The organism is Streptosporangium sp. G12, assembly GCF_052983175.1.
The window spans coordinates 342,549-398,121 of the sequence record NZ_JBRIQO010000005.1 but is presented as its reverse complement, the minus strand read 5'-3'; the positions used below and the strand labels follow the sequence as shown (position 1 = coordinate 398,121).

Here is a 55,573-nt window from a genome sequence, read left to right as displayed (position 1 = left end):
GGTCCTGCGGGTCCCTCGGGTCCGGGTGCGCCGTCGGCGCCTGCCGGTCCTGCCGGTCCCTCAGGTCCTGCGGGTCCTTCAGGTCCGGGTGCGCCGTCGGCGCCTGCCGGTCCAGCGGGTCCCTCAGGTCCAGTCGGCCCTTCCGGTCCGGGTGCGCCGTCGGCCCCGTCTGCGCCTGCGGGACCTCGGGGGCCCGTCAGGCCCCTGGGGCCTGCGGGACCAGCTGGGCCCTGAATCCCGTCAGGGATCCGGCAAAGGAAGATGGGCAGACCCAGCCACCTGCACAGCGGGATGTAAACCGCATCGCTCGCGGTCGGCTGCAACCCGCCATGGATGATCGTTCCGGTGGCTACGGCGTCCCTGCTGCGGATCACGGTGGGCAGGGCGACGAAGTTCGTGCAAATGCTGGAGAGCACCACGGGGCAGGGGTCACCCTGCACGATTCCAGTGGGTTGGATTCCGTTGTGACGAGCCAGCGCCGAAATCTGAAGTTGCGAATCGGCTGAAACTGGGACAGGGGAGTGCAAAAGAAGGACGGCCCCGGCGAGCGCGCCGCCCGCAAGGGTCCGTTTCATGAAAGTAGACACGTGCGTTGTCTCTCCCCTCCTATTGAGAGAAAACGCTGTGCGGCCATTCTTGGAGTGTCCGGGGGATAGGCAGGAGAAGTGTGGTTCGAATCCAGAATGGAAGCTTGATGGAGGGTGCGCGTTTCTTTGCGTTCCGCAGATTTGGGTCTCTTTATAAGAGATTAATGGTACTCTTGTCCTGATTAGTCGGATAAGCGAACCACGGTGAGATAAAGGGTAAATTACGCTAAGGAATTGTTTCGCGCTAAAGTTCCGTGGCCGGATCCGGTGCCCTGGTTCGGTGCCCGGTTCCATGCGGGCTCACCTGGCCGGACGGTGCTGTCGAGGCGCGGAAGGCCCGCCGGTAGGCGGAGGGGGAGGTGCGCATCGCCCGGGTGAAGTGGTGGCGGAAGGTGGCCGCGCTGTCGAAGCCCACCGCGGACGCGATCTCCTCCACCGAGACGGAGGTGGACTCCAGCATCGCCAGGCTGGCCGTGACCCGCTGGGAGATCACCCACCGCAGCGGGCTCGTTCCGGTCTGCCGCCCGAAGTGCCTGATGAACGTACGCCGGGACATGTGCGCGGCCTCGGCGAGGGCGGCGATCGTGATGGGTTCGGCGAGGTGCTCCAGCGCCCAGGTCATCGCGGCCGCCATGGCGACGCCGTCCTCCACCGGGGTGACCGCGGCCTGGATGAACTGAGCCTGCCCCCCATCCCGGTGCGGGGGGATGACGAGTCTTCGCGCGACCTCGTTGGCCACGCCCGGCCCGTAGTCCTTGCGCACCAGATGGATCAGCAGGTCCAGCCCCGCCGCGCTGCCCGCGCTGGTCAGCACGTCCGCGCCGTCCACGTAGAGCACGTCCGGATCGACTTTGACCCGCGGGAACCTCCGCTGGAGCAGGTCCGCGTACCTCCAGTGGGTCGTCGCCTCCCTGCCGTCCAGCAGTCCCGCGGAGGCCAGCGCGAACGCTCCCGAGCAGATGGACACGATCCGTGACCCTCGGTCGCGGGCCCTCCGCAGTGCCGCGACCACCTCGTGAGGGACCTCGCCGCGGACGTCCGCCACCCCGGGCACGATCACCGTGTCCGCGGACGCCAGCACGTCGAGGCCGTGCTCCACCCGCATCGTGAACCCGCCCGTGACCCGCAGGTCGGTGCTGCTCTCGGCACAGACCGACAACTCGTACCAGGGGATCTCCAACTCGGGGCGGGCGATGCCGAAGATCTCGACCACGCAGCCCAGCTCGAAGGGAGACATGCCGTCGAAGGCGAGCACGGAGACGGTGCGGCGCGTGACGCGGGGCACCGGCGACGGGACGAACATGGCGAGATATTAGCGATAAGCGGCATTCGTGCCACTGTCGGCACTGGCATCGCGACCGGCACCATGCCCGGCCCGGACATCATGGCGGCACCGTCGCCCCACCGCGGTCCTCGCTCCACCGCGGCCCCCGCCCTCTTACCCGAAAGGTCGCACATGTCTGTCAACGCTTGTTTCTTCTCCGCCGTCACCGCGACACCCGCAGCGGGGAACGCCGACGCGCTGGCGCACTTCGCCGCCAGGCTGGCGTTCGAGACCGACGTGTCCGACGTCGCCGCCGACCTGGCCGCCGGGGTCGGCGACATCGTCGTCGTCGACTCCCGGAGTCAGGAGAGCTGGGATCAGGGCCACGTCCAGGGAGCCGTCCACCTGCCCACCGCGCTGATCGCCGCCCGCGCCCGCTCGGTCGTCCCCGCGGGGATGACCGTGGTGACCTACTGCTGGGGGCCGGGGTGCAACGGCGCCACCCGCGCCGCGCTGGAGTTCGCCGGACTCGGTTACCCGGTCAAGGAGATGCTCGGCGGCTTCGAGTACTGGGCCAGGGAGGGCTTCCCCGTCGAGACCGCCGCGGGGGTGTCCCGCCGCCCCGTCGACACCCTGACCGCGCCGGCCTCCGGCATCGCCTGCGCCTGCTGACGTCACTCCGCCAGGCGGCGGGCGTACGCGGTGGGGACATGCCGATCACGGCGGTGAAGTCGCGGGTGAAGTGGGACTGGTCGCTGTAACCGAGGTCGGCGGCCAGCCGCGACCGGTCGGTGGCCCCCCCGTCACGACGGGATGGGGATGTGGACCCTCGGCAGGCCCTGGGGCTCCTTGCCCGGGTACTCGCCACCCAGCATGGTGGCCACGGTGTAGAGGTGCCAGGCCTGGTTGGGCTTCTTCAGGACGGGCTCGGCGAACAGCTTGCGTACCTCGTCGGGCCTGACGATGGGCGCCAGCAGGTCCAGGCGGCCGAGGACGTGGTCGCGCATCAGGCCGGTCAGCTCCACGCCGGGACTGGTTCGCCAGTTCCAGCCACCGCCACCGGTCTTCGGCGCGGTCAGTACCTGCGGCCTGCGCTGCCAGGGGTAGTAGCGCCTCCCGACGCTGAACCGCCACGGCTTGCCCTCGACCGGGATGTCCCTGAGCGAAGGGGCCAGGACACCGAGCAGCTCGTAGATGACCTCCTCCGACAGCCGCCAGGTCTGGTCGAGACCCAGCGCGGCTCGGACCACCCGGTTGTCGAGGAACGGCCAGATCTGGTCGCCCCTGCGCAGCGAGCCCGCCCGCGCCCCCGCGTGCCAGCGACCGACCTTGTAGGAGATGTACATGTGGTCGAGCGCCTCCAGCGGAGCCCGCTCCCGCCAGGGCCCGGCCAGCCCGCGGGCGTGCTCGTTGGCCTCCTCGGTGAACAGCGCCGGGTCCCGCAGGAAGGTCACGTCCACCCGGCGGCGCAGCGCCTTCTCGCTCAGGTCGGTCTGGAGCAGCAACAGGCCCCCGGCCCGCAGGATCTCCCCGCTCTGCCCGGACATGGTGGGCTTGGCGCTGTAGGGGAGGTAGCCGACGATCGACTCGTACGCCGATGTCATGCCCTCGCAGGCCCGCAGCGTCTCGTAGGCTCGCGCGAGAGGGTGCTCGACGACGATCGCGTCCTTCTTCTCGGCGCGGGCCGGGGGGATGACGGTGTGCTCGACGCGGAGCGCGCGGGCGACCCGCCCGGCGATGATCACGTCGGGGTGGGTGTCCAGGCCGTTGGTGGTCGCGCGCAGCGGGATACCGGCCGCGTGCAGTGTCGCGGCGATCAGGCGGCTGTCCCGGCCGCCGGTGAGGGCCAGGTTCACCGGCTCCCCGGCCGCGCGCAGCGGCTCCACCGCGGCCAGCAGCGCGCTCGCCAGCTCGCCGACCAGCTCCTTCTTCTCCCTGCGCGACGTGGGCGCGGGCACGGCGGAGGGGAGCGGGGTCGTGGTGATCGTACGGCGGCCGCCCCTGACGGTCACCGACGAGGACGGCGGCAGCGCGCTCACCCCGCGGTAGGGCGTCTCGTCCGACAGGAAGTATCCCTGCCTGACCATCGACTGCAGCGCGAGCACGTCCCACTCGACCCGCTCGCCGCCGCCCGCGAGGTGGACCAGCAGCGCCCGGCTGCCGATCACGTGCACGTCGGGGGTCTCGGCGTAGTAGACCGGGCAGACCCGGTGGATCGCGGTGGCGGCCGACAGCTCGTCCTCGGTCGCCCGGAACGCCGAGAAGCACCCGCCGACCGCCTCGGTGTCCAGGACCGGCATGCCCGCCAGCCGGTTCACGTCGTCAGGCACGGCCAGGTAGCCGTTCACCCCGGTCACCCGGTCGTGCCCGGTCTCCAGCAGGGGAGGCTGCCGCGAGTCGTCCGGCTCGTTGGTCCAGGCGAACATGGCGATGCCGGGACGGTGCCACTCCCGGGATCTGATGACCTCGGGCGGTACGGGGAACGCGCTGTCGATGGCGCCCCTGACGGTGTGCAGCATCGTCTCCGGTATACCGGCCTCCGGGTGTTTGGCCGCGAGGCCGAGATACACGCGCATGGTGCAGGATCCTATGCCGCGTTTTTTCAAGACAGCTGTGAGTCCGGCCGAGGGCATGACCGTCGTGAACGAGATGCTGTCACGCGCCGTCACCGGCGCGGCCGTGACCGACTTCGTCGCGGGGATGGCACCGCGGGGACGGCGGACGGCAGTCATCGGGGAGGAGATGCCCGTGGCGGAGGACGCCTCGCTGTTCGAGCGGGCACTCGGGCTCGGCGGGCGGGACCCGGCCTGGAAATTCTCATCACGCGCCGAACACGGTTTGCGCTCGCTTGGGTCAAGCTCCCGGCGGACCGGAGGGAGGAGTCGTCGTAGGGGATGACCCGCATCCCTAGGAGGCGACATGAAGTCACGTCCGCTCGCCATCGTTCTCGCCGTCCTCGCCCTGTTCGCCCTGATGTTCGCCGCCGCCTGCGGCGGTTCGGGCGCCGTCGAATCCGCAGGCCAGCCGATGCCCGAATCCGGGAAGGGGATCCCGTCCATGCCCCCGGACGGCCGTCCGCCCGGCGCCGGAGAGGACACCGCCGAGACCGAGTCCGAAGCCCGGGCCACCTCCGGGAACGAAGACCCCCGGGCCGAGGCCGCCCGGCGGCGCGACACCTCCGCCGAGCAGATCTCCACCTTCGCCCTCGACGTGGACACCGCCTCGTACGGCTACAGCAAACGGGCCCTCGACGAGGGCAGGCTGCCGGAGGCGGGTCAGGTCAGGCCGGAGGAGTTCGTCAACTCCTTCGCGCAGGACTACGCGGAGCCCAAGGACGACGGCTTCACCGTGCACATGGACGGCGCCCGCACGCCGGGGAACGGCACCGCGCTGCTCCGCGTCGGCCTGCAGACCCGCGGGGCGAGCGCGGAGGCCCGACGCCCGGCGAACCTCACCTTCGTGGTGGACGTGTCCGGCTCGATGGACGAACCCGGCAGGCTCGACCTGGTCAGGGAGGCTCTGCACAAGCTCGTCGACCAGCTCGGGCCCGGCGATCACGTCTCCCTCGTGGCCTTCAGCGACCAGGCGGACGTCGTCCTCTCCATGACCCCGGCGACCGAGAAGGAGGAGCTCCACGCCGCCGTCGAGCGCCTCGCCATCCAGCAGTCGACGAACCTGGAGGCGGGGCTGACCAGCGGCTACGCCGAGGCCGCGGCGGGTTTCAGGCCGGTGGCCGTCAACCGTGTCATCCTGCTCTCCGACGGCCTGGCCAACGCCGGCGACACCACCTGGCAGGGCATTCTCGACCGGGTCGCGGACGCCGCGGGCAAGAAGATCACCCTGCTGTGCGTCGGCGTCGGCCGCGACTACGGTGACGAGCTGATGGAGCAGCTCGCCGACAACGGCGACGGCGCCGCGGTCTACGTCAGCTCCGTCGACGACGCGCGCAAGGTCTTCGTCGAGCAGCTCGCCACCAACATCGACCTGCGCGCCCGCGACGCCAAGGCGCAGGTCGTGTTCAACCCCTCGGCCGTGGAGTCCTACCGCCTGATCGGCTACGAGAACCGGCAGATCGCGACCGAGGACTTCCGCGACGACAGCAAGGACGGCGGCGAGATCGGCCCCGGCCACTCGGTGACGGCACTGTACGAGGTCCGGCTGCGCGGCGGGGCGGCGGGACAGCTGGCCACCGCCACCGTGCGCTGGCAGGATCCCGACACCCGCGACCCCGCGGAAGCCGCCCGTTCTCTGGAGGCGGGCGACCTGGCGGCCTCGCCGTGGGAGGGGCCCACGCCGAGGTTCCAGGTCGACGTGGTGGCCGCGGGCTTCGCGGAGTATCTCCGCACCGGGGAGGGGATCGCCGGAGCCGAGCCCGACGACCTCGCCGCCCACGCCACCCGCCTGGCCGCGTCCACCGAGGACCCGGCGGTGACCGAGCTCGCCAAACTGATCGAGAAGGCCGCGTCGCTCCGGTAGGCGCCCGCACCCGCGTCGCCCGTACGCGCGAACCATGATCGGGTGGGCCGGCTCCCCGTGAGCCGGCCCCGTGGGAGGTCCGTGCCGCCGGTCCCGTGCCGGCGACCGGACCGTGAGCGGGGACGGGGGTGAGGGTGGGGGTGGGGGCGAGGGCGCCCACGGTTACAGGGTGCGGGGTGATTTCCTATACACTGGCGTGGTCGCCGGGCCGAGCCCGGGGACGGTTACACCCGAGGGGCTATGGCGCAGCTGGTAGCGCGCCTCCATGGCATGGAGGAGGTCTGGGGTTCGAATCCCCATAGCTCCACTTCGGTGAATGGGGTCCGCTGTTCGCAGGTAGAAAGCCTGCTCCCGGCGGGCCCCTTCGTCGTTCGTCCGGAGGGATCGCGGCGGGATCGGCGGGATTCACCGGCATCGGCGCGACCGGCCATGAGCGTGCCCCCAGGTGTTTCCCGGGGAGCACGCCACATGGCCGGTCGTCTTTCAGGCACCGGCCCCCGGATGAGGGGGCATCGGGGCGTGCACCGGAAGGATCAGTTGCCGGTGATCACGAAGGTCGTCCCCGGCTGCCTCACGATGTTGCCGTCGGCCGAGTTGGTGATGGTCACGTTCGTCAGGATCGCGTTGCCGCGGGCGCCGCTCATGGCCAGGATCCCGGCCCCGTTGTTGGACTTGTCGATCTTCACGTTGGTGATCGCGACGTTCGGCATGTTGCCGCCGCCCGTCTTGAACTGGATGCCGTCGTAGGTCGAGTCGGAGATGTCGGTGTCGCGGATGGTGACACCGGTGATGTCGCTGCCCTGCGGGAACAACGTGATCGCCCCGAACTCCTGGTCCTCGTTCCAGAAGGCGCCACCCGTGCGGTACAGCCCGTTGTTGGCGAGCAGCGTGGTCCCCGAGAAGGGCAGGGGGCTGTGGTCGGTCGCCAGCATGATGCCCGGGTAGTTCATGGTGTCGTAGATCAGGTTGTTCTCGGCGGAGTTGTCGTAACCGCCGTAGATCGCGATGCCGTTCGCCCGCCAGGGCAGCTGGATGGTGTTGTTGACGAAGTGGTTGTCGTGCGTGTTGTCGACGACCCGGTCCTTCACCGCCTGGTTGGCCCAGATCGCCAGGGCGTCGTCACCGGTGTTGCGGAACGAGGAGTTGAACACCCGCGAGTTCCGCGTGCCGTTGGTGAAGTTGATGCCGTCGGCGTAGGTGTTGCGGATGCGCATGCCGCTGAACAGCAGGTTGTCGCCGGGGCCCCACAGGGCCGGGATGTTGTCGTAGTCACGGCCGACCCAGGCACCCACGTTGGCGTGCTCGATCCACACGTTGGTGATCTTGGTGTTCTCGCCGAACCGGCCGTTCAGGCCCACCCCGCCCTCGTCGTTGCCGTCTCCGCCGCGGATGCGGCCCGAGCCGAAGATGGCGATGTCGGAGATCTGGGTGTTGCTGTCGATGTCGAAGCCGAAGTTGCCCTCGTGCGGGTGGTTGATGCCGCCCACCACGTCCTGCGGCTCGGTCAGGGTATACAGCTGGGAGTGCCACATCCCCGCGCCGCGGATCGTGACGTTGCTGATGCCCACCTGGTTCCACTGACCCCGGTTCAGCGGGTCGTCGGTGAGGATCTTCTGCTCCTGGCGCCACTGGCCCGCCGGGATCCACACGCAGCTGATGACGCCGTTCTGGTCGTCCGTCACCGCCCGCTGGATGGCGGCCGTGTCGTCGAGGCCGTCGTTGGGGACCGCGCCGTAGTTCGTGATCGAGGTGCAACCGGCCGGCTGGCTCGTCGGCGGCGCCACCTGCTCCAGGTCGATCAGGTCGATGACGTAGAACGAGGCCGTGTCGCCCGCGTCGCGCTGCAGCTTGAACTTGGTGCCGGCCGGGTAGCTCTGCGAGAGCAGCGCGTTCGACTCGTCGAACAACCTCCGGGCGTCGCCCTGGGGGGTGTTCGTCAGCGCCTCGGGGCCGTCGGTGTTCCCGTACAGCCAGCTGTGGCGCGACGAGAGGGTCAGCTTCCTGGAGAAGGTGCCGTTGATGTAGAGGCTGATGGTGGCTTCGATGCCGCCGCCGCCCGCCGCGTCGGGGATGGAGTTGCGGACCACGATCGAGTTGGCGGGACTGGTCGAGGTGAACTCGACGAACTGCCCGGTGCTGTTCAGGCGCACCGACTTGCGGCCCGAGGACTCGGTGGCGAAGTTGGTGTGCCCGAAGGTGCGCAGCGGGTCGGTCTCCAGCAGGGTGCCCTGGTAGCTGGCTGACTCGGCCTCGTACTCGACGTACGGGACGGCCGCGCCGCGCCCGACCACGATCGACTGCGAGAACGTGTTGTTGTTCTCGTTGGTCTCGGTGACGGTGTTGGTCGCGTCGGCGGTGGCGGTGATGGTGGCGCCGCCGCTGGTGGCGGTCCAGCTCCCGCTGACGGCCACGTTGGCCGTCGCGCCCGCGGCGATCGACGCGGTGTTGCCGTTGAGCGTGGTGCCGCCCACGACCACGCGGGTGACCGTGGTCGCGCCCGAGGCGGCGGTTCCCCGGTTCTTCACCGCGACGGTGAACGTGACCGGCGCGCCGACGGCCGGGTTCTGTGGGCTGGAGGTGACGCCGAGGACCTGCAGGTCGGGGCCGGGAGCCTGGGCGACCACCAGCGGCGACGACGCGGTGAGGGTGTTGTTGCCCTCGTTCTGCTCGAAGACCGTGTTGTCCGCGTCGACCCTGGCGCTGACCGTGTAGCTGCCCTCGCTGCGGGTGCCGATGTTGTGGGTCACAGTGGCGGTGGCGTTGGCGGCCAGTGCGGGGACGGCGACGGCGCCGACGAGGGTGCCGTCGAGGTTGAGGTTGACGCTGTCCGTGGGGGAGGCGGCGTTGCCCGCGTTCCTGACCGTGGCCGACAGCGTGATCGCGCCGGCCTCGCTCGGGGACGCCGGGGTCCACGAGAGGTTCGTGACCGTGAGGTCGGGGTTCGGCGCGGGGACGCCGAAGACCTGGAACTCGGCGACCTGACCGCCGGGCGCGCCGCTGTTGCCGGTGAACCTCAGCTGCACGTCGGCGACGGTGGCGCTGAGGTTGATCGTCACCGTGTTGCCGGAGGCCGGGTTGAACGTGTAGTTCTGCGCCGACACCAGGTTGGTGTAGCCCGTGGCGTTCTGCTCACGGCCCAGGACCTGGATGTTCTGCGTGCGGGTGCCCCACGCGGAGTCGGGGTTGAGCTTCACCACGACCGAGCTGACGCCGGCGTTGGCGCCGAGCCTGGCGGTCAGCGTGTTCGGGAACGCGCCGGAGTTGGCCTCCCAGTAGGTGGCCAGGTTGTTGTCGTTCGCGTTGGCGGCGACGAACGAGTGCACGTGGCCTGACGCGACCATCTCCTTGCCGATGGCAAGGTTCGAGCCGGGGTCGCCGGTGCCGTTGCGGGTCACGGAGTTGCTGTTGGCCGACTGGTTGCCCGCCGCGTCCTTGGCCCGCACGAAGTACGTCACGGTCGCCGACGCCGGCTGGTTGTCGGTGTAGGTCAGCACGTTGCCGACACTGCCCCGCAGCTGGTTGTTGGCGTAGATGTCGTACCCGGTGACGCCCACGTTGTCCGTGGAGGCGCTCCAGGCCAGCCTGATCTGACCGGTGGCCGGCTGGGTGAAGGCGAGGTTGCCGGGGGCCGACGGGTTCTGGTCGTCGCCGCCGGTGGCGGCACCGTAGATCTCGAACTCGGAGATCTGCGCGGCGGGCCAGCCGGTGTTGGCGGTGATGTCGACACGCCAGTAGCGGTGGGTCGCGGCGCCGAAGTTGATCGTGACCGTGTTGCCGGTCGCCGGGTTGAACGTGTAGTTCGCCGAGGCGACGACCGTGCTGAAGGTGTTGCCGTCGGCGCCGCCCTGGACCGAGAGCGTCTGGGTGCGTGTCTGCCAGACGGTAAGCGGGGGCAGCTTCAGGACGATCTGGTCGACGCTCGTGGCGGTGCCGAGGTCGATCCGCGCCCACTGCGGGAAGCTGTTGTTGGCGCTTTCCCAGTAGGTGGACTGGTTTCCGTCGTTGATGGCGGACACCGCTTGCCCGCCCGTGGAACTGCTCGCCAGGGTCGCCTTGCCCGGCGACAGATTGGGTCCGGCCGCGGCGGAGGCCGGGATGACCGACCCCACCATGAGCAGGCCGGCGGCGGCGACCATGGTCGCCACCAGCCGTAACGGTCTGTACAGCATTCTCATTCGCGCTCTTCTTCTCTCGTCGGGCACGGCAGGGCCGAGGCGTGAAGGCTGCGCTTTCGCCGCCTTCACCGCGCACGTAATGGGGGGCAGGTGCACGACGCAGTGCATCCCTGGAGAGTTGCGAGGAATAGCAAGAAAGTGAACAAAGGATTGCAATATTCTTGCATGACGTTGGCCAAATGTTACATACGTGCTACAGGCACGTCAACGGCTGGGAAGCAGCTTTCTCAACTGTCTCGACGCGGGATGTGACAAGGGGTCAAAGCGGCCGTGAGTGCCGGGCCGTGGCCGCCGGGCGCGGAGACCGGCCTGTGAGCGTCGGGACGCGGGCGCCGGATCACGGGCGCGGGGTCACAGCGTCGGTCCGTGAACGCCGGGCGTGGTCGCCGGGTTACGGGCACCGGTCCGTGAACGCCGGGACGGGGGTTACCGGGTCATGGGCACCGGTCTCGAATGTCGGGCGGCCGGATCGCCGGCCTCGGTGGTGGGGGAGGGGGGAGGGGCACCCCCCGCGCGCGTCGCCTGTCGTCCGCCGGCGCGCGGGGGCGGACGTTCTCAGCCCGGTTCGCTCAGCCCAGTTCGTAGTCGAGGTGGAAGGAGTGGGCGCCGTCGTCGTTGACGATCTGGCCGTCGCCCCGGATGCCCAGCAACTCGCCGGTACCGGAGTCGGGGAGGATCGTCCAGCTCAGCGCCGACTCGCCGGCGTGGCCCGTGGCCGTGTGGTGGAGCACGAAGGTGCCCTTGCGGCCGTGCGCGGTGCCGGTGAAGCGCTCGAAGCCCACGTAGGCCGCCGACGTCTCGATCCGGGAGATCGCGGTGATGATGTCGGTGGTGCTGGTGCCGGCCAGGTCGCCGCCGAAGGTCTTGGTGATGTGGACGCGGGAGAGCGTGGCCCCCTCGGCCTCGTCGTAGGGCTGCGGGTCCCAGCTGTCGATGGTGAAGGTTCCTGTGGCGCGGGGCATGTGGGGCTCCCTTGTGGAATTCCGGGTCTCGCGCCCATCCTGGCGACCGTACCTGCCATCTGATGTCAGGTACGGACCCGCTCCGGACTCCCTAGGACAGCTTCCACTTGTCCATGTTCCAGGTGATGGTCGACTGCGCGGGGTTGGGGACGACGTTCTGGAGCGTCTCGTCCCACGCGCTGAGGCCCGGATGCTGGAACAGCGGGATGGTGGCCAGATCGCTCCAGAGCCGCTTCTCGATCGCGCCGATGATCGGGTCCTGGGCGGCCAGGTCCACCGTCGAGTTCAGCTTCGCGATGAGGCGGTCGACCTGCCTGCTGGAGTAGCAGCCGTTGTTGTTGCCCTTGTTCCGGGCGTCGCACTTTCCCGGCGAGGTGAAGTTGGAGGCCCAGCCGCTGACCAGGGCGGATCCCGACCAGGCGAACAGGGCCACGTCGTAGCCGTTGGCCGGCATCACGGTGCCGAGGAAGTCCTCGGAACCCTTGTCGACGACCTTGAAACCGGCCTTGTTGCAGGCGTCGATGATGAGCTGCACCGCCGCGGTGCGGCGCGGGTTCGGGGTCTGGTAGCCGATGCTGACCTCCAGGCCCGTCTTGCCCGCCTCCCGCAGCAGCGCCCTGGCGCCCGCGATGTCCTGCCGCGCGTACACGCCCGCGCTGCCGCTGGCCGCGACGACCCTCGCGCTGTTGGCCTGGAACGGGGCCACGGTACGGACCTGCAGGGGCTTGGCGGTGGGTGAGACGGGCCCGATCAGTGTGTTGACGATGAGCTGCCTGGGCACGCACCTGGCGAACGCCTCGCGCAGCCTCCTGTCCCTGAACGGGCTGGAGTCGAAGTTGAAGTCCAGGTGCTCGTAGGTGTACTTCTCGAAGACGCCGACCTCCACGCCACGCAGCGACTGCAGCTGCCTGAGCACGTCGGGCCCCGGCTGCGGCTCGACGATCTGGACCTCGCGGTTCTGCAGCGCCTGGGCCTGCTCGTCGAGGGTGATGAAGCGCTCGACGATCGTCGGGGTCGCGGCCGGGGTGCCCCACCACCTGTCGTTGGCGACCAGGGTCAGCCGCTGCCCGGCGTCCAGCTTGGAGAGCTTGTACGGCCCCGAGGACGGGATCAGCTCGGCGTCGGGCAGCCTGCCCTCGGAGACCCAGCCGTCGTTGAAGAACGTGATGCCCTTCTCGATCCTTTTGGAGTCGCCCTTCCTGACCGCCGCGATGAACTCCTCCTCGGACAGGCCGTCCTGCTTGGCGATCACATGGGCGGGCATCATCTCGGTCGCGCCAGGACCCCCGGCCACCCAGTCCGCGAACGGCTTGTCGTAGACCAGGGTGAACTTCCTCCCGCCCTTCTGGCAGTCGGGCATCTTGGTGTCCCGCAGGCCGGTGGTGTCGGCGGAGGCGAAGCCCCTGACCTTGCCGGACCGGAAGGCCCACCACAGCATGACGTCGTCGCAGTCGATCGGGGTGCCGTCCGACCAGACCGCCTTGTCGTTGATGGTGTACTCGACGCTCAGCGGGTCGTCGGAGACCTTCTCGTACGTCCCGAAGTCCTTGTCGGGGGTGATCGCGCCCTTGTCGCCGTAGAACCAGAAGCCCGTCAGCACCCGCTGCAGGGGAGCGGCGTTGCGCGTGGCGTTCTCGGCGGTGGTGTTGTTGTTGTAGGAGTGGAACTCCTGCTCGTACGCGTAGGTGATGGTCTCGCTCGGCAGGGCCGACTCCGAGCCGGAGGCCTCGGGGTCGTCCGCCGGGCCGATGTCCGCGCAGGCGCCCAGCAGGAGCGCGCCACTCGCGAGCAGCGCCAGGAACCTTCCCGGCCTTCGTGCGTGGAACACGGCACCACTCCTTCGATCACCCGGTCCCCGGTCTGTCCCCGTACCGGTCGAGCATCGTCACTTCGTGCGGCCGGGCGGGACCCGGACGGGCGTCGCGTCCCCCCATGACCATGCCGAACGCGAGACCCTCAAATGAGGAGAATAGAAAAAACATAACCTTTGAGCGAATTTACCCAATATGTGAGATAGCCGTCTCATCGGTTCGGGTCACGGTCACGCCCTGAGAAAGACGCCGTGGCCTGATTCTTTCGGTTATTGGCGCTCGGGCCACTCGTGGGCCCGCGGGTCGCCCTCGATTATGGAGCGCATGACAACGACCCCTCGGGCGCCCGAACGCACGCTGCACCGCGCCTGGATCGTGGCGGCAGTCGCGTTCGTGGCCATCCTCGGCGCGGCCGGGTTCCGGGCGACGCCCGGCGTGCTGATCACACCGCTCCAGGAGGAGTTCGGCTGGTCCCGGGGCACGATCTCACTGGCCGTCTCGGTCAACCTCATGCTGTACGGGCTGACGGCGCCCTTCGCCGCCGCCCTCATGGACCGCTTCGGCATGCGCAGGGTGGTGACGTACGCCCTGCTGCTGGTCGCCGCGGGCAGCGGGTTCACCATCCTGATGAACGCCCCCTGGCAGCTCGTCCTGTGCTGGGGCGTGCTGGTCGGTCTCGGTACCGGCTCGATGGCCCTGGTCTTCGCCGCCACCCTCACCGAACGCTGGTTCGTCCGCCACCGCGGCCTCGTCACCGGCGTGCTCACGGCGGGCGGCGCCACCGGGCAGCTCGTCTTCCTGCCCGTCCTCGCGCACCTGGCGGCGGACAGGGGCTGGCGGTCGGCCGCCGTCACGGTCGCCGTCGCCGCCCTCGTCGTGGTCCCCCTGGTCTGGTTCCTGCTGCGCGACCGGCCCGAGGACGTGGGCACCACCGCCCTCGGCGCCGATCCCGCCGCGCCCCCGGCCGTCCGGCCGGCGCGGGCCGGAGGTGCCGCCTCACGCGCCCTCGGCGTGTTGTGGAGCGCGGCGCGTACGCGTCCCTTCTGGCTGCTCGCCGGGGGGTTCGCGATCTGCGGGATGAGCACCAACGGTCTGGTGGGCACCCACTTCATCCCCGCGGCCCACGACCACGGCATGGCCGCGCCGGTCGCCGCGGGGCTGCTCGCCCTGGTCGGGATCTTCGACGTGGTCGGCACCGTCGCGTCCGGCTGGCTGAGCGACCGGGTCGACTCGCGCGTTCTCCTCGGCGCCTACTACGGGCTGCGCGGCCTGTCGCTGATGGCGCTGCCGAGCCTGTTCGGGGCGACCGCCGAGCCCAGCATGCTCGTCTTCATCATCTTCTACGGCCTCGACTGGGTGGCCACGGTCCCGCCGACCGTCGCCCTGTGCCGCCAGATCTACGGTCCCGACGGGGCCGTGGTGTTCGGCTGGGTCTTCGCCTCCCACCAGGTCGGCGCCGCGATCGCCGCGATCGCCGCGGGGATCACCCGCGACCACTTCGGCGCCTACGACCTCGCGTGGTACGCCGCGGGCTTCCTCTGCCTCGCCGCCGCCGTCATGTCGATCGCCATCACCAGGAAGCCCGTCACCGGGAACCCCGCCACGGTGACGTCCGGCACCGGTGGGGCCACCACCGAGGAGCAGGCATCCTTGAAGGCGTGAGAGAACGAGACGGGACAGCGGCGACGGGCGGCGGGGACGGCGAGGGCGGCGAGGGCGGGGACAGGGACCGGGACAGGAAGGTCCTCCCGCTCGTGGTGCGGATCGAGCGCTCAGCGCCGCCCGCGCGGACCGACGCCCTGGAGGCGGCGGCCCTGGCCGTGCTGGCACTGCTCGACGACCCGCGCGCCCTCGACGGCGGCGAGTGGGCCGAGGCCGTACGGGCCTGGGACGGCAGCCGGTTCAGGAAGGTCGTCCGGCGGGCGCGCGGGGCGGAGTGGCGCCGGGTGCTCGACCTGCCCGGTGTCACCGTCGCCTCGGGCACCGCCGAGGTCCGCGTCCACCCGCCGGTCCCGCTGGACGGCTGGCCCAGGGACCTCTCCAGGCTTCAGGTGTCCGGTACCGAGCTCGCCGACCCCTCCGAGCCGGGACCGCCGGGGGACGTGGTGCTGTGGCTCAACCCCGGGCTGACGATGTCGGCGGGCAAGGCCATGGCCCAGGCCGGGCACGCCGCCCAGCTCGCCTGGCAGGCGAGCGGGGACGACGCCAGGCGGGCGTGGCGGGACAAGGGCCTGGCGGCCTCGGTGAGGACCGCCGATCCCGCCGCGTGGGCGGGGCTGGTCGCCTCGGGCCTGCCGGTGGTCAGGGACGCCGGGTTCACCGAGATCGAGCCGGGCTCCCGCACGGTCGTCGCGGACGCCCCGTGGCTGCGCGGGGACGGCCGGTGATCGGCGGGTGACCGGCATGAGGGCGCCGATGTCCACGGGGGAACGGCCGGTGGCCCGGTTCCGGGGACGAGCGGTCAGCGGGGCAACCTGACGATGTCGGCGAGCACGCCGCCCTCGGGGGTGAGCCGCGCCGCCGACGGGCTGTCGTGGACCACCAGGAGGCGCTCGCCGTCGAGCACGGTGATCCCCTCCGGGTGGTCGTTCCCATTCCCGTGCGGCAGGTCGCCGAGGAGTTCCAGCTCGTGCCGTACCGACGGCTCGTCCTCCGGGTCCCAGCGCAGCACCCGGACCGGGCCGTCCAGGCTCATGGTCGGCCCCGCGAGGATCAGCATCCCGCCCCGGTGCGGGCACATGTCGCGGACGCCGAGCCCGCCGAGGTTCAGGAAGTGCGTCCGGTACGGCCTGCCGTCGATGGGGGCGAGCCTCAGACTGCCGGGACGCCGGGGGTCGCTCTCCGGCCGGATCTCCAGCATCGCGGCCCAGCCGCGCAGCACCGGACCGCGCAGGCCGACGAACAGGCGGCCGTCGAGCATGGCGATGCCCTCGATGTCCAGCCCGTTGTCCTTGCTGGGAATCGCCACGAAGGGGGCGAGGTGCGGATCGTCCGCCAGCAGGTCGGCCAGGTTCCGGCCGGGACCCGCCAGGATCTCCGCCCTGCGGGAGCCGTCCTCGCGCGCCGGGGTGGCGCCGACGAGCGGCAGCCGTACGAGGATGTAACGGTTCTCCTCGCGCACCACGCTGCCGAGACGGCGGCGGGCCTTGTGCGGCGGATGCCCCTTCTTGGCCCGCCTGCGCTTGAGACTGTGCGACCCGATCGCCCAGAGCCAGCCGTCCGCCCGGCCCAGGCCCTCGATGTCGGCCTCCTCGTCGCGCCCGGCGGGCAGGTCCACGAAATCGGCGAGGTGGAAGGTGCGCTGGTCGTCGAAGCGCCCGGCGCGGAACGCCAGATGCTCGACGGTGGCGGTCTCGTCACCGGCCAGCCAGAGCCCGAGGGCGTCGGCGCGCACGGCCGACAGGTTGGTGTGCGTCCTCGCCTCGCGTGAGGAGACGTCGAACCTGAGCTCCACCTGGCGTTCCACGAACATCCTGGAATCATCGCAGGGTGTTTCGCGCAAGGATGGGGAAGGTACTCGTTCCCGAAGTGTGATGGGGATCCCGCACGGGAAAACAGGATTTGTCGTACGCTCCCGATCGTGCTCGATGGGTTGGGTGGGACTCAGGGGACCCGGGAGACGGGTCCCGCGCCGACATACGTGACCGCGGAGGCGGCCACGTCGGAGATGCCGAGAATCGTGGCTGAGAGCCCCCCGAAGCTACCGGATTCCCCCGTGAAGCGGTCCCGTATCGGCGACCTGCCGATGCGCGTCATCTACCGCATCCTGGCCGTCGGCCTCGCGGTGGTCCTGGCCGCGGTCGCGGCGGTGGTCGGCTTCGTCTCCTCGGGCTCCTCAGATCAACCGGGCGAGGGAAAGACGGGGCAGATCGCCGCGCCATCTGCCGCGCCACCCTCGCCCGGTCCAGGGTCGGCGGAGCCGTCCGCCTCGGCGTCGGAGCAGGCGTCCACCCAGGCCTCCGCGGCGCAGTCGGCGCAGGCGTCCCCCTCGGAGACCCCCTCCGCGTCGGCGTCCCCCTCGGAGAGCCCCGCCGAGACGGCCGCTCCCTCCTCGCCGCCCGACGGCTCGGAGCCGGCGCCCGACCGCAGCGCCGTCATCGCGGCCCTCGCCGATCCCCGGGTGCCCGACCTGCCGCGTGACAAGCGGCTCGGCCGCCTCCCCGGCAAGGCGGACAAGAGCAAGCGACGCGTCCAGGACGGAAAGTCGGGCGTGTCGCTGGTCCGCCTGGGCAAGCCCTGGAAGGTCTTCGGCGCGTCGCCGTTCTCCACCAAGCAGGTGCTGCCGAAGGCGAAGGGCGCCGCCCACCGGGGGATGCTCGCGAGCTGCCCGGTGCCGATCCTGGTGCAGAAGGAGTCCAAGGACACCGCGCTGCTGGCCGCCCGGTGGACGCTCAACCACCACCCCAAGGGCGGCAAGATCACCTGGACCGCCTCGCAGCCGATCAAGGACGGCTGGCTGCTCGCCTACCGGGTGAAGTACAAGCTGAAGGGCAAGGCGCGCTCCTCCATGGCCGCCGTCGCCGTCACCGAGATCTCCGGTGCCAAGCCCGCGATGCTCTTCGCGACGATCCCCGACACCCAGAGCAAGTACTGGCGCGCCATCAACACCGCGGTCTCCTCCCTCAGATTGAAGTGAGCCTCCCCTGGGCAGGAATCGCCTTGTCCGTGTGACCTGGTGAAACTCGGGGGAATTTCACGGCCGGCCGCTTCGCCGCCGCACGCGTGACGACCTCCCGCCCGCTCGCCGGGCGCGGGTTCGGCTCTCCTGCGAAAGGTGGCCCCGGTTCGAGGGCCCGGACTGAGCCGGGCGTCCCGGACGCGCCTCCAGGACGCCCGCCCAGGCCGACTCCCCCGAGCCGTCGAGGGGGAAGTCGTGAACCGACCGGCGTCTCAGGAACGCAAGGGGGCCGGCCCCGACACGCCCGACCAGGGGAGCGGCTCCAAGCCCTGGCGGTCCGAGGGCCTGCCCGACGGCGGGTCGCCGACCCCGCAGCGCCCGAGGTTCAACTGGGTGCGCTTCCTGATGACCATGGTCATCGTCTACGCGGGATTCTTCATCGTCTCCTCGTTCTTCGAGGAGCCCACCGAGCCGATCTCCTACACCCAGTTCACCCAGCAGGTCCGGGCGGGGAACGTCAAGGAGGTCTACGCCACGGGCACCGCGATCCAGGGCACCCTCAGGAAGGCGGCCCGCGACCCCGACAGCGACAACGTCACGTACCACAAGTTCTCCACGGAGCTGCCGGTCTTCGCCGACCGGACCGGGCTCTACCAGCAGCTCCTCGCGACGAAGGTGAACATCAGGGCCGAGCCCGTCGGCGGGAACCTCCTGTCGAACCTCCTGCTGTCCCTGGTCCCGGTCCTCCTGCTGGCCGCTCTGTGGATCTGGTTCGTACGGCGCGCGGCGGCCGGCGCGATGGGCGGCGGGATGGGCGGTCTCGGCGGTCTGGGAGGCCTCGGCAGGTCCAGGGCGGCCAAACCGGTGGAACCGGCCAAGGTCCGGGTCGACTTCGACGACGTCGCGGGCATCGACGAGGTCGAGAACGAGGTCGCCGAGGTGGTCGACTACCTCAAGGACCCCGACAAGTACCGGCGGCTGGGGGCGAAACTGCCCAAGGGCGTGCTGCTCTCCGGGCCGCCCGGCACCGGCAAGACCCTCCTCGCCCGCGCCGTGGCGGGGGAGGCCGACGTGCCCTTCTTCTCGGCGAGCGCCTCCGAGTTCATCGAGATGATCGTGGGGGTCGGGGCCTCGCGGGTGCGCGAGCTGTTCGACGAGGCCCGCAAGGTCGCGCCGTCGATCATCTTCATCGACGAGATCGACGCGATCGGCAGGGTGCGGGGCGGCAGCACCATCGGCGGCCACGACGAGCGCGAGCAGACCCTGAACCAGATCCTCACCGAGATGGACGGCTTCACCGGCTCCGAGGGGGTCATCGTGATCGCCGCCTCCAACCGGGCGGAGGTCCTCGACCCGGCGCTGCTGCGTCCCGGCCGCTTCGACCGTACCGTCGTGGTCTCCGCGCCGGACGCCGAGGGGCGGCTGGCGATCCTGCGCGTCCACAGCCGGGGCGTGCCGCTCGCCGGCGACGTGGACCTGGAGCGGCTCGCCAGGACCACCCCCGGCATGACGGGCGCGGATCTGGCCAACCTCGTCAACGAGGCGGCGCTGCTCGCCGCCAAGCGGGGCAACGACAGGGTCGACGCCGCCGACTTCGCCGACGCGCTGGAGAAGATCCTGCTCGGCGCGGCCCGCGCCGTCGTGATCCCGCAGGACGAGCGGAGGCGCACCGCGTACCACGAGGCGGGCCACGCGCTGCTCGGCATGCTCCAGCCGGGCGCCGACCCGGTGCGGAAGGTCTCGATCATCCCGCGCGGGCGGGCGCTCGGCGTCACGCTCTCCACGCCCGACACCGACCGGTACGCCTACGACGAGAAGTACCTGCGCGACCGGATCGTCGGGGCCCTCGGCGGCATGGCGGCCGAGCAGGTCGTCTACGGTGTGGTCACCACCGGCTCGGAGAACGACCTGGAACAGGTCACCGTGATCGCCCGTGGCATGGTCGGCCGCTGGGGCATGTCCGCCAGGATCGGCCCGCTGACCGTCCTGCCCGCCGCCGCCGACGGCCGGCCCGCCGCCGCCCCGGACACCCTCGCCGCGGTGGACCAGGAGGTACGGCGCATCGTGGACGAGTGCTACGAGGTCGCCCTGGCCGTCCTGGCGGAGAACCGGAGCCGCCTGGACGGCATCGCCGCCGCCCTGCTGGAGAACGAGACCCTGGCCGAGGCCGAGGCCTACGCCGCCGCCGGGCTCCCGGTGAACACCGCTCCCGGGCCTCCCTCCTCGGAACCGCCTCCGCGGCTCCCGCCCCCGCCGCACGCCTGACCTCCGGGCGCCCGTCGTGGATCGGGCGCTCTGCCGTGGGCCGTATGCCTGGGGTGGATCGGGGTCGCGCTAGGCTCGGTCGCCGTGACCCAGATCGTCCTCGCCTCCGCCTCTCCCGCCCGCCTCGCCCTGCTCCGCAGCGCCGGACTCGATCCCAAGGTGATCGTCAGCGGTGTGGACGAGGACGCCGTCACCGCCGACAGCCCGAGCGAGCTCTGCCTCGCGCTGGCCCGCGCGAAGGCGACCGTGGTCGCCGGTGATCTGACCGAGGGGCTGGTCATCGGCTGCGACTCGATGCTCGAACTCGACGGCCGGGCCTACGGCAAGCCGTCCTCACCCGAGGAGGCCGTCGCCCGCTGGCGCGGCATGCGCGGACGCGAGGGCCGCCTGCTCACCGGCCACTGCGTCATCGACGTCGCGAACGGGCGCGAGGTGGCGGAGGTGGGCGCGACGGTCGTGCGCTTCGGCACCGCCGGAGACGACGAGATCGCCGCCTACGTCGCCACCGGCGAGCCTCTCCACGTCGCCGGGGCCTTCACGCTGGACGGCCGGGGCGGCTGGTTCGTCGACGGCATCGACGGCGACCACGGCAATGTCCTGGGCATCTCCCTGCCCCTGCTCCGCCGCCTCTTCGGCGCCCTCGGCGTCTCCGTCCCCGGCCTCTGGCAGCGTTCCTGACACTCGCCGTCCGGCGGTGCCCGGCGTTCCTCCGACGTCTCCCGGTGGCCGTCGGGCGCGCCCTCCCGGGTGACGTCCGATCCCGATAATCTTCCGCCATGGGTCATTTCCGCTCCTTTCTGGACGGCATCGGGTTCTTCTTCCAGGGACTGCGCTGGGTCGCGCGCTACCCGCGCTGGTGGCTGTTCGGGTTGATCCCGGCTCTGATCGCGTTCGCCCTCTACGCGACCGGCCTCTACTTCCTCGGCACGAACGCGCTGGACATCGCCGCGTGGGGCACGCCGTTCGCCGACGGATGGGGCGAGGCGGCGCGGACCGCGCTGCGGGCGCTGGTCGGGCTGGCGCTCTTCGGCGCGGGGGTGGTCCTGTCCGTGGTGACCTTCACGGCGATCACCCTCATCCTGGGCGACCCCTTCTACGAGAAGCTCTCCGAGAAGGTGGAGGAGACCTACGGGGAGGTGCCGACCGGCTACGAGCTCCCGCTGTGGAAGTCGATCCCCCGATCCGTCAGGGACAGCCTGGTCACCCTCGGATGGCTGTTGCTGTTCACGATCCCGCTGTTCTTCCTCGGTTTCGTGCCGGTGATCGGGCAGACGGTGGTGCCGGTCCTGGGCGCCCTGGTCTCGGGCTTCTTCCTCACGATCGAGCTGACCACGCTGGCCCTCGAGCGCAGGGGACTGGCGCGCAAGAGGCGCTTCGGCCTGCTCAGGGGGAACAAGGCCCCCGCGCTCGGCTTCGGGGTCCTGCTCTTCCTGCTCTTCCTCATCCCGTTCGTCGCGGTGATCGCGATGCCCGCCGCCGTGGCGGGCGCGGCCATCATGGTCCGCGCCCGCCTGGCGCCGCCCGTCCTTTCGGCGGGGAGGACGGACGGGAGCCCGCGCGTCGACAGGGGTGCCTGAGGAATTCCCCCGCCTTGTGGCTGTTCACCCGGGGCAGCCGAGGGGGCTTTCCACAGAAAGGAGTTCGGTGCGGAGGCGTTGGCCCGGTTCCGGCGAGGCTTCGGGACATGACACCCGACACCCCGGCCCCGTCCGAGCCCTCGTCCTCTCAGCCCCCGGCCCCGCCCGAGCCGCCGCACCCGGTCTCGTCTGGATCGCCGTCTCCACCGTCCCCGGCCCCGCCCGAGCCGCCGCACCCGGTCTCTCCGCTCGCCTCGCCGCCCCGGCTCCTGCTCGGTTCCACGGAGGACGTCCTGGGCGCCGTTCCCTACCTGCTGGGATTCCACCCCGCCGACAGCCTGGTCGTCATCGGCATCACCGGCAGCCCGTCCAGGGGCAGGCTGCATCTCACCGTCCGGTGGGACCTGCCCCTGGGGCCCGGCGGCCTCGGCCGGATCGTCCCGCTCCTCGGGAAAGAGGGCGTCACCCAGGTCGTCGTGGCCGGTTACGGTGCCGGCCCGCTGGTGACCCCGGCTGTGGACGAGGCCCTGGCGCTGTTCCGCCGGAGCGAGCTCGTCGTCGTCGACGCGCTCCGGGTGAAAGACGGCCGCTACTGGTCGTACGGGTGCTCACGGACCGACTGCTGCTCGGCCGACGGCATGCCGTACGAGCGATGGGCCGGCGCGGTCGCGGCGGAGGCGGTCCTGCACGGGCTGGTCGCCCTGCCGGACAGGCAGACCCTGGAGCGCTCGCTCGACCCGGTCACCGGGCCCGTGCGGGAGGCCGTCCGCGAGGCGACGGGCCGCCTCACGGAGGAGATGCGCGGAAGGCTCGCCGGATGCCGCGACGCCGACGGGTTCGCGGCGGAGTTCGTCGCGGACGGCATGGCCAGGGTTCGCGAGGCGATCGCCACCTATGCCTCGGGAGGGCGGCTCGACGAGGACCAGGCGGCCAGGCTGGGGCTCGACCTGGCGGTGATCAGGATCCGTGACGAGGCGTGGGCGCTGGTCACCGACGAGAGCCACGACGCGCATCTCAAGCTCTGGCACGACCTCACCCGGAGGCTGGAGCCGAGGTTCGTGCCTCCGGCGGCCTCGTTGCTCGGCCTGGTCGCCTGGCGGCGGGGAGACTCCGCGCTGGCGGGCGTCGCCCTCACCCGGGCGCACGAGGCCGACCCCGGATACTCGATGGCCAACCTGCTCGCGCACGCGATCCACCATCTGGTCCCGCCCCACGTGCTCGACGACAGGATGCCCAGCCCCGAGGAGCTCGACCAGGAGATGGGCAGTCCCCGGATGGCCTGGCTGCTCCCGATGGCCGCGCTACTGGAGGAGACAGGCGGCCTCGGACGCGAGGAGGCCGCCACGCCGACGCGTCATTGATTGTTCAGGTCACCGGTCTGAGGGACCCAGGGAACGCTCGGCCGTCCTCTCTGCAGGATGCGCTGGAGCACGCCGACTCCCGCTCCCGTCGCTCCCACGAGCGTGACCAGAAGGTGGACGGCACTGAAGTAGAGGCCGAAGAGGAGGCCACGGCGGGCGAACACCCGCCGGTAGGTGCTGCCGTCGAGGACCACGGCGGCGGCGACGAGCAGCGGCGACACGAGGGCGCCGACCGGGCCGGTCAGCAGGGGCAGCAGGAGCGCCGGCACGGCGGCGACCAGCAGGACACCGCCGAACGCGCGCGGCACGGAGTCGCCCGGCGTCTCGCCACGGGTCCACTCCCGCGCGCTCACCCGTGCGCGCCGGAACACCTTGCTCAGGATCATCCGCATCGTGGAGTCGTGGTCGGCCCGGCCACAGACGGCGGCGGTGATGCGCACCTCGTAGCCTTTCCGCATCAACCGGGAACGGTAGTCCGCGGACACCGTGTCGCTCAGATGCGGGTTGAAGGGGCCGATCTCCTTGAACACCTCAGTCGGTACGGCGAGCACGGCCGCGTGCAGCTCGAGGGTCGGACGGTCGGTCGGCATCCACCAGTGATACATCTGCAGCGCGCGATACTGCGCGGGGAGGGTCCGGGCCGCCAGCGGCTCGGGGTGCAGGATGCCTCCCAGGGCACCCAGCCGGGGCTCGGCCTGGAGGATGTTCACCGCGTTCTCCACGGCGTCCGGGTCGAGGGCGATGTCGCCGTCCTGGAAGAGCAGGATCTCGCCGTGGGAGTGTTCCGCGCCGAGGTTGCGCGCGGTCGACGCCCCGCTGTTGACCTCGGTGCGCAGCACGGTGACGCCCATCGACCTCGCCACCTCCGCCGCGTCCTCGGTGCCGCAGTCGTCCACCACGATGACCTCGACGGGGGAGTAGGTCTGCTTCTCCAGCGCGCGCAGGCACAGGCGCAACACGTGGGATCGGTTGAAGCTGGGGATGATGACCGAGACTAGCGGGCGTTCTCGATTCATGGGTCGCTCCATTGGCTGAAGGCCGCTCTTTCCGAACCGCCGGGTGTCGGCCGATGATCAGGGCGGGCAGCCCCGGTGGGTCTTCGGTCAACCGGCCGTGGCTCGTCGCCCGGCCTCCGACCGCCTTGCTTCCCGCTCACGCTAGCCGCGACGGCTTGTCTCATTCTTGTCGTGTGGTCCGTCATGTCATACGGTTCCCTTTCTGCGCGGACTGCGGGGCCTGCGCGGGCTGTACGGCCCGCGCGGTCCGGGGTCGAGGACTGCGCGGTCCGCGGCGCGGACGACAAGGAAGCGACAAGAACCGGTCAGTACGTTGAGGTGCCGCTGGAAGTGACCGCGGATCGTCAATGGCTCTCGCCGGCCTGACCTACGTGCCGAGGTGGTGTGCTGATGGGCGACCGGGACATCATGACCGAGGATCAGCCGACGGATGTCCCCCCCGAGAAGCCGGCCGGCCGATGGGCTCGCATCGGCCGGTTCGTCCGGCCACGGCGGCGGTGGTGCCTGGGCACCCGGCTGGTGGTGACCGCCACCACGGGGTGGCTGCTGTTCGTGGTCGCGCATCTGCTGGCGAGCGGCCGCACCTCGCTGTGGGCCCCGCTCGACCTGATGCCGCCGTTCATGTTCGTGGTGGTGCCGTTGCTGGTGCTGGTGGTGGCGCCGCTGGCGCGCCCGGTCCGCCGGCGGGTCATCCCGGTGCTGGTGCTCACCCTGGCGCTCGGCGCGGGACACAGCGGGATCAACGTGGCGACCCTCTGGCACACCCCGCCGCCCGCGCCGCCCGGGGCCATCAAGGTGGCCATGTGGAACACCGAGTTCTGGGACCAGGACTGGCGCACCTCCGACGGGAACAGCTACTCGCCCGACTTCTACGACCACCTGCGCGAGATGGACGCGGACGTCTACCTGCTCACGGAGTATCTCTACGTCGACACCTCGGCGGGGGACATGATGACGTCGAAGTGGACCGCCGACATGGCACTCCGCATCGACAAGCTGGCGGAACTGCGACGCGAGTTCCCGGGATACGAGGTCGCGACGTCCGGTGAGCTGATCACGCTCTCCCGGCTCCCCATCGTCGCGCAGCGCGGGCTCGACATGACCCCGTGGCTGCCGGAGGACCAGAAGGCGGTTCCGGAGGTGATGCGGGACTGGCCGACCTCCTACACGGTCGAGACGCTGCGTACCGACATCCGGGTGAACGGCACGGCCGTCTCCTTCTACAACACGCAGATCAACCAGCCCCCCACCGGATGGCGGCTGTACGACGGCGAGGTCCGCGCCTCCAACCAGTACGCCCACAGCCGGCGGGAGGCGAGCTACCGGGCGCTTCGCGCCGACATCGAGGCGAACGACAACTCGGTGGTGCTCGCCGGTGACCTGAACACCACCCCGGCGATGGGGATGCTCCGGCTGCTGCCGGAGAAGCTGGTCGACCACACCCAGGCGCTGCCGTCCCTCTACCCGGCCACCTACCTCGCCGGAACCGCCGAGCTCTGGCGGATCGACTGGGTGTTCACCACACCGGACGTCGTCGTGCACAGCTACGAGATGCCCGGAGCCGCCGGACTGTCCGACCACCGTCCTCAGCAAACGGTTCTATCGGTCGGCCACTGAGCCGTGGAAGGAATTGACATGACGGAACCGGCGACCGCGCGACCCGAGGATGTCGCGGTCATCGTGCCGAACTACAACAAGAAGAAGACTCTCCGAGCCTGCCTGGAGGCGGTGTACGCGCAGACGTACCCCCCGGCAGAGGTGATCGTGGTCGACGACCGCAGCACGGACGGCTCGCTGGACATCGCGCGGGAGTTCCCGTGCACGATCGTCGAGCTGCCGACCAACCAGGGGCCGTCGGGGGCACGCAACACCGGGGTCGACTCCAGCAGCGCGCCCCTGCTGTTCTTCGTGGACTCCGACACGGCGCTCGCCCCGGACGCCGTGGAGAACGCGGTGCGGGCCTACCGGGAGACGCCCGACTGCGGCATGGTCCAGGGGATCTACGACAAGGAGCCGCTGTACGACGACGGCCTGGTGGAGAGATACCGCGTCTTCTCCGAGCACTTCGACCGCCAGCGGGCGGTGTCCACGTTCCTGTCCAACTCGCTGATCCCGCGTACGGTCTACCGCGAGGCGGGCGGGCTGGACGAGCGGCTGCGCGACGGCGAGGACTTCGAGTTCGGCAACCGGGTGCCGTCCAAGTACCGGCTGGTGGTGACCGCGACCGTGGTCACCAGGGCGGACGACGTCGACCGGTTCTGGGAGTGCATGTGGGAGCGGTTCGTCAGGGCCAGCACCCTTCCGGTGATCATGTTGCGGGCGCGGCGGCTGTACGACGACGACACGATCGGGTTCCGGCTGGACATGATCGGCCCGGATCCCCGCACCCGCCGCCTGCCGCCGCGGATCTCCTCCGTCTCGGCGGCGCTGAGCCTGTTCACGCTGCCGTTCGTCTTCCTCGTGCCGTGGCTGCTGGTGGTGCTCGCGCTGCTGCTGGCGGCGTTCGTGACGGTGAACCGTGACTTCCTCCGATACTCCCACCGCCACCGGGGCGCGGGCTTCGCGTTCCAGATGGCCGCGATGCAGTTCTGCTACCACACGGCGTTCTTCCTCGGAGCCGGTGCGGGGCTGCCGCGGCTCGTCTACGAGCTGCTTCGCCGCCAGGGGCATCCGGCCAAGACCGGTCTGACCCCGGTCTCCCCGGCCGGTGCGCCCGAGTGACCGAGAGCCGGCCGTGGCGCCCGTCGTGGCGCCTGCCCCGCGCGCTCGTGCGCGCCCTGGTCGCGGCGTTCGCGCTGGTCCTGGTGGGGGCGGTGGCGGCGGCACTGGCCGGGCAGGACTGGAGCGTGGTCTCCGTCATGCTCGCCAGGAGCGACGGCGGGCGGATCGGCCTCCTGCTGGCCGGCGCGCTGCTGATCAGCATGGCCGGGCTGGGGTTCGGCTACCTGGCGTGGCGGGCGGTGCTGTTCGAGCTCGGCCCGCCGGTCGGCGAACCGCGGGTGGCACGCGTCTTCTTCGTGACGTTCCTGAGCAAGTACGTGCCGGGGAAGGTGCCGGGCCTGATCGCCGCGACCAAGGTGGCCACGGCCAACGGCGTCGGTTTCGGGCGGCTGATGGGCACGGCGGCGCTGAGCATGAGCCTGGTCCTGCTGACCGGCCTCACGATCGGGCTGCTCGCGGGTGTGCACATGCTCGGCACCCAGGTGGCGTGGCTGGTGGCGGTGGCGGCGGTGCTGATCGTGGTCGTGCTGGTACGGCCGCAGCTGGTCAACCACGGCGCGCACCTGGTGCTGCGGGTGCTGCGCAGGCCGGACCCGGCCAGGTCGGCCTCGCCGCGCGGGATACGGTTCGCGGTCGTCGCGCAGGCGGTGTCGTGGCTGGTCACCGGCCTGCACCTGTGGCTGCTGGCGGTCGCGATGGGGGCCGACCCGCTGCGGTCCCTGGGACTGTGCGTGGGCGCGTTCACCCTGGCCACGACGGTCGGGATGCTGACGGTCGTGCTGCCCGACGGGATCGGCGTCCGCGAGGCGGTGCTGACCGCCGCCCTGACGGTGGTGCTGCCCGCGCCGGCGGCCGCGGTGGTGGCGGTGGCCAGCCGGCTGGTCTCCACGGTCGGCGAGGTGGCGCTGGGAGCGGCGGCGCTGGCGGTGGCCGAGGTCGTCATCCGGCGTAGCCCGGCCTCGGCCCCGGCCCCGACACCGGAGCCGGAGCCGGAGCCCGCACCGGAACCGGCGCCGGCGGGAGACAAGTAGTCCTGACAAGCATCGGAACAGACCAACGCGTGCGAGCGTCCGCCGGGCGGGTCCCCTCCCGGCCGGCGGGCGCCCGCCAACCCGAAGGGGTCATCGACCATGGATGAGCAGCGGCCACTGGTCTCGGTCATCATTCCCAACTACAACTACGCCCGTACGCTGGACCTGTGCCTGAGCGCGCTGGAGCGGCAGGACTACCCGCACATCGAAGTGATCGTCGTCGACGACCGGAGCACCGACGACTCGGTGGAGATAGCCCACCGGCACGGGGTGCGGGTGCTGGTCACCGACACCAACATCGGGGCGCCGGCGGCGCGCAACCTCGGTGTCGAGCACGCGCGCGGGGAGGTGCTGTTCTTCCTCGACTCGGATGTGGCGCTCACCCCCGACACGGTCGGCAACGCGGTGGCGCTGCTCACGTCCGATCCCACGCTGGGGGTGGTGTGCGGCACCTACGAGCCGGAGCCGCTGATCCCCGACAGCCGCGTGGAGCGGTACCGCAGCCTCCAGCTGCACTACTGGATCTCCGGTGACGCGGGCGACATCACCACGATCTACTCGGCGATCTTCGCGATGTGGACCAGGGTCTTCCACGAGATCGGCCCGCTCAACCCGGCGTTGCGCCACAGCGAGAACGCCGACTACGGCCACCGGATCACCCAGCGCTACCGGATCGTGCTGGACACCGCGATCAGGGGCGCGCACGACCACGACGACAAGCTGAGCGTGGTGCTGTCGAAGTTCTTCCACCGCGCGCGCCTGCACATCCCGCTGTACCTGCGCCGGCCGGACTTCAACGGCGGCCCGACCAACAGCAGCCGCGGCTGGGGGTCGCTCGCCGCCCTGTTCGCGGTGGTCACCGTGGCGTTGCCGGTGCTGTTCGGCCCGCTCTGGCTGCTCGTGCCGCTCGTGCTGCTGGCCGGCTCCATCGCCTCCGACCTGGGGATGTACCGCTTCGTCTGGGGGTACGCCGGTGCGGCGTTCACCGTCTACTTCACCGCGATCCACTTCCTGGTGAACGTCACCGTCGCGCTGGCGGTGTTCGTGGGTGCCGCGCAGTGCGTGCTGTCCAGCAGGTTCCGCCATACCTACGACATGCCGGAGACGTCCGCGCCGGCGATGGGGGCGTGAACGATGGACGGCCCGCTGGTATCGGTGATCGTGCCCAACTACAACTACGCCGGCTCCCTGGAACTCTGCCTGCGCGCCCTGCAGGAGCAGACGTACCGGCCGATCGAGCTGATCATGGTGGACGACGGCAGCACCGACGACTCCGTCGCGGTCGCGGAGCGGCTCGGTGTCCGGGTCGTCCACACCGAGCGCAACATGGGGGTGGCCGGCGCGCGCAACCTCGGCACCACCCACGCCCGTGGCGAGATCCTGGTGTTCGTCGACTCCGACGTGGCCGCCTACCCCGACTCCGTCGAGGTGGCGGTGGGCATGCTCGCGGCCGACCCGCGGCTGGGGGCGGTGTGCAGCATCCACGACCCGGAGCCGCTGATCCGCGACAGTCTCGTCGAGGAGTACCGGGCACTGCAGTACCACTACTGGACGGCGAGTTCCGAGGGGCCCATCTCGTTCCTCTTCCCGGCCATGGTCGCGATGCCCCGCCGCGTGTTCGACGAGGTCGGGGAGTTCAACACCCGGCTGCGCGAGACCGAGGAGGTCGACTACGGCCACCGCCTCACCCAGCGGTACGACATGGTGCTCACCTCGGCGGTGCGCTCCCGGCACGACCACGACGACGAACTGGTCAAGTTGCTGCGCAAGCTGTTCAAGCGGGGGCGCGCCCGGGTGCCGCTGTACGCGCGGCGCAAGCGCTTCGCTCGCGGGTTCGAGACCTCGAACCGGGCCGGCGGCAGCCTCGCCGCGCTGGCGGCGGTGGCCACGCTGCCGGCGCTGGCGTTCGGCCCGGCCGGCGCCGCGCTGCCGGCCCTCGCCCTGGCCGTGTCGATCCTGGCGGACCTCGGCATGTACCGGTTCGTGTTGCGGCGACGCGGCCCGCTCTTCCTGCTCTACTACGGTACGGTGCATTTCGTGGTGAACGTGACCATCGCCGCCGGGGTGGCGGCCGGTGTCGTGCAGTGGTTCTGCTCCGCCAGGTTCCGCGGGCTCTACGATTCCGACCTGCTCGTGCGGCCCTCGGCCGCCGGGGAGGCGGCGACGTGACGGCCCGTCGGTGCCCGCCCGCGCCACACGTACGTTCCGGACCCGGCCGCCGTCGATGACCGATACGCGGGTGGTGACCGCGACCGCCGGGCCGAGGCCCGCCCGGCGGTCGCGCTGGTGGACCTGGCCGCTGCTGTCCGCGCCGGTCGCCTGGCTGGTGTTCGTGGCGCTCCATCGCCTGCTGTCCGGCCGGGTGTGGTGGTGGCAGGCCCTGGAGGTCGTCCCGCCGTTCGCCTTCGCGGTCCTCCCGGTCCTGCTGCTCGCGGTGGCCCTGCCGGCGCGCCGGGCGCGGGGGTGGATCGCGGCGGTGACGCTCGCCTCCCTGGTGCTCGGCGGAGGCCTGAGCGGGCTCAACCCCGCCGCCCTGTGGCACCGTCCCCCGCCCGCCCCGCCGGGCGCGATCACGGTGTTCTCCTGGAACACGTTGTACTGGGACATGGTGGCGGGCGGGGAGACGATGCCACCGCCCACCGGCACGCCGGCACGTGACGTCGACGACTTCTACCGGTATCTGCACGACCAGAAGGCGGACGTGTATCTCCTGCAGGAGTACGTCTACTTCGGCCCGGACTCGAAGGCGATCCGGGTGGACGACCTGGTCAGGCTGCGCCGGGAGTTCCCCGGCTACCACATCGCCGCGGCGAGCGAGATGGTGACGGTCTCCCGCTTCCCGATCGTCCTGGAGCGGGGGCTCGACCTCCGCCCGTGGGTGTCGGAGAAACAGGACGCGGTCCTGCCCCCCGATCCGGGTCTGCCCGATTTCTCCGCGGTGAAGACACTGCGCACGGACGTACGCGTCGGCGGGAACGGCGGGAACGGCGGGAAGATCGTCTCGTTCTACAACACGCACATCAACTCCCCCGTCCACGCGTTCCCGCAGGGCCCGGACCCCCGCCGCCTCAACCGGACCCAGCACGAGCGGCGGCAGGCCAACCTCCGCGCGCTCGCGGCCGACGTGGAGGGGAACCCGCACCCGACCGTGCTGGCCGGGGATTTCAACGCCTCACCGGCGATGGGCATCCTGCGCCTGCTGCCGGACCGGCTGGTCGACGCGACCCCGGTGCTCGAGTCGCTCTACCCCACCTCCTGGGACGACCGATGGCCGCTGTGGCGGATCGACTGGGCGTTCACCACGCCGGACGTCACCGTGCACCGGTACGGGCTGGTGTGGTCGGAGGGCCTTTCCGACCACAGCGGGCAACGCCTGGTCGTCTCGACGAGCGGGTGATCCGGAGAAGAGGGGACGGGGCTCCGGGGGCTCCGGGGGTTCCGGGAGAACGGTCAGGGCCTGGACAGCACCCGGTCGGGCACGTGGGCCGCGGGACGGGTCCAGCTCGGCGGCTGCCCGAGTGGGGCCCAGCCGGCGACGGCGTGGTGGGCGCCGGCCAGGACCACCTCCTCGGCCGCCCAGACCGGCAGGTCGTGGTCGCCGCGCAGGATCTCCTGGTGTAGCGCGCGCAGCTCCGGCCCCGGCTCGATGCCCAGGTGGTCGGCCAGGTATCCGCGCAGGCGCGCGTACTGGGCCACCGCCTCCGCGGTGCGTCCCAGGGCGCAGAGCGCGCGCATCAGCATGCTCGCGAGCGGCTCCACGAGCGGGTAGCGGGGAACGAGGGGGGTGAGTTCGGTGACCACCGCGTCGGGCCGTCCCAGCCGCAGGTGTGCCTGCGCCCAGGTGACGACGGCACCGACGAACTGCTGCTCGATGCTGTAGCGCATCCGGGAGGCCCAGTCTCCGGAGATGTCGGTCAGCGGCGAGCCGCGCCACAGTTCCATCGCCTCGGCCAGCAGCGCGGCCCGGACGGAGTCGTCGCCGGCATGGGTCTGCGCCTGTTTCGCCAGACGGTGGAACCGGTGGGCGTCCACCCGGTCGGGATCGGCCTCCAGCACGTAGCCGCCGCCGCGGCGCTCGATGGCGACCGCGGTTCCCGCCAGTGCCTGCCGCAGGCGTGCGATGTGGGCGTACAGCGAATCCGTGGCCCGGTCCGGTGGAAGATTCCAGACCCGGTCGATCAACGTCTGAAGTGGCACGGGATGGTTGACGTCGACCGCGAGGGCGGCCAGCACCGCACGTCGTTGCGGTGGTCCCAGGGGAACGCGCCGGCCGTCGGCGGTCACCTCGACCGGGCCCAGTATGCGGACTTCCATGCTTTCCTTCCGTGTCGCTCTCACAACGGGACGGGCTGGTGGGCGAGCACGAGCGTCACCCCCAGGGTGGCGGCCCACAACATCGAGTTGGCGACCATGACACGGTCCCGCAGCAGGATCCGGACCGGGTCACCGCCGCCTTCGTCCATCAGTTGGATCTGCAGGTAGCGGAAGAGGGCGAAGAGCGCGAAGGGCGTGGACAGCAGCATCGCCGTCTGGCCGTACTGCGGGCCGAACGGGCCCTCCTCGCGCAGGTAGATGAGGCCGGAGACGAGGGCGAGCACGGAGGCGATCTGCAGCAGCCAGTTGGTCAGCTCCATCGAGTAGCCGTGGAGCGCCGGCCGGTGCGCGGCACCGCTCTTCAGCTCCTGGCGCCGCTTGCCGATGAGCAGCAGCAGGGACATCGAGAACACCGTGACCAGCAGCCAGGCGGCGGCCCGTCCTCCGGCCACCTCGTACCCCTGGACGACCCGGAGGACGAAACAGACCGCTATCGTGCCCACGTCGACCAGCGGGATGTGTTTGAGATAGCGGCTGTACGCGATGTTGATCAGGAGGTACACCACGATGGGCCAGTACGGTCCCGGGGTGAGGGCGATGACGGCGGTGAGCAGCGCGAGCAGGCCGGCGCAGTAGGCGTAGGCGACCCTGATCCCCACGCGACCGGCGGCGACGGGACGGTGACGCTTGACGGGATGGTGCAGGTCACGGTGCCGGTCGGCGATGTCGTTGCCGACGTAGACGGCGGAGGAGGCCAGGATGAACGCGACCGTGGCCAGGACGATCTCGACCACGGTGGCGAGGTTCCACAGGGAGGTGTCGATGAGCGCGAGCGGGACGAGGAGGATCGCCTTGGTCGCGTGCGAGGGCCGTATCAGCCTGAAGAGGTCCGTGACCAGGCGTGGCCGGGCTTCCGCTTTCTGGTCCGAGGCAGGTCCCCTGGGCCGTGGGAGTTCTGGAATGTCTGCCGATTCGACGACGTACATGCTTTCCTCGTCATTTCAGAAGAAGACTTTCGCCAGCGACAGCGCGCCCTGCCGCCACGCGTCGCGGCTGGTCTGGCCGGCACCCCGCGGTGAGCCGGCGGTGCGATGCTCCCGCCACCAGGCGTACGTGCGGAGGATCGCGTCCCGGTTGGACAGCCGGGGCCGGAAGCCGAGCCGGTCCCTGGCCTTGTCGATGCTGACGTAGGAGTCGGCGAGCAGCTTGTGCACCAGCCGCCCGTACACCGGGGACAGCCGGGTCCGCTCCAGCAGCCGGAGTCCGGCCAGGGCCGGCCGGACGGGCAGTGACACGACGCGCCTGCCGTGCCCGGCCGTGTCGAGCACCGCCTGGAAGTCCTCCCGCAGCGTGCCGAACTCCGCGGCCGCGAGGTTGTAGGTGTCGTTCGCGACGTCCGCCGGTGCCGTCAGGACGCCGGCCACGGCGTCCACCAGGTCCTCTATGGCGAGCATCTGGATGCGTACGTCCCCGCGGCCGAGGACCGGGAAGTTCCGGCCCTCCTCGGCCCACTCGAAGAGCATCGCGAACAGGCCCATCCGGCCGGGACCGAGGAAGGTCTTGGGGCGCAGGATCGGCACGCACATCCCGCCGGCCCGATACTTGTCGGCCAGTTCCTCCGCCTCGGTCTTGGCCCTGGTGTAGGGGTCGACCGGCTCGCGCGGATGCTCCTCCGGGGTGGGCACCAGTTTCGGGAGCCCGTACACGGCGGTGGAGGAGATGTGGACCGTCCGCTCCACCCCGGCCCGGCGCGCGGCCTCCAGCACGCTGTGGGTGCCTCCGACGATCAGGCTCTGGATCTGTTCCGCCGGATAGCTCGGCAGCGCGCCGGCGCAGTGCACGACCGCGTCCGCCCCGGCCATCGCCTCGGTCATCAGCGCGACGTCGCGCACGTCGCCGACCCGGTGTTCCGATCCCGGGACCGGGTCGGACGGCGGGCGCAGGTCCACGCCGATCACCTCGTGGCCCGCGGGCACGAGCCGCCGGACCAGGTTGCCGCCGAGCATCCCGGCGCTGCCGGTCACTACGACCCGAGAGGCCACCGCGATCCCACCTTCTCCCGTACGAACCGGGCGAGCAGCCGCGGCAGGCCCTTGGACAGGGTCTTGTCGAGGCTCTGCACGAAGTACTCGACGTCGTCGGGTTCGATGGCGAGGGTCGGCGCGACGACGAGCGGGTTCTCGACGTTCGGGCTGTAGTACGACACGATGTCGTGCTCGCGGTAGAGCTCGGCGATCACCGAGAGGGTGATCAGCTTGGTGCGGAAGTGCGGGTCGCCGGAGAAGCCCGGCGCCAGCTTGCCGGCCAGGTCGAGCACCTTGGGACCACCGGTCAGGAACACCCCCCACAGCGCCCCCGTACCGGTCACCTGGCCGACCACGTCCGGGTAACGCTTCTGGATGTTCTCCAGTCCGGGCTTCAGGATGCGCTCGATCTGCCGCGCCCGCGCGGGATAGTCCTCCTCGACGATCACGTTGATCGCCTCGATCGCGGTGGCGGTCTCCTCGCCGAACCCGTAGTAGGTCGTGCTGTGCAGGATGACGTCGGAGAGCCGGTCGTACGCCTTGCGGAAGATGGGCTCCCGCGCGGTGTACCCGGCGATCGACGCCTTCCCGCCGCCCAGCGACTTCGAGTAGACGAGGATGTCGGGCAGCAGGCCCGGATGGCGCATGAAGTAGAAGAGGCTGCCGGTCTTGCCCCAGCCGGTGTACACCTCGTCGAAGATCATGATGATGTCGTGCTCGTCACAGAGCCGTCGCAGCTCGTGCAGGTCCGCCTCCGACCAGGAGCGCATGCTCGACGCGCTGAACGGCTCGACCATGATCGCGTAGACGTCGCACCTCCCCTCGGGGGTGCGCGCGGCGTCGACCGCCGCCCGCACGGCCGCGAGGTCGCCGTACGGATGGACGACGATCCCCGGGAGCCCGGGGAACCGGAACGAGTTCTCCGACGATCCGGTCAGGCTTCCCGCCCCGAGGGTCTTGCCGTGGAAGCTGATGTCGGATCGCAGGATGGTGTTGCGCCGCCCGCCGTGATACTTGTACGCCATCTTGATGGCGCCCTCGTTGGCCTCGGCACCCGAGTTCGGGAAGTAGGAGATGTTCAGGTCGCCGGGCAGCAGCGTGGCCACGTTGTGGCTCAGCGCGGCCACGTACGGGGAGAAGAACGCCTTGTGGACCTCCATGCGCCCGGCGTCGGCGAAACGACGCCGGGCCGCCAGGATGCGCGGGTGGTTGTGGCCGTGGTTGAGGACGCCGACCCCTCCGGTGACGTCGAGGATCCGGCGGCCGTCACGGGTCCAGATCCAGGCGCCCTCGGCTCGCTCGGCGAGCTCGCGACCGAAGCCGAACGAGGTCATGAGGTTGACCTGACTGCGGCTGACGTACTTCCCGTACAGGTTCTGGACCTGTTTCACGGTAAGGTTTTCACACTCATCGATGCCGATTAGCTCCGACACGTTCGACCTTTCCTGGCGTTTTCCGCGATTTTGCAGCTGCTGGCGTCACAGGTGAGTTCGGTCCGAGGATGGCAATCGTCGCGAGGTGGGTGCCTGTCGGGCTCCTGCGGCAGCGCCGCCGCTGTCACCGGCCAACCCCTGGGTCTTCCTGCGCAAGGTGTCGGCCTTCTCTCTAGAGGTATGAGAAGACGAGAGACATCTCGCTAATGGTGTTAAATGTGGCTATACCTCGCACCATACAAATCTGTATAGGTTGATGCCGTGGCGCGTTGAACCGCGAGCGGAAAAGGGCGATGTGACGCGCCGGCTCGGGATTTCGTCTTTCGGAGAACCCGTGGCCGTCGCGTTCACGTGTGGCGATGGTTTCGGGCATACCGGATTCCGCGATTACGGCGGGCGGGCATGAGAATATTTCCAGCGTGTAAATCCCCTGGATTACGGCTGATGGGCGTGCGGATTATTTCCAGCGTGTAAGGTTTCCGGCCGGTTCCGATCGCTCATTCTCGTCGCCGCCGATCGGGTGGAGCGCTCCCATGCGGCGAGCGGCGAATTCCGGCGCGGCCGGCGCGGCGATCTCACCTTCGCGGTCCCCGGACGCTCCGCCGCCGGACCGGCGACTCTCCGAGGGAGCCCCGGTGTCCCTAGCCGCCCCACCCGTACGACGGCCGGTACCGGACGACGCCGCGGGCGATCGGCATGCCGGTGCCGTCCCCCGCCGCGCCGGGCACCTGGCGCGCGGTGGAGATCAGGTCGGCCATCTTGGCGTTGAGCCATCGGGGATCGGCCGTGCAGCCGTCGGGCGGCATGCCGAAGCGGCCGAGTGCCAGGCGACCGAACTTGGCGTCCCGCCGGGTTCGCCGGTTGCACACGTCACCGAGAGTGCAGGCGATGACGAGGGAGCTGTGCAGCGCCCGCCGTACGGCCTGCACCTGCTCCTCCTCGGTCTCCTCCTGCCGGGTCCGTTCGCGGGCGAACAGGCAGAGCAGGTCGTGCATGCGATACCGGTCCACGTCGCGGGCCTCGAGGAGCTGAACGTCCGCGAGATGGTCCAGGAGATCCGCGGTCTGTTCCTCCGAGCGGTCGGCCAGCGCCGCGGCGACCGCGACGCTGATGTCGGACCCGCCGAGCAGGCCCAGCAGCCGGAACATACGGGAGTGCTCGGCCTCCAGGCTGCGGTAACTCACCATGAAACAGGCCCGGACCGCCCGGTCGTCGGCCTGCAGCTCGGACAGGCGGTGGTCCTCGACCGCGAGCCTGGCGGCGAGGACCCGCAGCGACAGGCCCGGCCGGGCGATCAGCCGGGCGGCGGCGATCCTGATCGCCAACGGCAGGCCGCCGCAGAGCCGTACGATCGCGCGCGCCGCCCGGGGGTCGGCGGCGACGCGCTCCTCGCCGATCAGGCGGCTCAGCAGGGTGGTCGTCTCGTCCTCGGCCATGACGTCGAGGCGCAGATGCGTGACGGTGTCCAGAGAGGTCAGCATCCTCCGGGCGGTGATCAGCACGCAGCAGGTGGGGCTCGCGGGCAGCAACGGCCGTACCTGCGCGGCGTCCCGGGCGTTGTCGAACAGGAACAGCAGGCGCTTGCCGTCGGTCAGCGAGCGGAACCGCGCGGCGGCCTCGTCCACCTCGGTCGGCACGGCCGCGTCGTCGCCGCCGAGGGAACGTAACAGGCGGGCGAGGACCTCGGCCGGGTTCAGCGGCTTGACGTTGGGGGTGGAGCCGTGCAGGTTCACGTAGAGCTGTCCGTCGGGGAACCGGTCCGCGATCTGGTGGGCGACGTGCACGGCGAACGCCGACTTGCCGATCCCGGCCGCTCCGGCGACCGCGGAGACGGCGATCCGGCCCGGGCCCGCGGAGATCAGCGCCGTCCGCAGCCGTGAGATCTCGGCGGCACGCCCGGTGAAGGCGGCCGAGTCGATCGGGAGCTCTGCCGGGGCGAACACCCTGCGGGCGATGACCGACGGTGACGGCGCCGCCAGTACGGAGTCGTCGACGAGGATCTGCTGGTGCATGCGGATCAGGTCCGGGCCGGGGTCGACGCCCAGCTCCGCGGCGAGCGTCTCCCGCGCGCGCTGGTACACCGCGAGCGCGTCGGCCCGGCGTCCGGAGCGGTACAGGGCGAGCATGAGCTGTGCCCGGAGCCGTTCGTTCAGCGGATCCCTGCGCGTCAGAGCCTCCAGATCGGCGAGCACCTCGCCGTGCTGGCCCAGCGCCAGGCGGGCCTCCAGCGAGGCGTCCACGACGGTCGTCCTCAGCCGCTCCAACCGCGCCGCCTCGCCCCGCAACGGCTCGGGCAGGGACAACCCCTCCAGAACCGCCTCGGCGCGCCAGAGGCCCAGAGCCCGGGTGTACCGTTCGAGCGCGACGTCATTTCTCCCTTCGGATAACATCAGACGTCCTTGAGCGGCGAGTTCTTCGAACAATCTCACGTCTGTTTCACCGGGAGCGACCCGGAGCACGTAGCCGTTGGAACCCGCCTCGATCCGGGAAGGCGAACCAAGCGCCCGGCGCAGCGCGGAGATATAGGTGTAGAGGTTCGACTCGGCGTTGACGGGAGCCTGTTCACCCCACAACCAGTCGAGCATTCGACGGGTGGGGATCGCCTTGCCCGCATTGAGCAGCAGGGCGGCGAGCAACACCCGCTGTTTGCGCCGTCCGAGGGCGATCGGCTGCCCATTGGCCGCCCGCACTTCGATCGGTCCAAGAATCTTGAAATCCATCGGCATCACTCTTCAGCGCATAACCATGCACCAACATGAAACGTACAAATGCGTATAATTCCTGTTTTACATAGCGACTCATGATCGCGGTCCTCAACCTTCGGAGGGTACTCACCTGAAGGGAAGAAAAAGATTACGCGGCAGACATCCCCGGACGCCCGCACTCCGGTGCGGCGTTCCGCGGCGCGTATTGTGATCGCCCCTGCTCGGCCACTCCGACCAGGGGCGTCGCGCGGGAGGGGAGGGGCGCGTCACGGCGCGCGCCCTGGGCCGGCGGGCCGATGCCGCCCGCGCGCCCGGCGCGAACATCCACCGTTCCCGGGTCCGCCGGCCCAGGGCGGCCGGTCACCCCACGGGTGTTCGACCGCGTCGCCGGAAGAGTCCGGCGGCCCCGTACGCGAGGCGGCCGCCGGTTCCTCGTGTTCTCGCGCCACCGGGTCACCGTGGTCTCCCCGGTGGCGGGCGACGGGGGCGGCCGGTCTCCCGGCTCAGCCCTCCGCGCGCTTCTGGCGCTCGTTGTAGGCCCTCATCCGGGGGGGATAACCGGTCAGCTGCACGTCGTAGACCGGCAGGGCCAGGTCACGGGCCACCTTGCGGATCACCGCGGGGGAGCCGACCCGGCGCCGGGTCCACTCACCGTCGTCGGCGACGGCCACCGCCGTGGTGTTCGTCGCGAAGGTCTCGGGCTCGACGTAGAACTCGACGCCCCTGCGCGACTTCGCGAAGGCGATGAGCGACTCGACGTCGGCGTCGGTCGTGGCGCGGTCGAACTTGGCGATCCTCGGCCCGCGCAGGCGCCTCAACCCATAGCGATCTCGCCATCTCATGTTTCCTTGTATACCTCTCCTGCTCGTTCCATGGCGGAAGGCCAGGGATGGGTCTCAGGGGCTTATGGGGGTTCATCCTGATATACGAGGCCGACAATCTGGACGAGCATTGAGGTCGAAGCGGCGACGAAAGGGTATCGGTCTCATGGCAGGCACAGCGACACCAGCGGGCCCGGGGCACGGGGGAGTGCCTGCGACAGGTCCTCAGCCCGGCCACGCGGGGCTTCGGGTCAGCAACCAGGATCGTGAGCGGGTGGTCGAGCACGTCCAGACCGCCTACGCGGAGGGAAGGCTCGACAAGCTCGAGTTCGACGACAGGCTGGAGCGGGCGATGACGGCCCGCGTCCACGGTGACCTCGTCCCGATCATGAACGAGCTGTACGGCACGCATCCGGCCCGGCCCGTGTCCTACCCGCCCGTCACGAGCCGGGTTCCGGCCGCGTACGGTCATCACGGCCGCCTCGGCGGGCGGGGTGAAACCGGAGGCGAGCGTCTGGGCGCGATGGCGTCCCACCTGCTCCCGCTGGTCGGCCTTCCCGTCATCGGCCCGGCGGTCATGATGCTCACCGCGGGCAAGACCTCGCCCTACGTCCGGGCCCACTCGGTCGAGGCACTCAACTTCCAGCTGACGATGCTCGCGGCTACCATCGTGCTGGCGATCACGTTCATAGGCTTCGTCCTGACGCCCCTGCTCTGGATCGGCGGCGTGGTCCTGTCCGTGGTCGGCGCCGTTGCCGCGGCGGGTGACGGTGACTTCCGGTACCCCCTCACGCTGCGTCTCGTGAAATGACGACCGCGGCGTCCCGGGAACAGGCGACCGCGTGGCGGGACGTCAGAGCATGAGGGAGCGGACCATGTCGACGGTGTCGGCCTGGTCCGCCGTCTTGTCGGTGCGGTAGCGGACGACCCTGGCGAAGCGCAGCGCCATGCCGCCGGGGTAGCGGCTCGACTGCTGCACGCCGTCGAAGGCGATCTCGACGACCGTCTCGGGGCGGACGGTGACCGTCCAGCCGTCGGTGGGGCCCTCGGCGATGCCGAGGAAACGGTCGGTCTGCCAGGCGAGCAGCTCGTCGGTCAGGCCCTTGAAGGTCTTGCCGAGCATGACGAACCCGCCGGTCAGCGGGTCGCGGGCGCCCAGGTGCAGGTTGGAGAGCCTTCCCTCGCGGCGGCCGCTCCCCCATTCGGCGGCCAGGACGACGAGGTCGAGCGTGTGCCGGGGCTTCACCTTGATCCAGCCGGCTCCGCGCCGCCCGGCGGCGTAGGGCGCCAGGAGCGACTTGACCACCACGCCCTCGTGGCCGCTCCTGATCACGTCCTTGAAGAACGCCTCGCCGTCCGCGACGTCGCCGGTGACCAGGCGGGGGGTCACCAGCTCCGGGGGCACGGCGGCGGCCAGGGCCGCGTGGCGCGCCTCGCCCGGCAGGTCGAGCAGGTCGGCGCCGTCGACCCGCAGCGCGTCGAAGAAGAAGACGCTCAGCGGGGTCCTCTCTCTCGCGCGCGGCACGTCGGTGCGGCTGGACACGCGGCCCGAGGTGACCTGGAAGGGCTCGGGGCGGCCGTCGGCGCGCAGCGCGATGACCTCGCCGTCGAGGACCAGGTCGCGGGAGGTCAGGGTGCTCATCGCCTCGACCAGCTCGGGCACCTGCGCGGTGATGTCCTCGAGGGCACGGGTGAAGACGGTGATCCGGTCGCCCGAGCGGTGCGCCTGGACCCTGACGCCGTCGAGCTTCCACTCGACGGCGACCGGCCCGCCGAGCTTGCCGAACGCGGCCGCGATGGAGGTGGCGCTCTGGGCGAGCATCGGCGACACCGGGCGGCCGACCTCCAGGTGGAAGGCGCGCAGTGCCTCGATCCCGCCGCCGAGGGCGGCGGCGCCGACGGCGGGAAGCCAGCCGCGCAGCGTCAGCGCCCGCCTGACCTCGGCGGCCGGCACCCCGGCGGCCTTCGCCACGGCCTCGACCATCACTCCCTCAAGCGCGCCCTGGCGCAGCTCGCCCCGGAGCAGCCGTGACAGGAAGACCTGCTCCTGGCGGGTGAGGGCGCCGAACAGCTCGGCGACCAGCGTCCTGCGCGCGTTCTGCGAGCCGGGGCCGGCCAGGGCCTTGATCCGGTCGAGGAGGTCGTGCACCCCGCGCAGGGTGGCGGTGGCGGCCAGCCGGGGTTCGGGCGGATCCTGCAGGCTCGTCCAGCCCACGCCGACGTTGCGCTGCGGCAGCTCCCCGGAGAGGTAGGCGATGGCGATCTCCGCCTCGTCCGGCTCGACCCTGCCGAGCAGCTCCGCGAGGTGGGCGGTCTTCGCCAGCCGGGCGGAGCTGGCGGTCACGGCTGCCGAGGTGCGCGCGAGGTCGATCAACAACACAATGGCCAGCTTAAGAGCTGCAAGCGGCATTTCGGTGAGGTGAGGCGCTGCTTTTCGGAGTCGCCGCGTTTCCGGGAGGGCGCGGGGGAGTGACAGGAGACACGTCGGGCGGGCCACCCGTCGCCGGTGAGGCCCGCCCGTGCCGTCTCGCCCCCGGGCGTCAGCTCACGCCGAGCAGGTCCACGACGAAGATGAGCGTCTCGCCCGGCTTGATGCGGTTGCCCGCGCCGGCGTTGCCGTAGCCGAGGTGCGGCGGGATGGTGAGGCGGCGGCGGCCGCCGACCTTCATGCCCGCGACACCCTGGTCCCAGCCCGCGATGACCCGGCCCCCGCCCAGCGGGAACTGGAAGGCGTCGCCGCGGTTCCACGACGCGTCGAACTCCTCGCCCGTCGAGAAGGCCACGCCGACGTAGTGCACGGTGACCTGGTGCCCCGCCTCGGCCTCCGGGCCGTCCCCTACGACGATGTCGACGATCTCCAGCTCCGAGGGCGGGGCGCCTTCCGGAAAGTCGATCTCCGGCTTCTCCAGTGCCACGTGGTTCTCCTTGGTTGGATACGCGCCGGTCGATTTCCGACCGGCCGGACGACTCTACGGGGTCCGGCGCCGCCACGAGAGACATGGGGCCCGGGGTGGCTTCCGCGTCGTCCCCTTCGAAGGAGCGAGTGGTCGTTTTCGAAGGAGCGCGTGTGGGCGGCCTCGCGCACGGCGGCGGCGAGACGCGTCACCTGCGGATCCCCCCGCGCGGGGGCGGCGGTCATCGGCGCCGCGGGTGCCGGCGGCGCGGGGAGCCATCGGGAGAGTCACTGGGGAGCGCTCTCTGAGAAAGAGAGTGACCCGCTCCGCGGGGAGTGTCAATAGCTCGGCGCGGCGCCATGGAACATGAAGGAAACGCGACCTTAATGTGACCTTTTGTTGTGGGAGCGCTCCATTCACGAGAAAATTCAACCTCTAAATCCCTCTGACCTGGTGAAACGTTCAGAGCCTCGGGAGAGCGCTCTCCATGAAAAGCTGATCGACGAGCTCCGATCGGCGCCGGGGGGACCGTTGACACGTAACCCGCTTGGCATCAATCTGCTCAGGGAGCGCTCTCTCCATGATCACTTATGAGGACCCAGGAGGGTTCCATGCGTACGTTACGCCAGCGGTTCCTCGCTCCGATGGTCGCCGTTTCCGCCCTGGCCCTGGGCCTGACCGCCTGCGGCGGTGGTGACGCCGGGACCACCGGGAGCGGCGGAGCGGCCTCCGCGCCGGCCGAGAAGATCAAGCTGACCGTCGGGCTGTTCAGCGACTTCCACTACGCGCCGCTGTACGAGGAGTTCAAGAAGACCCACCCCAACGTGGAGATCGTGGAGCGCCGCGCGCAGTTCAACGACCACCACACCAACCTCATCACCCAGCTGACCACCGGCGCGGGCGCCGCGGACGTGGTCGCCGTCGAGGGCGGTTACATCGGCGCCTTCACCCCCGTGCCGGACAAGTTCCACAACCTCAAGGAGTACGGCCTGGACAAGCGCCAGAGCGAGTACCTCGACTGGAAGTGGAAGCTGGGCGTCTCCAACGACGGCTCCGCGCTCCTGGGCCTGGGCACCGACGTCGGCGGCCTGGCCATGTGCTACCGCCCCGACCTGTTCAAGAAGGCCGGCCTGCCCACCGACCGCGAAGAGGTCGGAGCGCTCTGGCCGACGTGGGACGCCTACATCGAGACGGGCAAGAAGTTCGTCGCGGGCAAGGTGGAGGGCGCCAAGTTCACCGACGGCCCCGGCGAGCACTTCCGCGCCATGGTCGAGCAGGCCCCCGTCGGTTTCTACGACGCCCAGTACAACATCGTCGCCGCCACCAACCCCGAGGTGCGCAAGGCGTACGACATGGGCGTGAAGATGATCGACGCAGGCCTGTCGGCCAACCTCGCCGCCTTCTCGCCGCCGTGGAACACCGGCATCGCCAAGGGCACCTTCGCCACCATGGTCTGCCCCGCCTGGAAGACCGGCACGATCAAGGACCAGAAGCCCGGCGAGGGCACCTGGGACATCGCCTCCGTGCCCGGGGGCGGCGGCAACCAGGGCGGCACCCACCTGATGCTGCCCAAGCAGGGCAAGCACCCCAAGGAGGCCGCGGCGCTGATCGACCTGCTGACCAGCAAGGAGAGCCAGATCAAGCTCTTCAAGGAGGCCAGCGCGCTGCCCTCGCTGCCCGCCCTGTACGACGACCCCGCGGTGAAGGACTTCGTCAACCCGTACTTCGGCAACGCGCCGATCGGCAAGATCTTCACCGACGCCGCCAAGTCGCTCAAGCCCCAGCCCGTGGGCCCCAAGGCCGGTGACGTGCTGCAGGCGATCGGCAACGGTCTCCAGCGGGTCGACCAGGGCAAGCAGAACGCCGAGGAGGCCTGGGCGCAGGCGCTCAAGGACGTCGGCAGGATCAAGTAGTCGCCCCCCGGCCGGCTGGTCTCGCACCGGTCGGCCACCTGCTTGTGCCGCTGTCCCCGCGGGCGGCACGTCCCCGTGCCGGTGAGCCGCGTGGCTCCCGCCGCGACGGGCCGCATGCCCCCGCCGTCCAACGAATCGCCGAAAAGGAGCCGCCATGGCCACCCGCGCGCCCGATCGCCTGGCGGCGGTCCCACCGAACAGGCCGGTGCGACCTCGCCGCCGCCTCCGCCGCCACCTGGTTCACCAACTCGACGTCAAGGGCTCGCCGTACGCCTACGTGGCCCCGTTCTTCCTGCTGTTCTCCGCTTTCGGGTTGTTCCCCCTGGCCTACACCGCCTGGGTGAGCCTGCACGAGTGGACGCTGCTCCAGGACGAGCATCCCTTCGTCGGTCTGGACAACTTCAGGACGCTGCTCGCCGACGACTACTTCTGGAACGCCACCTTCAACACCCTGTCCATCGGGGTGCTGTCCACCGCGCCGCAGCTGCTGCTGGCCATCTGGCTGGCCCACCTGCTCAACCGGCCGCTGCGGGCGCAGACCTTCTTCCGCATCACGCTTCTGCTGCCCAACGTGACCAGCGTGGTCGCGGTGGTGGTCATCTTCAGCCAGCTGTTCGGCCGGGACTTCGGCATGATCAACTGGGTGTTCTCGCTGGTCGGCGTCGACGGTGTCGCCTGGAACGAGGGGGTGCTGAGCTCCCACTTCGCCATCTCCACCATGATCATGTGGCGGTGGACGGGCTACAACGCCCTCATCTTCCTGGCGGCCATGCAGGCCGTGCCGCGCGAGCTGTACGAGGCGGCCACCATCGACGGCGCGAGCGGGATGACCCAGCTTCGCAAGATCACCATCCCGATGATCAAACCCACGATCGTCTTCGTCGTCATCACCTCGACGATCGGCGCCATGCAGATCCTCGCCGAGCCGCTGCTGTTCAGCTCCTACATCATCACCGGAGGGGTGGACCGGCAGTACCAGACGCTCGCGCTGTTCATCTACGAGAACTTCACCAAGCTCGACTTCGGCTACGCCTCGGCCATCTCCTGGATGATGTTCGTCTTCATCGTGGTGATCGCCGGCATCAACTACCTGCTCACCCGTCGCGGGAAGGGAGGGCTGTCGTGAGCGCCCACACCGCCGTCTCCGCGGTCCGCCGTCGCTCCGGGAGCACGGCCCGCAGGCTCACCTACCTGACGCTGACCGCGGTGGCGTTCTTCTCCATGCTGCCGCTCTACTACAGCATCGTGGTGGCCTCCCGCGACAACGCGGCCCTGGCCGACGTCCCGCCGCCGCTGATCCCCGGCGGCAACTTCTTCGCCAACGTCGCGCGCGTCTTCGACACGGTCCCCTTCGCCCTGGCGATGCTCAACTCCGTCATCGTCTCCGGCTCCGTCGCTATCGCGGTGATGTTCTTCTCCACGCTGGCCGGATTCGCCTTCGCCAAGCTGCGCTTCCGCGGCCGCAACGCCCTGCTCCTGCTCACCGTGGCGACGATGATGGTGCCGACCCAGCTCGGCATCATCCCGCTGTACATGCTGATGGTGAAGCTGGAGTGGACCGGCACCATGTACGCGCTGATCGTGCCCGCGCTCGTCAACGCGTTCGGCGTGTTCTTCATGACCCAGTACCTCTCCCGGGCGCTGCCGACCGAGCTGCTGGAGGCGGGGCGGGTCGACGGCTGCAGCACCTGGGGCCTGTTCTGGCACGTCGTGCTCCCGGCCGCCCGCCCGGCGGCGGCCGTGCTCGGCATGCTCACCTTCATGTCGGTCTGGAACGACTACTTCTGGCCGCTGGTCGTCCTGACCCCGGAGGATCCGACGGTCCAGGTCGCCCTGTCCACGCTGGCCAGCGGATACGTCAACGACTACGTGCTCGGCCTGGCGGGTACCACGCTCGGCACGCTGCCACTGGTCATCGTGTTCGCGCTACTCGGCAAACAGATCATCGGAGGAATCATGCAGGGAGCGGTAAAGGGATGACCGTCGTCGGCACTCGGGGGGCCACCCTTACGGAAGGGCGTGCGGACTTCCCCACCGGTTTCGTCTGGGGCGCGGCCACCGCGTCCTACCAGATCGAGGGAGCCGTGAAGGAGGACGGCCGCGAGCCCTCGATCTGGGACACCTTCTCTCGCACCCCGGGCAAGGTCGTCGGGGGTGACACCGGCGACGTGGCGTGCGACCACTACTTCCGCCACGCCGACGACATCCGGTTGATGACCGAGCTGAACCTGGCCGCGTACCGGTTCTCGGTGGCCTGGCCCAGGGTCCAGCCGTACGGCAAGGGGCCCGTCAACACGCGCGGCCTCGACTTCTACAGCCGCCTGGTGGACAGGCTGCTCGAGGCGGGCATCACGCCGTACGCCACCCTCTACCACTGGGACCTCCCGCAGGCGCTGGAGGACGCGGGCGGCTGGCCCGAACGCGACACCGCCCACCGCTTCGAGGAGTACGCGGCGGCCGTGCACGCGCGGCTGGGAGACCGGGTCCGCAACTGGGCGACCCTCAACGAGCCGTGGGTGGCCGCCTTCCTCGGTTACGGCAACGGGGTGCACGCGCCCGGCAGGACCGACGCCGCGGCGGCCTTCCGCGCCGCGCACCACCTGTTGCTGGGGCACGGGATGGCGGCACGGACGCTCCGCGAGGGCGGCGCGGAGGAGATCTCGCTGGTCCTGAACCTGTCACCGGTGATCACCCCCGCCCAGGTGGACGACCCGGGGGCCGAGATCTCCGAGGCGGACGCGGAGGCGGTCGGCCGGATCGACACCCTGCTGGTCAGGCAGTTCGTCGACCCGGCGCTGCGCGGAGAGTATCCCGCGGGGTTCCTCGACATCGTCGGGCGCAACGGCGGCCTCGACCACATCTGGGATGGCGACCTGGCGACCATCAACCAGCCGATCGACCTGGTGGGCATCAACTACTACAATCCGTGCGTCGTGGAGGCGGGGCCCGGCGAGGCGGCCGACGCGGCGTGGCCGGGCAGCGAGGACATCCGGTTCTGCCCCGCGGACGGCGTGCCCGCCACCGCGATGGGCTGGCCGATCGTGCCGAACGGGCTCTCCCGCCTGCTGGTGCGGCTCTCCGACGACTACCCGGAGGTCGGCCTGATCATCACCGAGAACGGCGCGGCCTTCGACGACGTCGTGGAGGACGGCCACGTCCACGACACCCGCAGGACCGAGTATCTGGACGGCCACCTGCGCGCCGTGCACGCCGCGATCGCCGACGGGGCGGACGTGCGGGGTTACCTGGTCTGGTCTCTGCTGGATAATTTCGAGTGGGCCGAAGGGTACCGGCGTAGGTTCGGAATCGTGCACGTCGACTTCGCCACCCAGCGGCGTCTGCTCAAGGACAGCGCGCTGTGGTACCGCGATGTCATCACGCGTAACGGACTGTAACCGACTGTAGGGGAAGAACACGATGAGACGACCCACCCTGGAGGCGGTCGCCGCCCGTGCCGGGGTCTCCCGGTCGACCGTCTCCCGGGTGGTGAACGGCCAGACCACGGTCACCGCCGACATCCGGGACCTGGTCATGCGCGCGGTGAACGAGCTCGGCTACGTCCCCAACGGGGCGGCGAGGAACCTGGTGACCCAGACGACCAACTCGGTCGCGCTGGTCGTCTCGGAGTCGCCGAACCGGGTGTTCTCCGACGACCCGATGTTCTCCACCGTCATACGCTCGGCCAGCCTGGAGCTGGAGGCCGTCAACAAGCAGGTCGTGCTGCTGCTGGCCGGGTCGCCGGAGAGCCACGCCCGGGTGGAGCACTACATCGCCGGCGGCCACGTCGACGGCGTCATGCTGGTCTCCAGCCACGGCGCAGACCCGCTGCCGGTCGCGCTCACCCGGCTGCGCGTCCCGGTCGTCTCCTACGGCAGGCCCGCCGTGCCGGTCGCGATACCGTACGTCGACAACGACAACGTCGAGGGCGCCGCCGCGGCCGTGCGGCACCTGCTGGAGCGGGGCAGGCGGCGCATCGCCACCATCGCCGGGCCACTGGACATGATCGGCGGGCAGGACCGGCTGGCCGGGTACCGCGAGGTGCTCCGCGACTCCGACCGCCGCTCGATCATCGCGGTCGGCGACTTCACCCGGGAGTCGGGGGCGGTCGCGATGCGGCAGCTGCTGGCCGACGACCCGGAGATCGACGCGGTCTTCGCCGCGAACGACCTGATGGCGATCGGCGCGATGCACGCGCTCCGCCAGGCGGGCCGGCGGATCCCCGAGGAGGTCGCCATCGTGGGCTACGACGACATAGAGGCCGCCCGCTACACCGACCCGCCGCTGACGACCATTCACACGCCGCACGCCGAGCAGGCCGCGGCGATGGTCCGCCTGCTGCTCTCCCTCTTCGACGGCGGCCCCGCCGAACCGATGATCGTGTCCACCGAGCTGGTGGTCCGGGCGTCCTCGTAGCCCCCGGCCCTCCCGGGCCGGGTCCCGGGCGCACGCACCCGGTCGTCGCGGCAGGGCCGGGTGGCCGGGCCGGGCGGCGGGGTCCGGCCGGTGTTCAGGACGCGGTGGACTCCCGGACGACCAGCTCGGTGGGAAGCATCACCTGTGCCTTCTCCTCCAGGTCGAGGACCATGCGGGCGAGCCTGCGTCCCATCTCGACGGTCGGCTGCCTGACCGTGCTCAGCGGGGGCTCGGTGTAGGACGCGGCCGGGATGTCGTCGAAGCCGACCACCGCGACGTCGTCGGGGACCCGCCGGCCCGCCTGGCGCAGGGCCGGCAGCGCGCCCAGCGCCATCATGTCGTTGGCCACGAACACCGCGTCGATCTCCGGGTCGTCGGCCAGCAGCTGCCGCATCGCCGACGCCCCCGACTCCCGGGTGAAGTCGCCGACCGCCACGATGGAGCGGCGGTCGGAGTCGCGCAGCACGGCGCGGTAGCCGTTGAGCCGGTCGATCCCGGCGATCATGTCCTGTGGTCCCGCGATGGTGGCGATGCGCCGCCTGCCCCGCTCCATCAGGTGCCGCACCGCGCGCTCGGCGCCGCCGGCGTTGTCCATGTCCACGTACGGCAGGCTGCTGGGCACGGTCGGCCGGCCGCTGCACACCACCGGCACCCCGCGCCTGGCGAGGATGCCAGGCAGCGGGTCGGTGCCGTGCATGGACGCGATGACCACGCCGTCCACGTGGCCGTTGGTGGCGTAGCGCTCGACCCGCTGGTAGCCGCCCGCCATGCCGGTGAGCATCAGCACGAGCTGCTTGTCGGCCTCCTCGATCTCCATGCTGACCCCGCGGATGATCCCGGCGAAGGTGGGGTCGTCGGAGAACACGCGGGTCGCCGGCTCGGGGAAGACGAGTGCTATGGAGTCGGCCCGCTGGGTGACCAGGCTCCGCGCCGCCTGGTTGGGCACGTAGCCCAGCTCCTCCACGGCGCGGTTGACCGCGTCGCGGATCTGCGGTGCCACGCGCGTGGAGCCGTTGACCACGCGCGAGGCGGTCGCCCGGGACACACCGGCCCGGGCGGCCACCTTCTCCAGGGTTGGCCGGGCTCTCACAGCCCGTTCCGGCGTATGACCTCGCTGTACCACAGGGCGCTGTCCTTGGGGGTGCGTCGTTGCGTCGTGTAGTCGACGTGTACGACGCCGAACCGCTTGCGGTACCCTTCGGCCCACTCGAAGTTGTCCAGGAGTGACCAGACGAGGTAACCGCGCAGGTCGGCGCCGCCCTCGATGGCCGCGTGCGCCGCGCGCAGGTGCCCGTCGAGGTAGGAGAGACGGCCGACGTCGTGCACCTCGCCGTCCTCGACGACGTCGTCGAAGGCGGCGCCGTTCTCGGTGATGATCAGCGGGGTGCCCGGATAGTCGCGCGACAGCCGCAGGAGCAGGTCGGTCAGGCCGAACGGCTGGACCGGCCATCCCATCGCGGTCCGCGGCGCGTCGGCTCCGCCGAAGGCGATGCCCTCGCTGCCCGGGTAGACCGGGTTGGCGGGCTCGCCGGTGCGGGCGGTCACGGTCTGCGGGTGGTAGTAGTTCACGCCCAGCAGGTCGATCGGCTCGCTGATGATCTCCAGGTCCCCGTCGTGGACGAAGGACCAGTCGGTGAAGCGGCGGGCCCGCTCGACGACGTCGGCGGGATACTCCCCGCGCAGCACCGGGTCCAGGAAGATCCGGTTCTGCAGGCCGTCGACGAGCTCGGCGGCCGGGGTGTCGTCACCGATCACCGGGGAGAGGTTGAGCGTGATGCCGACCGTGGTGGCACCGGAGGCGCGCAGCGCCTGGACGGCCAGGCCGTGGCCGAGCAGCAGGTGGTGGGCGGCGGCGAATCCCAGCGCGGGCTCGGCGAGACCGGGGGCGTGGATGCCCGACGCGTAGCCGAGGAAGGCCGAGCACCAGGGCTCGTTCAGGGTGGTCCACGTCTCGACCCGGTCACCCAGTTTGCCGTGCGCGATCGCGGCGTAGTCGGCGAAGTGCGCCGCGGTCTCCCGGTTGGTCCAGCCGCCGCGGTCCTCCAGGGTCTGCGGCAGGTCCCAGTGGTAGAGCGTCACGATGGGGGTGATGCCGTTGCCGAGGAGTTCGTCGACGAGGCGGTCGTAGAAGTCCAGGCCGCGCGGGTTGGCCGGGCCGGATCCGTCGGGCTGCACGCGGGGCCAGGAGATGGAGAAGCGGTAGGAGTGCAGGCCGAGGTCGCGCATGACCGCGACGTCCTCGGGATAGCGGTGGTAGTGGTCGCACGCGACGTCACCCGTGTGACCCGCGTGGACCTTGCCGGGGGTCCGGGAGAAGGTGTCCCAGATGGAGGGGCCCCTGCCGTCGTCCCGGGCGGCGCCCTCGATCTGGTAGGCCGCGGTGGCGGCGCCCCAGACGAAACCCTCGGGAAACCTCAGCACGCCGGAGTCCTGAAGGTCGTAGGACTTTTCGGCGGACATGGTCATGTCCTCACCGCCCCATTCTGTTCGGCTGTCACGTGAGAGCGCTCTCTGGAGCATCACGGTATCGCACCGATCGTGTCAAGAAAATTGAAACTGTAACCGTAATATCACAGTTCTTGACATCGCGTGGTGGGCAGACAATTCTTCCAGAGAGCGCTCTCACACTCCCCGGCAATTGTGTATATGGAGGAAGGTTCCATGTCGCTCCTCTCTCGGCCTCGGCGCACCGCCCTTGCGGCGGGCACCATAGGGCTGGCGTTGGTCGTCACCGCCTGTGGATCCTCGGACCCCGCGCCATCCGCGGGTGGCGGCGCCAGCGCCGCCCCCGAATGCGCTGCCTTCAGCCAGTACGGCAAACACGAGGGCAAGACCGTCAGCATCTACTCGCCGATCCGCGACGTCGAGGCCGACCTCTTCGAGAAGGCGTGGAAGCCGTTCGCCGACTGCGTCGGAATGAAGATCACTTATGAGGGCACCGGCGAGTTCGAGGCCCAGATCCAGGTTCGCGCCGACGGTGGCAACCCTCCCGACATCGCCTTCTTCCCCCAGCCGGGCCTCCTGGAGCGCTTCGCCAAGGCAGGAAAGCTCAAGCCCGCCTCCGAGGAGGTCAAGAAGCTCACCGCCGAGGGCTGGTCGGAGGACTGGGCCAAGTACTCCACCGTCGACGGCGTCTTCTACGGCGCCCCGCTGGGCGCCAGCGTGAAGTCCTTCGTCTGGTACTCGCCGAAGATGTTCACCGAGAAGGGCTGGGCCGTCCCCAAGACCTGGGACGAGCTCATGACGCTCACCAACACGATCGCCGGCACCGGCGTCAAGCCGTGGTGCGCGGGCATCGAGTCCGGTGACGCGACCGGCTGGCCGGCCACCGACTGGATCGAGGACCTCATGCTCAGGGAGGCCGGCCCCGAGGGATACGACGACTGGGTGAGCCACAAGACCCCGTTCAACGATCCCAAGGTCACCGCGGCGGTCGACAAGGTCGGCGCGATCCTCAAGAACGAGAAGTTCGTCAACGGCGGCTACGGCCCGGTCAAGTCGATCGCCAGCACCGCCTTCCAGGAGGGCGGCGTCCCGATCACCGAGGGCAAGTGCGCCCTGCACCGCCAGGCGTCCTTCTACGCCAACTTCTGGCCCGAGGGCACCAAGGTCGCCGAGGACGGCGACGTGTTCGCCTTCTACCTGCCGGGCAACGACCCGGCCAGCAAGCCGGTGCTCGGCGCGGGCGAGTTCGTGGCGGCCTTCACCGACCGTCCCGAGGTCAAGGCCGTCCAGGCCTACCTCGCCGGCGCGGAGTTCCCCACCACCCGCATGAAGCTGGCGACCTACGTCACCGCGCGCAAGGGCGTCGACCCGGCCAACGCCCAGAACCCGATCGACAAGCTCTCCATGGAGATGCTCCAGGACCCGAGCACGGTCTTCCGCTTCGACGGCTCGGACCTGATGCCGGCCGCGGTCGGCGCGGGCACGTTCTGGAAGGGCATGACCGACTGGATCAATGGCAAGGACACCAAGACGGTCCTCGACTACATCGAAGCCTCCTGGCCTAAGTCCTGACATATCCCGATGGGTCCGGTCCCGCGTGACGCGGGACCGGACCGTCGCCCGCCCGGCCCGATCCTTCCGGGAGATCCTCCGATGGACTTCGACTTCGCCGCCGAACTGCCCAAACTCGTCCAGCTGCTGATCGGCGTCGCCGCCTTCCTCGTGGTGGTCGCGGTGATCCTGGTGCTGGTCGACCGCGCTCCGATGCGGCGGCGCGCGTGGACCCACGCCACGATCCTGCTCCTGCCCGCCCTTCTGCTCCTCGCCATCGGCCTGGTCGTGCCGGCCGTGCGAACCACCCTGCTGTCGTTCATGAGCGGTGACGGCAAGCTGTGGGTCGGCCTGGACAACTACGCCTGGATGTTCACCCAGCCCGAGGCGGTGACCGTACTCCGCAACACCCTCGTCTGGGTGCTGCTCGTCCCGCTGCTGGTGACCTCGGTCGGGCTGGTCTACGCCGTCCTGGTCGACCGCACCCGCTTCGAGTCGCTCGCCAAGTCGCTGGTCTTCCTGCCGATGGCGATCTCCTTCGTCGGCGCGGGCATCATCTGGCGGTTCGTCTACGCCTACCGCTCCGAGGAGCAGGACCAGATCGGCCTGCTCAACCAGATCACGGTCGCCTTCGGCGGCGAGCCGCAGCAGTGGCTCCAGGATGCGCCGCTCAACACGCTGTTCCTGATCGTGGTCATGGTCTGGATCCAGGCGGGGTTCGCCACCGTGGTGCTCTCCGCCGCCATCAAGGGAATCCCCGCCGAGATCGTCGAGGCCGCCAAGCTGGACGGGGCGACCCCGCTGCAGATGTTCTTCCGGGTGACGCTGCCGTCCATCCGCTCGGCCGTGATCGTGGTGCTGGTCACGCAGTCGATCGGCACGCTCAAGCTGTTCGACATCGTCCGCACCATGACCGGCGGCCAGTTCGACACCAGCGTCATCGCCAACGAGATGTACAACCAGGCGTTCCGGTACGGGGAGACGGGCAAGGGCGCGGCCCTCGCGGTCTTCCTGTTCGTCCTGGTGACCCCGATCGTGATCTACCAGATCCGCCAGCGCAGAGAGGCCGTCAGGTGACCGGGCGAGCAGGCCGGCCCGGCGCCGCGAGCACGCGGCGGGCGAAGGAGTCCACATGGCCACGTTGACCCAGACCGTGGTGCGGCCCGAGACGACGACCGCGCCGCAGCGCGTACGGCGGAGGCTGAGCGGCCGGGTCGCCAGTGCCGTCGCGATCGTCATCGCCGTCCTGTGGACCACACCGACCTTCGGCCTGCTGCTGTCCTCGCTGCGCCCGGAGGACCAGATCAAGAACAGCGGCTGGTGGACGTTCTTCTCCAGCCCACAGCTCACGCTGGAGAACTACCAGGAGGTCCTGTTCGGCACCTCCTCGTCCTCCGGCCAGATGATGAGCTTCCTGATCAACTCGATCGTCATCACGATCCCGTCGGTGCTCTTCCCGCTGGCCCTGGCCACCTTCGCCGCGTACGCGCTGGCCTGGCTGCCGTTCCGCGGGCGCGAGTGGATCTACATCGGCGTCTTCGCGCTGCAGATCGTGCCGCTGCAGATGTCGCTCGTCCCGCTGCTGTCGTTCTTCTCCGAGGGCGTGTCCGTCTTCGGCCTCCAGCTGATGCCCGCCTGGGACCTGGAGGGGCCGGCCCGGTTCGTCCAGGTCTGGTTCGCGCACACCTGCTTCGCGCTGCCACTGGGCGTCTTCCTGCTGCACAACTTCATGTCCGAGCTTCCGGGCGAGCTGATGGAGGCGGCCAGGGTCGACGGGGCCAGCCACGGGAAGGTCCTGCGCACGATCGTCCTCCCGCTGGTCGGGCCCGCGCTCGCCACCTTCGCGATCTTCCAGTTCCTCTGGGTCTGGAACGACCTGCTGGTGGCCCTGATCTTCGCCGGGGGCACCCCGGAGAGCGCCCCGATGACGGTACGGCTGGCGCAGATGGCCGGAACCAAGGGCAACGAGTGGCAGCGCCTGACCTCGGGGGCGTTCGTCTCGCTGATCATCCCGCTGATCGTCTTCCTGTCGATGCAGCGCTACTTCGTCCGCGGCCTGCTGGCGGGCAGCGTCAAGGGCTGAGCCGCGGCACCCGGCCGTGCCTCCGCCGCGACCCGGCGGGCACCCCCTGTGGGGGCGCCCGCCGGGTTTTTCCGTACGTGCCTCGGGGTTTCCGGTACGCGCCTCAGGAGCCGGGACGCTCCTTGGCGGCCGACGCGGTGGAGCGGTCGGGGGAGGTGGGCTGAGCGGGGATCTGGTGCTCGGCGGTGCCGGGCCGCGCGGGGACGGGGCGCTCCTCGGTGCCCGGCGAGGTGCTCGAGGAGACGCTCGGCGAGGTGCTCGGTGACACGGGGGCCGGGGTGTCCTCGGTGGCGGGCCCGGCCGGGGCGTCCGCGTGCGGGGCGGACGGGGCGTCCGCGGGAAGGTCGGAGGTGGCCGCTCGCGGGGCGAGGTCGGGGGTGACCGGCTGCGGGGGAAGGTCGGAGGTGACCGGGCGGCCGGAGATGTCGGGGGCGGTCGGCTGCGGGGGGACGTCGGTGGCGAGCGTCCGCGGGGGAGCGGGGTTGCTCGGGGTGGTGGTCCCCGCGGCGGCCGGGTCGTACAGGCCTGCGGACGGGGGAACCTCGACCACCACGGTGTCGGCCGGACCGGGGGTGGACTCCAGGATGGCCCGCGCGTGGTCCATGTGCGAGGCCGCGACCAGCACGTCGTAGCGGCCGGCGACGATCGCGCTGCGCGAGGCGAAGTCCCGCTTGCCGCCGGTGAACAGGTGGTTGATGAACCCGAACGCGGCGCCCATCACCGCGCCCCACAGGGCCGCCCAGAGCACGAGCACGAAGAACGACAGCGTGGTCGAGGTGAACAGGCCGAGGAACATCCCGACCACGGCGCCGAAGGCCGCGCCGCTCCCGGCCCCGGTGAGCGCGGCCCGCCCGTTGGTCATCCTGCCGGTGACGGTCTCCTCGAGTTTCAGGTCGCTGCCGACGATGGCCACGTTCTCGACGGGAAAGCCCGCGTCGGACAGTCCGTCCACGGTTCGCTGCGCCGCGAGGTAGTTGTCGTAGCCTGCCAGGACCCTCCGGTCCACGACGACCTGCGTGTCCAGGCCGGTGGGCGTTCCATTCATGTCCGCTCGCCTTTCGGGGGTGGGAGATGGCTCGACGGGCCGACTACCCCGTGTCCGTAGGACGATGC

The 55,573-nt window shown here is 70.4% G+C and carries 42 protein-coding genes and 1 tRNA gene; 25 read left to right on the top strand and 18 right to left on the bottom strand.

Annotated elements, in window-relative coordinates; genetic code table 11:
• Positions 1-831: 831 nt before the first annotated feature.
• Complete coding sequence (gene ftrA / locus ACVCAG_RS10795; RefSeq protein WP_440085231.1) at positions 832-1,890, bottom strand: transcriptional regulator FtrA; 1,059 nt, start codon at positions 1,888-1,890, stop codon at positions 832-834.
• 153 nt (positions 1,891-2,043) lie between these two features.
• Between ftrA and ACVCAG_RS10790 the strand changes: the two genes are divergently transcribed.
• A complete protein-coding gene (locus ACVCAG_RS10790; protein WP_440085230.1) occupies positions 2,044-2,523 on the top strand; it encodes a rhodanese-like domain-containing protein in 480 nt (159 codons plus the stop codon).
• A gap of 131 nt (positions 2,524-2,654) precedes the next feature.
• Here the strand turns inward: ACVCAG_RS10790 and ACVCAG_RS10785 are convergent, their stop codons facing one another.
• Positions 2,655-4,427 carry an asparagine synthase-related protein gene (locus tag ACVCAG_RS10785; RefSeq protein WP_447189790.1) on the bottom strand — a complete coding sequence of 591 codons (1,773 nt, stop codon included), beginning with the start codon at positions 4,425-4,427 and terminating at the stop codon, positions 2,655-2,657.
• 343 nt (positions 4,428-4,770) lie between these two features.
• Between ACVCAG_RS10785 and ACVCAG_RS10780 the strand changes: the two genes are divergently transcribed.
• Together ACVCAG_RS10780 and ACVCAG_RS10775 are read left to right on the top strand one after the other, a co-directional pair.
• Positions 4,771-6,327, top strand: a complete 1,557-nt coding sequence (locus tag ACVCAG_RS10780; RefSeq protein ID WP_440085228.1) for a YfbK domain-containing protein — start codon at positions 4,771-4,773, stop codon at positions 6,325-6,327.
• A 234-nt stretch (positions 6,328-6,561) separates the two neighbouring features.
• Positions 6,562-6,634, top strand: a tRNA-Ala gene (locus ACVCAG_RS10775).
• Between the two features lie 226 nt (positions 6,635-6,860).
• Here the strand turns inward: ACVCAG_RS10775 and ACVCAG_RS10770 are convergent.
• The 3 genes from ACVCAG_RS10770 to ACVCAG_RS10760 form a co-directional block, all read right to left on the bottom strand.
• Positions 6,861-10,502, bottom strand: a complete 3,642-nt coding sequence (locus tag ACVCAG_RS10770; RefSeq protein ID WP_440085227.1) for a CARDB domain-containing protein — start codon at positions 10,500-10,502, stop codon at positions 6,861-6,863.
• Positions 10,503-11,071: 569 nt separating this feature from the next.
• A complete protein-coding gene (locus tag ACVCAG_RS10765) occupies positions 11,072-11,464 on the bottom strand; it encodes a DUF3224 domain-containing protein (protein ID WP_447189789.1) in 393 nt (130 codons plus the stop codon).
• 91 nt (positions 11,465-11,555) lie between these two features.
• Positions 11,556-13,292, bottom strand: coding sequence for an ABC transporter substrate-binding protein (locus ACVCAG_RS10760; RefSeq protein ID WP_440085225.1), 1,737 nt, complete (start codon positions 13,290-13,292; stop codon positions 11,556-11,558).
• Between the two features lie 298 nt (positions 13,293-13,590).
• On the opposite strand from ACVCAG_RS10760, the gene ACVCAG_RS10755 reads away from it, so the two are divergent.
• Complete coding sequence (locus ACVCAG_RS10755) at positions 13,591-14,937, top strand: MFS transporter (protein ID WP_447189788.1); 1,347 nt, start codon at positions 13,591-13,593, stop codon at positions 14,935-14,937.
• Positions 14,934-15,662 carry a peptidyl-tRNA hydrolase gene (locus tag ACVCAG_RS10750; RefSeq protein WP_440085223.1) on the top strand — a complete coding sequence of 243 codons (729 nt, stop codon included), beginning with the start codon at positions 14,934-14,936 and terminating at the stop codon, positions 15,660-15,662. The genes ACVCAG_RS10755 and ACVCAG_RS10750 overlap by 4 nt, the downstream gene beginning before the upstream one ends.
• Positions 15,663-15,736: 74 nt before the next feature.
• Here ACVCAG_RS10750 and ACVCAG_RS10745 read toward each other — a convergent pair whose 3' ends face one another.
• Entirely contained in the window at positions 15,737-16,747 is a 1,011-nt protein-coding gene (locus ACVCAG_RS10745) for a DUF3616 domain-containing protein (protein WP_440085222.1), read from the bottom strand.
• A gap of 243 nt (positions 16,748-16,990) precedes the next feature.
• Here ACVCAG_RS10745 and ACVCAG_RS10740 point away from each other — a divergent pair, with 243 nt between their 5' ends.
• The 5 genes from ACVCAG_RS10740 (at position 16,991) to ACVCAG_RS10720 (ending at position 23,096) form a co-directional block, all read left to right on the top strand.
• On the top strand, positions 16,991-17,911 hold the full coding sequence (locus ACVCAG_RS10740) for a hypothetical protein (RefSeq protein WP_447189787.1): 921 nt from the start codon (positions 16,991-16,993) through the stop codon (positions 17,909-17,911).
• A 237-nt stretch (positions 17,912-18,148) separates the two neighbouring features.
• Entirely contained in the window at positions 18,149-20,158 is a 2,010-nt protein-coding gene (gene ftsH / locus ACVCAG_RS10735) for an ATP-dependent zinc metalloprotease FtsH (protein WP_447189786.1), read from the top strand.
• A gap of 84 nt (positions 20,159-20,242) precedes the next feature.
• Positions 20,243-20,836 carry a Maf family nucleotide pyrophosphatase gene (locus ACVCAG_RS10730; RefSeq protein WP_440085219.1) on the top strand — a complete coding sequence of 198 codons (594 nt, stop codon included), beginning with the start codon at positions 20,243-20,245 and terminating at the stop codon, positions 20,834-20,836.
• Between the two features lie 98 nt (positions 20,837-20,934).
• A complete protein-coding gene (locus tag ACVCAG_RS10725; RefSeq protein ID WP_440085218.1) occupies positions 20,935-21,735 on the top strand; it encodes an EI24 domain-containing protein in 801 nt (266 codons plus the stop codon).
• 107 nt (positions 21,736-21,842) lie between these two features.
• Positions 21,843-23,096, top strand: coding sequence for a DUF4192 domain-containing protein (locus tag ACVCAG_RS10720; protein ID WP_447189785.1), 1,254 nt, complete (start codon positions 21,843-21,845; stop codon positions 23,094-23,096).
• Here ACVCAG_RS10720 and ACVCAG_RS10715 read toward each other — a convergent pair.
• Positions 23,090-24,112 carry a glycosyltransferase family 2 protein gene (locus ACVCAG_RS10715; protein WP_447189784.1) on the bottom strand — a complete coding sequence of 341 codons (1,023 nt, stop codon included), beginning with the start codon at positions 24,110-24,112 and terminating at the stop codon, positions 23,090-23,092. The two genes, ACVCAG_RS10720 and ACVCAG_RS10715, sit on opposite strands and share 7 nt — an antisense overlap.
• 390 nt (positions 24,113-24,502) lie before the next feature.
• Here ACVCAG_RS10715 and ACVCAG_RS10710 point away from each other — a divergent pair, with 390 nt between their 5' ends.
• The 6 genes from ACVCAG_RS10710 (at position 24,503) to ACVCAG_RS10685 (ending at position 31,261) form a co-directional block, all read left to right on the top strand.
• Positions 24,503-25,729 (top strand): endonuclease/exonuclease/phosphatase family protein, encoded by a 1,227-nt coding sequence (locus ACVCAG_RS10710; protein ID WP_440085215.1) that lies wholly within the window; start codon positions 24,503-24,505, stop codon positions 25,727-25,729.
• Positions 25,730-25,747: 18 nt separating this feature from the next.
• Positions 25,748-26,833, top strand: coding sequence for a glycosyltransferase (locus tag ACVCAG_RS10705; protein WP_440085214.1), 1,086 nt, complete (start codon positions 25,748-25,750; stop codon positions 26,831-26,833).
• Positions 26,830-27,864, top strand: coding sequence for a lysylphosphatidylglycerol synthase domain-containing protein (locus ACVCAG_RS10700; RefSeq protein ID WP_447189783.1), 1,035 nt, complete (start codon positions 26,830-26,832; stop codon positions 27,862-27,864). The genes ACVCAG_RS10705 and ACVCAG_RS10700 overlap by 4 nt, the downstream gene beginning before the upstream one ends.
• Positions 27,865-27,963: 99 nt before the next feature.
• Positions 27,964-28,995, top strand: coding sequence for a glycosyltransferase family 2 protein (locus ACVCAG_RS10695; protein WP_447189782.1), 1,032 nt, complete (start codon positions 27,964-27,966; stop codon positions 28,993-28,995).
• 3 nt (positions 28,996-28,998) lie between these two features.
• Positions 28,999-30,033 carry a glycosyltransferase gene (locus ACVCAG_RS10690; protein ID WP_440085211.1) on the top strand — a complete coding sequence of 345 codons (1,035 nt, stop codon included), beginning with the start codon at positions 28,999-29,001 and terminating at the stop codon, positions 30,031-30,033.
• A gap of 55 nt (positions 30,034-30,088) precedes the next feature.
• Complete coding sequence (locus ACVCAG_RS10685; RefSeq protein ID WP_440085210.1) at positions 30,089-31,261, top strand: endonuclease/exonuclease/phosphatase family protein; 1,173 nt, start codon at positions 30,089-30,091, stop codon at positions 31,259-31,261.
• Between the two features lie 53 nt (positions 31,262-31,314).
• On the opposite strand, the gene ACVCAG_RS10680 is transcribed toward ACVCAG_RS10685, so the two are convergent.
• The 6 genes from ACVCAG_RS10680 to ACVCAG_RS10655 all read right to left on the bottom strand — a co-directional run bounded on the left by ACVCAG_RS10680 (position 31,315) and on the right by ACVCAG_RS10655 (position 39,182).
• Positions 31,315-32,178, bottom strand: coding sequence for a BTAD domain-containing putative transcriptional regulator (locus ACVCAG_RS10680; protein WP_440085209.1), 864 nt, complete (start codon positions 32,176-32,178; stop codon positions 31,315-31,317).
• A 20-nt stretch (positions 32,179-32,198) separates the two neighbouring features.
• A complete protein-coding gene (locus ACVCAG_RS10675; protein WP_440085208.1) occupies positions 32,199-33,164 on the bottom strand; it encodes a UbiA prenyltransferase family protein in 966 nt (321 codons plus the stop codon).
• A 15-nt stretch (positions 33,165-33,179) separates the two neighbouring features.
• Entirely contained in the window at positions 33,180-34,220 is a 1,041-nt protein-coding gene (locus ACVCAG_RS10670; RefSeq protein ID WP_440085207.1) for an NAD-dependent epimerase/dehydratase family protein, read from the bottom strand.
• Positions 34,202-35,593, bottom strand: a complete 1,392-nt coding sequence (locus tag ACVCAG_RS10665; protein ID WP_440085206.1) for an aminotransferase class III-fold pyridoxal phosphate-dependent enzyme — start codon at positions 35,591-35,593, stop codon at positions 34,202-34,204. Before ACVCAG_RS10665 ends, ACVCAG_RS10670 begins: the two co-directional genes overlap by 19 nt.
• Positions 35,594-36,276: 683 nt before the next feature.
• The gene (locus tag ACVCAG_RS10660; protein WP_440085205.1) at positions 36,277-38,355 is read right to left on the bottom strand and encodes a BTAD domain-containing putative transcriptional regulator; all 2,079 of its coding nucleotides are present in this window, start codon (positions 38,353-38,355) and stop codon (positions 36,277-36,279) included.
• 488 nt (positions 38,356-38,843) lie between these two features.
• On the bottom strand, positions 38,844-39,182 hold the full coding sequence (locus ACVCAG_RS10655; protein ID WP_440072454.1) for a hypothetical protein: 339 nt from the start codon (positions 39,180-39,182) through the stop codon (positions 38,844-38,846).
• Between the two features lie 145 nt (positions 39,183-39,327).
• Between ACVCAG_RS10655 and ACVCAG_RS10650 the strand changes: the two genes are divergently transcribed.
• Complete coding sequence (locus ACVCAG_RS10650) at positions 39,328-39,972, top strand: DUF1707 and DUF4870 domain-containing protein (protein ID WP_440085204.1); 645 nt, start codon at positions 39,328-39,330, stop codon at positions 39,970-39,972.
• 42 nt (positions 39,973-40,014) lie between these two features.
• Here the strand turns inward: ACVCAG_RS10650 and ACVCAG_RS10645 are convergent, their stop codons facing one another.
• Positions 40,015-41,541, bottom strand: a complete 1,527-nt coding sequence (locus ACVCAG_RS10645; protein ID WP_440085203.1) for an ATP-dependent DNA ligase — start codon at positions 41,539-41,541, stop codon at positions 40,015-40,017.
• A 160-nt stretch (positions 41,542-41,701) separates the two neighbouring features.
• Positions 41,702-42,076 carry an FKBP-type peptidyl-prolyl cis-trans isomerase gene (locus tag ACVCAG_RS10640; protein ID WP_362682223.1) on the bottom strand — a complete coding sequence of 125 codons (375 nt, stop codon included), beginning with the start codon at positions 42,074-42,076 and terminating at the stop codon, positions 41,702-41,704.
• Between the two features lie 590 nt (positions 42,077-42,666).
• Here ACVCAG_RS10640 and ACVCAG_RS10635 point away from each other — a divergent pair.
• The 5 genes from ACVCAG_RS10635 (at position 42,667) to ACVCAG_RS10615 (ending at position 48,381) form a co-directional block, all read left to right on the top strand.
• Positions 42,667-43,968, top strand: coding sequence for an extracellular solute-binding protein (locus ACVCAG_RS10635; protein ID WP_440085202.1), 1,302 nt, complete (start codon positions 42,667-42,669; stop codon positions 43,966-43,968).
• Between the two features lie 154 nt (positions 43,969-44,122).
• On the top strand, positions 44,123-45,094 hold the full coding sequence (locus ACVCAG_RS10630; protein ID WP_440085201.1) for an ABC transporter permease subunit: 972 nt from the start codon (positions 44,123-44,125) through the stop codon (positions 45,092-45,094).
• Entirely contained in the window at positions 45,091-45,948 is an 858-nt protein-coding gene (locus tag ACVCAG_RS10625; RefSeq protein WP_440072459.1) for an ABC transporter permease subunit, read from the top strand. Before ACVCAG_RS10630 ends, ACVCAG_RS10625 begins: the two co-directional genes overlap by 4 nt.
• The gene (locus ACVCAG_RS10620; RefSeq protein ID WP_440085200.1) at positions 45,945-47,363 is read left to right on the top strand and encodes a GH1 family beta-glucosidase; all 1,419 of its coding nucleotides are present in this window, start codon (positions 45,945-45,947) and stop codon (positions 47,361-47,363) included. The genes ACVCAG_RS10625 and ACVCAG_RS10620 overlap by 4 nt, the downstream gene beginning before the upstream one ends.
• 22 nt (positions 47,364-47,385) lie before the next feature.
• A complete protein-coding gene (locus tag ACVCAG_RS10615; protein ID WP_362838259.1) occupies positions 47,386-48,381 on the top strand; it encodes a LacI family DNA-binding transcriptional regulator in 996 nt (331 codons plus the stop codon).
• A gap of 94 nt (positions 48,382-48,475) precedes the next feature.
• Here ACVCAG_RS10615 and ACVCAG_RS10610 read toward each other — a convergent pair whose 3' ends face one another.
• Entirely contained in the window at positions 48,476-49,471 is a 996-nt protein-coding gene (locus ACVCAG_RS10610) for a substrate-binding domain-containing protein (RefSeq protein ID WP_440085199.1), read from the bottom strand.
• Entirely contained in the window at positions 49,468-50,847 is a 1,380-nt protein-coding gene (locus ACVCAG_RS10605) for a GH1 family beta-glucosidase (protein WP_440085198.1), read from the bottom strand. Before ACVCAG_RS10605 ends, ACVCAG_RS10610 begins: the two co-directional genes overlap by 4 nt.
• Positions 50,848-51,042: 195 nt before the next feature.
• Between ACVCAG_RS10605 and ACVCAG_RS10600 the strand changes: the two genes are divergently transcribed.
• The 3 genes from ACVCAG_RS10600 (at position 51,043) to ACVCAG_RS10590 (ending at position 54,460) form a co-directional block, all read left to right on the top strand.
• Positions 51,043-52,398, top strand: a complete 1,356-nt coding sequence (locus ACVCAG_RS10600; RefSeq protein ID WP_440085197.1) for an extracellular solute-binding protein — start codon at positions 51,043-51,045, stop codon at positions 52,396-52,398.
• A gap of 81 nt (positions 52,399-52,479) precedes the next feature.
• The gene (locus tag ACVCAG_RS10595) at positions 52,480-53,454 is read left to right on the top strand and encodes an ABC transporter permease subunit (protein ID WP_440085196.1); all 975 of its coding nucleotides are present in this window, start codon (positions 52,480-52,482) and stop codon (positions 53,452-53,454) included.
• A gap of 55 nt (positions 53,455-53,509) precedes the next feature.
• A complete protein-coding gene (locus ACVCAG_RS10590) occupies positions 53,510-54,460 on the top strand; it encodes an ABC transporter permease subunit (protein ID WP_440085195.1) in 951 nt (316 codons plus the stop codon).
• A 103-nt stretch (positions 54,461-54,563) separates the two neighbouring features.
• Here ACVCAG_RS10590 and ACVCAG_RS10585 read toward each other — a convergent pair whose 3' ends face one another.
• A complete protein-coding gene (locus ACVCAG_RS10585) occupies positions 54,564-55,505 on the bottom strand; it encodes a general stress protein (protein ID WP_440085194.1) in 942 nt (313 codons plus the stop codon).
• Between the last annotated feature and the right edge of the window lie 68 nt (positions 55,506-55,573).

Excerpts from the sequence above, each read along its gene's own strand:
- ACVCAG_RS10755 (WP_447189788.1), top strand. The coding sequence starts at position 13,591 with ATGGAGCGCATGACAACGACCCCTCGGGCGCCCGAACGCACGCTGCAC.
- ACVCAG_RS10585 (WP_440085194.1), bottom strand. The coding sequence starts at position 55,505 with ATGAATGGAACGCCCACCGGCCTGGACACGCAGGTCGTCGTGGACCGG.
- ACVCAG_RS10650 (WP_440085204.1), top strand. The coding sequence starts at position 39,328 with ATGGCAGGCACAGCGACACCAGCGGGCCCGGGGCACGGGGGAGTGCCT.
- ACVCAG_RS10615 (WP_362838259.1), top strand. The coding sequence starts at position 47,386 with ATGAGACGACCCACCCTGGAGGCGGTCGCCGCCCGTGCCGGGGTCTCC.
- ACVCAG_RS10675 (WP_440085208.1), bottom strand. The coding sequence starts at position 33,164 with ATGTACGTCGTCGAATCGGCAGACATTCCAGAACTCCCACGGCCCAGG.
- ACVCAG_RS10745 (WP_440085222.1), bottom strand. The coding sequence starts at position 16,747 with ATGTTCGTGGAACGCCAGGTGGAGCTCAGGTTCGACGTCTCCTCACGC.
- ACVCAG_RS10715 (WP_447189784.1), bottom strand. The coding sequence starts at position 24,112 with ATGAATCGAGAACGCCCGCTAGTCTCGGTCATCATCCCCAGCTTCAAC.
- ACVCAG_RS10690 (WP_440085211.1), top strand. The coding sequence starts at position 28,999 with ATGGACGGCCCGCTGGTATCGGTGATCGTGCCCAACTACAACTACGCC.
- ACVCAG_RS10705 (WP_440085214.1), top strand. The coding sequence starts at position 25,748 with ATGACGGAACCGGCGACCGCGCGACCCGAGGATGTCGCGGTCATCGTG.
- ACVCAG_RS10630 (WP_440085201.1), top strand. The coding sequence starts at position 44,123 with ATGGCCACCCGCGCGCCCGATCGCCTGGCGGCGGTCCCACCGAACAGG.
- ACVCAG_RS10770 (WP_440085227.1), bottom strand. The coding sequence starts at position 10,502 with ATGAGAATGCTGTACAGACCGTTACGGCTGGTGGCGACCATGGTCGCC.
- ACVCAG_RS10695 (WP_447189782.1), top strand. The coding sequence starts at position 27,964 with ATGGATGAGCAGCGGCCACTGGTCTCGGTCATCATTCCCAACTACAAC.
- ACVCAG_RS10595 (WP_440085196.1), top strand. The coding sequence starts at position 52,480 with ATGGACTTCGACTTCGCCGCCGAACTGCCCAAACTCGTCCAGCTGCTG.
- ACVCAG_RS10790 (WP_440085230.1), top strand. The coding sequence starts at position 2,044 with ATGTCTGTCAACGCTTGTTTCTTCTCCGCCGTCACCGCGACACCCGCA.
- ACVCAG_RS10720 (WP_447189785.1), top strand. The coding sequence starts at position 21,843 with ATGACACCCGACACCCCGGCCCCGTCCGAGCCCTCGTCCTCTCAGCCC.
- ftrA (WP_440085231.1), bottom strand. The coding sequence starts at position 1,890 with ATGTTCGTCCCGTCGCCGGTGCCCCGCGTCACGCGCCGCACCGTCTCC.
- ACVCAG_RS10655 (WP_440072454.1), bottom strand. The coding sequence starts at position 39,182 with ATGAGATGGCGAGATCGCTATGGGTTGAGGCGCCTGCGCGGGCCGAGG.
- ACVCAG_RS10780 (WP_440085228.1), top strand. The coding sequence starts at position 4,771 with ATGAAGTCACGTCCGCTCGCCATCGTTCTCGCCGTCCTCGCCCTGTTC.
- ACVCAG_RS10605 (WP_440085198.1), bottom strand. The coding sequence starts at position 50,847 with ATGACCATGTCCGCCGAAAAGTCCTACGACCTTCAGGACTCCGGCGTG.
- ACVCAG_RS10725 (WP_440085218.1), top strand. The coding sequence starts at position 20,935 with ATGGGTCATTTCCGCTCCTTTCTGGACGGCATCGGGTTCTTCTTCCAG.
- ACVCAG_RS10620 (WP_440085200.1), top strand. The coding sequence starts at position 45,945 with ATGACCGTCGTCGGCACTCGGGGGGCCACCCTTACGGAAGGGCGTGCG.
- ACVCAG_RS10685 (WP_440085210.1), top strand. The coding sequence starts at position 30,089 with ATGACCGATACGCGGGTGGTGACCGCGACCGCCGGGCCGAGGCCCGCC.
- ACVCAG_RS10590 (WP_440085195.1), top strand. The coding sequence starts at position 53,510 with ATGGCCACGTTGACCCAGACCGTGGTGCGGCCCGAGACGACGACCGCG.
- ACVCAG_RS10710 (WP_440085215.1), top strand. The coding sequence starts at position 24,503 with ATGGGCGACCGGGACATCATGACCGAGGATCAGCCGACGGATGTCCCC.
- ACVCAG_RS10680 (WP_440085209.1), bottom strand. The coding sequence starts at position 32,178 with ATGGAAGTCCGCATACTGGGCCCGGTCGAGGTGACCGCCGACGGCCGG.
- ACVCAG_RS10785 (WP_447189790.1), bottom strand. The coding sequence starts at position 4,427 with ATGCGCGTGTATCTCGGCCTCGCGGCCAAACACCCGGAGGCCGGTATA.
- ACVCAG_RS10635 (WP_440085202.1), top strand. The coding sequence starts at position 42,667 with ATGCGTACGTTACGCCAGCGGTTCCTCGCTCCGATGGTCGCCGTTTCC.
- ACVCAG_RS10600 (WP_440085197.1), top strand. The coding sequence starts at position 51,043 with ATGTCGCTCCTCTCTCGGCCTCGGCGCACCGCCCTTGCGGCGGGCACC.
- ACVCAG_RS10660 (WP_440085205.1), bottom strand. The coding sequence starts at position 38,355 with ATGGATTTCAAGATTCTTGGACCGATCGAAGTGCGGGCGGCCAATGGG.
- ACVCAG_RS10765 (WP_447189789.1), bottom strand. The coding sequence starts at position 11,464 with ATGCCCCGCGCCACAGGAACCTTCACCATCGACAGCTGGGACCCGCAG.